Annotated in this window: 56 protein-coding genes and 1 pseudogene (1 of these 57 running past the window's edge); 18 read left to right on the top strand and 39 right to left on the bottom strand. The window is 50.0% G+C overall.

The window, feature by feature from the left end:
* From KOI40_RS11270 to purL, 4 genes are all read right to left on the bottom strand, one after another.
* Positions 1-235, bottom strand: partial view of an NAD(P)/FAD-dependent oxidoreductase gene (locus KOI40_RS11270; protein ID WP_233710211.1) — the 5' end (the start) only. 1,049 nt of this gene lie to the left of the window's left edge; 235 of the gene's 1,284 nt are visible here — the first part of the coding sequence; the start codon lies at positions 233-235; the stop codon falls past the left edge of the window.
* A gap of 294 nt (positions 236-529) precedes the next feature.
* The gene (gene bamJ / locus KOI40_RS11265) at positions 530-1,147 is read right to left on the bottom strand and encodes a BamJ family beta-barrel-assembly machinery protein (protein WP_216097630.1); all 618 of its coding nucleotides are present in this window, start codon (positions 1,145-1,147) and stop codon (positions 530-532) included.
* 126 nt (positions 1,148-1,273) lie between these two features.
* Positions 1,274-2,524 carry a sodium:proton antiporter NhaD gene (gene nhaD / locus KOI40_RS11260; RefSeq protein WP_216097629.1) on the bottom strand — a complete coding sequence of 417 codons (1,251 nt, stop codon included), beginning with the start codon at positions 2,522-2,524 and terminating at the stop codon, positions 1,274-1,276.
* Between the two features lie 344 nt (positions 2,525-2,868).
* A complete protein-coding gene (gene purL / locus KOI40_RS11255) occupies positions 2,869-6,750 on the bottom strand; it encodes a phosphoribosylformylglycinamidine synthase (RefSeq protein ID WP_216097628.1) in 3,882 nt (1,293 codons plus the stop codon).
* A gap of 698 nt (positions 6,751-7,448) precedes the next feature.
* Here purL and mltF point away from each other — a divergent pair.
* Entirely contained in the window at positions 7,449-8,939 is a 1,491-nt protein-coding gene (gene mltF / locus KOI40_RS11250; protein ID WP_216097627.1) for a membrane-bound lytic murein transglycosylase MltF, read from the top strand.
* 37 nt (positions 8,940-8,976) lie between these two features.
* On the opposite strand, the gene tadA is transcribed toward mltF, so the two are convergent.
* The 4 genes and pseudogenes from tadA to KOI40_RS11235 all read right to left on the bottom strand — a co-directional run bounded on the left by tadA (position 8,977) and on the right by KOI40_RS11235 (position 10,606).
* Positions 8,977-9,483 carry a tRNA adenosine(34) deaminase TadA gene (tadA, locus tag KOI40_RS11245; protein ID WP_216097626.1) on the bottom strand — a complete coding sequence of 169 codons (507 nt, stop codon included), beginning with the start codon at positions 9,481-9,483 and terminating at the stop codon, positions 8,977-8,979.
* A 20-nt stretch (positions 9,484-9,503) separates the two neighbouring features.
* Positions 9,504-10,187: a methyltransferase domain-containing protein gene (locus KOI40_RS11240; RefSeq protein WP_216097625.1), complete on the bottom strand. Its 684-nt coding sequence runs from the start codon at positions 10,185-10,187 to the stop codon at positions 9,504-9,506.
* Positions 10,188-10,220: 33 nt separating this feature from the next.
* A pseudogene (locus KOI40_RS18895) lies at positions 10,221-10,346 on the bottom strand (putative RNA methyltransferase); the annotation flags it as partial.
* Positions 10,343-10,606 carry a DUF1653 domain-containing protein gene (locus KOI40_RS11235; protein ID WP_216097624.1) on the bottom strand — a complete coding sequence of 88 codons (264 nt, stop codon included), beginning with the start codon at positions 10,604-10,606 and terminating at the stop codon, positions 10,343-10,345. The gene KOI40_RS11235 and the pseudogene KOI40_RS18895, both read right to left, overlap by 4 nt.
* 264 nt (positions 10,607-10,870) lie before the next feature.
* On the opposite strand from KOI40_RS11235, the gene KOI40_RS11230 reads away from it, so the two are divergent.
* From KOI40_RS11230 to KOI40_RS11215, 4 genes are all read left to right on the top strand, one after another.
* Positions 10,871-11,668, top strand: coding sequence for a class II aldolase/adducin family protein (locus tag KOI40_RS11230; protein ID WP_216097623.1), 798 nt, complete (start codon positions 10,871-10,873; stop codon positions 11,666-11,668).
* Between the two features lie 248 nt (positions 11,669-11,916).
* On the top strand, positions 11,917-12,921 hold the full coding sequence (locus KOI40_RS11225) for a GlxA family transcriptional regulator (protein ID WP_216097622.1): 1,005 nt from the start codon (positions 11,917-11,919) through the stop codon (positions 12,919-12,921).
* An 86-nt stretch (positions 12,922-13,007) separates the two neighbouring features.
* Complete coding sequence (locus tag KOI40_RS11220) at positions 13,008-13,328, top strand: 2Fe-2S iron-sulfur cluster-binding protein (protein WP_216097621.1); 321 nt, start codon at positions 13,008-13,010, stop codon at positions 13,326-13,328.
* A gap of 182 nt (positions 13,329-13,510) precedes the next feature.
* Entirely contained in the window at positions 13,511-14,890 is a 1,380-nt protein-coding gene (locus KOI40_RS11215; RefSeq protein WP_216097620.1) for a class II fumarate hydratase, read from the top strand.
* Between the two features lie 74 nt (positions 14,891-14,964).
* Here KOI40_RS11215 and KOI40_RS11210 read toward each other — a convergent pair whose 3' ends face one another.
* A complete protein-coding gene (locus tag KOI40_RS11210) occupies positions 14,965-15,693 on the bottom strand; it encodes an SIMPL domain-containing protein (protein WP_216097619.1) in 729 nt (242 codons plus the stop codon).
* 213 nt (positions 15,694-15,906) lie between these two features.
* On the opposite strand from KOI40_RS11210, the gene KOI40_RS11205 reads away from it, so the two are divergent.
* The gene (locus tag KOI40_RS11205) at positions 15,907-16,446 is read left to right on the top strand and encodes a YaeQ family protein (protein WP_216097618.1); all 540 of its coding nucleotides are present in this window, start codon (positions 15,907-15,909) and stop codon (positions 16,444-16,446) included.
* Positions 16,447-16,454: 8 nt separating this feature from the next.
* Here KOI40_RS11205 and KOI40_RS11200 read toward each other — a convergent pair whose 3' ends face one another.
* The 4 genes from KOI40_RS11200 to KOI40_RS11185 form a co-directional block, all read right to left on the bottom strand.
* Positions 16,455-16,907, bottom strand: coding sequence for a YbaN family protein (locus KOI40_RS11200; protein WP_216097617.1), 453 nt, complete (start codon positions 16,905-16,907; stop codon positions 16,455-16,457).
* A gap of 36 nt (positions 16,908-16,943) precedes the next feature.
* Positions 16,944-17,426: an FKBP-type peptidyl-prolyl cis-trans isomerase gene (locus KOI40_RS11195; protein ID WP_216097616.1), complete on the bottom strand. Its 483-nt coding sequence runs from the start codon at positions 17,424-17,426 to the stop codon at positions 16,944-16,946.
* A 149-nt stretch (positions 17,427-17,575) separates the two neighbouring features.
* Positions 17,576-18,205: an IMPACT family protein gene (locus KOI40_RS11190; protein WP_216097615.1), complete on the bottom strand. Its 630-nt coding sequence runs from the start codon at positions 18,203-18,205 to the stop codon at positions 17,576-17,578.
* A complete protein-coding gene (locus tag KOI40_RS11185; protein WP_233710210.1) occupies positions 18,195-18,785 on the bottom strand; it encodes a DUF6942 family protein in 591 nt (196 codons plus the stop codon). Before KOI40_RS11185 ends, KOI40_RS11190 begins: the two co-directional genes overlap by 11 nt.
* A 136-nt stretch (positions 18,786-18,921) precedes the next feature.
* On the opposite strand from KOI40_RS11185, the gene ylqF reads away from it, so the two are divergent.
* Together ylqF and KOI40_RS11175 are read left to right on the top strand one after the other, a co-directional pair.
* Positions 18,922-20,028 carry a ribosome biogenesis GTPase YlqF gene (gene ylqF / locus KOI40_RS11180; protein WP_216097614.1) on the top strand — a complete coding sequence of 369 codons (1,107 nt, stop codon included), beginning with the start codon at positions 18,922-18,924 and terminating at the stop codon, positions 20,026-20,028.
* Positions 20,029-20,084: 56 nt separating this feature from the next.
* Positions 20,085-20,780, top strand: coding sequence for a hypothetical protein (locus tag KOI40_RS11175; protein ID WP_216097613.1), 696 nt, complete (start codon positions 20,085-20,087; stop codon positions 20,778-20,780).
* Here KOI40_RS11175 and KOI40_RS11170 read toward each other — a convergent pair.
* Genes KOI40_RS11170 through KOI40_RS11160 form a run of 3 tightly spaced genes read right to left on the bottom strand, consistent with a single transcriptional unit; the run spans position 20,777 to position 23,811 of the window.
* The gene (locus KOI40_RS11170; RefSeq protein WP_216097612.1) at positions 20,777-21,391 is read right to left on the bottom strand and encodes a nucleotidyltransferase family protein; all 615 of its coding nucleotides are present in this window, start codon (positions 21,389-21,391) and stop codon (positions 20,777-20,779) included. The genes KOI40_RS11175 and KOI40_RS11170 overlap by 4 nt on opposite strands.
* Positions 21,388-22,386, bottom strand: a complete 999-nt coding sequence (locus tag KOI40_RS11165) for an XdhC family protein (protein WP_216097611.1) — start codon at positions 22,384-22,386, stop codon at positions 21,388-21,390. Before KOI40_RS11165 ends, KOI40_RS11170 begins: the two co-directional genes overlap by 4 nt.
* Before the next feature lie 54 nt (positions 22,387-22,440).
* Positions 22,441-23,811 (bottom strand): iron-containing alcohol dehydrogenase, encoded by a 1,371-nt coding sequence (locus KOI40_RS11160; protein WP_369413180.1) that lies wholly within the window; start codon positions 23,809-23,811, stop codon positions 22,441-22,443.
* 180 nt (positions 23,812-23,991) lie between these two features.
* Between KOI40_RS11160 and glpE the strand changes: the two genes are divergently transcribed.
* The 4 genes from glpE to KOI40_RS11140 are packed head-to-tail and all read left to right on the top strand — an operon-like array spanning position 23,992 to position 25,951.
* Entirely contained in the window at positions 23,992-24,309 is a 318-nt protein-coding gene (glpE, locus tag KOI40_RS11155) for a thiosulfate sulfurtransferase GlpE (RefSeq protein ID WP_216097610.1), read from the top strand.
* A 19-nt stretch (positions 24,310-24,328) separates the two neighbouring features.
* On the top strand, positions 24,329-25,108 hold the full coding sequence (locus tag KOI40_RS11150) for a tRNA-uridine aminocarboxypropyltransferase (RefSeq protein WP_216097609.1): 780 nt from the start codon (positions 24,329-24,331) through the stop codon (positions 25,106-25,108).
* 37 nt (positions 25,109-25,145) lie between these two features.
* Entirely contained in the window at positions 25,146-25,505 is a 360-nt protein-coding gene (locus KOI40_RS11145) for a PA4575 family protein (protein WP_216097608.1), read from the top strand.
* Positions 25,506-25,555: 50 nt separating this feature from the next.
* The gene (locus KOI40_RS11140; protein ID WP_216097607.1) at positions 25,556-25,951 is read left to right on the top strand and encodes a sirohydrochlorin chelatase; all 396 of its coding nucleotides are present in this window, start codon (positions 25,556-25,558) and stop codon (positions 25,949-25,951) included.
* A 26-nt stretch (positions 25,952-25,977) separates the two neighbouring features.
* On the opposite strand, the gene KOI40_RS11135 is transcribed toward KOI40_RS11140, so the two are convergent.
* The 4 genes from KOI40_RS11135 to KOI40_RS11120 form a co-directional block, all read right to left on the bottom strand.
* Complete coding sequence (locus KOI40_RS11135; protein WP_216097606.1) at positions 25,978-26,268, bottom strand: DUF4404 family protein; 291 nt, start codon at positions 26,266-26,268, stop codon at positions 25,978-25,980.
* A 143-nt stretch (positions 26,269-26,411) separates the two neighbouring features.
* On the bottom strand, positions 26,412-26,816 hold the full coding sequence (locus KOI40_RS11130) for an LEA/WHy family protein (RefSeq protein ID WP_216097605.1): 405 nt from the start codon (positions 26,814-26,816) through the stop codon (positions 26,412-26,414).
* Between the two features lie 227 nt (positions 26,817-27,043).
* The gene (locus KOI40_RS11125) at positions 27,044-29,602 is read right to left on the bottom strand and encodes a DNA polymerase II (protein ID WP_216097604.1); all 2,559 of its coding nucleotides are present in this window, start codon (positions 29,600-29,602) and stop codon (positions 27,044-27,046) included.
* 64 nt (positions 29,603-29,666) lie between these two features.
* Positions 29,667-29,981 carry a DUF4156 domain-containing protein gene (locus tag KOI40_RS11120; RefSeq protein ID WP_216097603.1) on the bottom strand — a complete coding sequence of 105 codons (315 nt, stop codon included), beginning with the start codon at positions 29,979-29,981 and terminating at the stop codon, positions 29,667-29,669.
* A 131-nt stretch (positions 29,982-30,112) separates the two neighbouring features.
* Here KOI40_RS11120 and tal point away from each other — a divergent pair, with 131 nt between their 5' ends.
* Together tal and KOI40_RS11110 are read left to right on the top strand one after the other, a co-directional pair.
* Complete coding sequence (tal, locus tag KOI40_RS11115; RefSeq protein WP_216097602.1) at positions 30,113-31,045, top strand: transaldolase; 933 nt, start codon at positions 30,113-30,115, stop codon at positions 31,043-31,045.
* A 169-nt stretch (positions 31,046-31,214) separates the two neighbouring features.
* Entirely contained in the window at positions 31,215-31,889 is a 675-nt protein-coding gene (locus KOI40_RS11110) for a PDC sensor domain-containing protein (RefSeq protein WP_216097601.1), read from the top strand.
* Positions 31,890-31,893: 4 nt separating this feature from the next.
* Here KOI40_RS11110 and KOI40_RS11105 read toward each other — a convergent pair whose 3' ends face one another.
* From KOI40_RS11105 to KOI40_RS11095, 3 genes are read right to left on the bottom strand one after another with little or no spacing between them, the layout of a single operon-like run.
* A complete protein-coding gene (locus KOI40_RS11105) occupies positions 31,894-33,141 on the bottom strand; it encodes a lipoprotein-releasing ABC transporter permease subunit (protein ID WP_216097600.1) in 1,248 nt (415 codons plus the stop codon).
* Positions 33,134-33,916 (bottom strand): ABC transporter ATP-binding protein, encoded by a 783-nt coding sequence (locus tag KOI40_RS11100; RefSeq protein WP_216097599.1) that lies wholly within the window; start codon positions 33,914-33,916, stop codon positions 33,134-33,136. Before KOI40_RS11100 ends, KOI40_RS11105 begins: the two co-directional genes overlap by 8 nt.
* 16 nt (positions 33,917-33,932) lie before the next feature.
* Positions 33,933-35,189, bottom strand: coding sequence for a lipoprotein-releasing ABC transporter permease subunit (locus tag KOI40_RS11095; RefSeq protein WP_216097598.1), 1,257 nt, complete (start codon positions 35,187-35,189; stop codon positions 33,933-33,935).
* Positions 35,190-35,431: 242 nt separating this feature from the next.
* Here KOI40_RS11095 and KOI40_RS11090 point away from each other — a divergent pair, with 242 nt between their 5' ends.
* Both KOI40_RS11090 and KOI40_RS11085 read left to right on the top strand, forming a co-directional pair.
* Positions 35,432-36,064, top strand: a complete 633-nt coding sequence (locus tag KOI40_RS11090) for a PilZ domain-containing protein (RefSeq protein WP_216097597.1) — start codon at positions 35,432-35,434, stop codon at positions 36,062-36,064.
* On the top strand, positions 36,061-36,378 hold the full coding sequence (locus tag KOI40_RS11085) for a hypothetical protein (protein WP_216097596.1): 318 nt from the start codon (positions 36,061-36,063) through the stop codon (positions 36,376-36,378). The genes KOI40_RS11090 and KOI40_RS11085 overlap by 4 nt, the downstream gene beginning before the upstream one ends.
* Before the next feature lie 108 nt (positions 36,379-36,486).
* Here KOI40_RS11085 and sthA read toward each other — a convergent pair whose 3' ends face one another.
* The 11 genes from sthA to KOI40_RS11030 all read right to left on the bottom strand — a co-directional run bounded on the left by sthA (position 36,487) and on the right by KOI40_RS11030 (position 48,139).
* The gene (sthA, locus tag KOI40_RS11080) at positions 36,487-37,884 is read right to left on the bottom strand and encodes a Si-specific NAD(P)(+) transhydrogenase (RefSeq protein WP_216097595.1); all 1,398 of its coding nucleotides are present in this window, start codon (positions 37,882-37,884) and stop codon (positions 36,487-36,489) included.
* Between the two features lie 105 nt (positions 37,885-37,989).
* Complete coding sequence (gene nqrM, locus KOI40_RS11075) at positions 37,990-38,229, bottom strand: (Na+)-NQR maturation NqrM (RefSeq protein ID WP_216097594.1); 240 nt, start codon at positions 38,227-38,229, stop codon at positions 37,990-37,992.
* Between the two features lie 13 nt (positions 38,230-38,242).
* Positions 38,243-39,355: an FAD:protein FMN transferase gene (locus tag KOI40_RS11070; RefSeq protein WP_216097593.1), complete on the bottom strand. Its 1,113-nt coding sequence runs from the start codon at positions 39,353-39,355 to the stop codon at positions 38,243-38,245.
* The gene (nqrF, locus tag KOI40_RS11065) at positions 39,321-40,544 is read right to left on the bottom strand and encodes an NADH:ubiquinone reductase (Na(+)-transporting) subunit F (protein WP_216097592.1); all 1,224 of its coding nucleotides are present in this window, start codon (positions 40,542-40,544) and stop codon (positions 39,321-39,323) included. Before nqrF ends, KOI40_RS11070 begins: the two co-directional genes overlap by 35 nt.
* Before the next feature lie 20 nt (positions 40,545-40,564).
* The gene (nqrE, locus tag KOI40_RS11060) at positions 40,565-41,173 is read right to left on the bottom strand and encodes an NADH:ubiquinone reductase (Na(+)-transporting) subunit E (RefSeq protein WP_216097591.1); all 609 of its coding nucleotides are present in this window, start codon (positions 41,171-41,173) and stop codon (positions 40,565-40,567) included.
* 3 nt (positions 41,174-41,176) lie between these two features.
* Positions 41,177-41,830, bottom strand: coding sequence for an NADH:ubiquinone reductase (Na(+)-transporting) subunit D (locus KOI40_RS11055; RefSeq protein WP_216097590.1), 654 nt, complete (start codon positions 41,828-41,830; stop codon positions 41,177-41,179).
* Positions 41,831-41,832: 2 nt separating this feature from the next.
* On the bottom strand, positions 41,833-42,600 hold the full coding sequence (locus tag KOI40_RS11050) for a Na(+)-translocating NADH-quinone reductase subunit C (RefSeq protein ID WP_216097589.1): 768 nt from the start codon (positions 42,598-42,600) through the stop codon (positions 41,833-41,835).
* Complete coding sequence (locus tag KOI40_RS11045; RefSeq protein ID WP_216097588.1) at positions 42,593-43,786, bottom strand: NADH:ubiquinone reductase (Na(+)-transporting) subunit B; 1,194 nt, start codon at positions 43,784-43,786, stop codon at positions 42,593-42,595. The genes KOI40_RS11050 and KOI40_RS11045 overlap by 8 nt, the downstream gene beginning before the upstream one ends.
* Positions 43,787-43,789: 3 nt before the next feature.
* Positions 43,790-45,133, bottom strand: a complete 1,344-nt coding sequence (locus tag KOI40_RS11040) for a Na(+)-translocating NADH-quinone reductase subunit A (RefSeq protein WP_216097587.1) — start codon at positions 45,131-45,133, stop codon at positions 43,790-43,792.
* A gap of 580 nt (positions 45,134-45,713) precedes the next feature.
* A complete protein-coding gene (locus KOI40_RS11035) occupies positions 45,714-47,165 on the bottom strand; it encodes a glyceraldehyde-3-phosphate dehydrogenase (protein ID WP_216097586.1) in 1,452 nt (483 codons plus the stop codon).
* A 227-nt stretch (positions 47,166-47,392) separates the two neighbouring features.
* A complete protein-coding gene (locus KOI40_RS11030) occupies positions 47,393-48,139 on the bottom strand; it encodes a hypothetical protein (RefSeq protein WP_216097585.1) in 747 nt (248 codons plus the stop codon).
* A gap of 260 nt (positions 48,140-48,399) precedes the next feature.
* On the opposite strand from KOI40_RS11030, the gene mfd reads away from it, so the two are divergent.
* Positions 48,400-51,858, top strand: a complete 3,459-nt coding sequence (mfd, locus tag KOI40_RS11025) for a transcription-repair coupling factor (RefSeq protein ID WP_216097584.1) — start codon at positions 48,400-48,402, stop codon at positions 51,856-51,858.
* Positions 51,859-51,884: 26 nt separating this feature from the next.
* Positions 51,885-52,931, top strand: a complete 1,047-nt coding sequence (locus KOI40_RS11020) for a CsiV family protein (protein WP_216097583.1) — start codon at positions 51,885-51,887, stop codon at positions 52,929-52,931.
* Between the two features lie 99 nt (positions 52,932-53,030).
* Here KOI40_RS11020 and KOI40_RS11015 read toward each other — a convergent pair whose 3' ends face one another.
* From KOI40_RS11015 to KOI40_RS10995, 5 genes are all read right to left on the bottom strand, one after another.
* Complete coding sequence (locus KOI40_RS11015; RefSeq protein ID WP_216097582.1) at positions 53,031-53,246, bottom strand: cold-shock protein; 216 nt, start codon at positions 53,244-53,246, stop codon at positions 53,031-53,033.
* A gap of 492 nt (positions 53,247-53,738) precedes the next feature.
* Positions 53,739-54,554: an S-methyl-5'-thioinosine phosphorylase gene (locus KOI40_RS11010; RefSeq protein ID WP_216097581.1), complete on the bottom strand. Its 816-nt coding sequence runs from the start codon at positions 54,552-54,554 to the stop codon at positions 53,739-53,741.
* Positions 54,547-55,704 carry a mechanosensitive ion channel family protein gene (locus KOI40_RS11005; protein WP_216097580.1) on the bottom strand — a complete coding sequence of 386 codons (1,158 nt, stop codon included), beginning with the start codon at positions 55,702-55,704 and terminating at the stop codon, positions 54,547-54,549. The genes KOI40_RS11010 and KOI40_RS11005 overlap by 8 nt, the downstream gene beginning before the upstream one ends.
* Before the next feature lie 13 nt (positions 55,705-55,717).
* Positions 55,718-56,806: a beta-N-acetylhexosaminidase gene (gene nagZ, locus KOI40_RS11000; RefSeq protein WP_216097579.1), complete on the bottom strand. Its 1,089-nt coding sequence runs from the start codon at positions 56,804-56,806 to the stop codon at positions 55,718-55,720.
* A 110-nt stretch (positions 56,807-56,916) separates the two neighbouring features.
* Positions 56,917-57,570: a TetR/AcrR family transcriptional regulator gene (locus tag KOI40_RS10995; protein WP_216097578.1), complete on the bottom strand. Its 654-nt coding sequence runs from the start codon at positions 57,568-57,570 to the stop codon at positions 56,917-56,919.
* Between the last annotated feature and the right edge of the window lie 101 nt (positions 57,571-57,671).

Genomic DNA, 57,671 nt, shown 5'->3' with positions numbered 1-57,671 from the left:
AACTGTTAACAATCTGGCCACCGTTTCGGCCTGAGGCACCCCAGCCGATACGCGCCCCTTCAAGCACCACGACATTGAAGCCTTTTTCTGCAAGATGCAGAGCCGATGAGATGCCGGAAAAACCGCCACCAATTACTGCAACGTCCGCAGTAATCGATTCCTGCAAGGCATCCCTCTTGGGACTTGGGTTTGCTGTCGCAGCGTAGTAAGAAGTCGTATGCTCAATCACAGACATAATCGTCACTCATCGATTCAGAAGAAGTTGATATCAGGAACACACCTCTTTTGGCAGATCCAGATAACCTATGAGGCAGATTATAAACCGAATTATTATTCAATTAAAAGCATGGATCAAAGATTCACAAAAAGCCTTCAGCCCTCATTGGATGGGGTTATCAGGGCTGATTGTAAATATTGTTCAGAGTTGGCTTTACGGCAAGAAATTGAGCGACAAAAACAACAGGCAAAATAAAACCGAAGCCAGTTGCCCGACTTCGGTTTTATTTAGGATGATTAAGATGACAAGATCTTAAACGATGTCCAGCAGCTCAACTTCGAAAACCAGAGTCGAGTAAGGCCCAATTGCGCCACCGGCACCACGCTCACCGTAAGCCAGGTCATAAGGTACGGTTAAGCGCCACTTGGAGCCAACAGGCATCATTTGCAGGGCCTCAGTCCAACCGGCAATTACGCCATTGACAGGGAATTCAGCAGGTTGGCCACGCTCTACAGAGCTGTCGAAAACAGTGCCATCGATCAAGGTGCCGTGATAATGGGTACGTACAGTAGAGCTGGCAGTTGGCTTGTCGCCCTCACCTGCAACCAGAATCTCGTACTGAAGACCGGAATCAGTCACGGTAACGCCATCTTTCTTGGCATTTTCTTCCAGATACGCCTGACCTTCAGCGGACAAGGCACTCGCCTTCTCAGCTTCAGCAGCCTGCAAACGGGCCTGAATTTCACGGAAAGCTTCGTTGATCTGCTCAGGTTGAACCTTATAGTCACCATTTTCGATGCCATCGGTAAAACCGGCCAATGCAGCGGCAACGTCAAAGCCTTCAAAGGGGGCGTTGACCAGTTGATCACCCATCTGACGACCAATTCCGTAGCTGGCTTTTTGCTCTAATGTTTCAAAAGTATCAGACATTTTGACTACTCACTGAAGAAATGGCCGCGCAGTCTACCACATTGACCACCTCATGACCTAAAGGGGCACACAGTCGGGCCGCCGACTCCGCTGCAGACAAGCCGGCACTCCGAATATTGATAGTAATCAGCTCGCAATCACCGTGTGAGCCAGCCACACAGTGACGATATAGCCTGCGCTGTAGGCCACCAACAGCGCCGGCAAATAGCGCAGATAACTGACAAAGGTGAGTTCCTTGACTTTGCTCATGGCGAGAATACCCGCCGCAGAACCAATCGCCAGCAATGAACCACCAACACCCACAGCGTAAGTCAAACCCAGCCACTCAGGCGTCGCCAGACCAGGCTCGGCCTTGAGAAGAGCTGCGGTCAGCGGTACGTTATCCAGTAATGAAGAGAATGCCCCGGCTGCGAAGTTTGACACTGATGGGTCGAATTGGGCGTAAAAATGCGCAAGCGTATCCAGAACCCCAATCTCTTTCAGCATGCCAACCAACAGCAAAATACCCAGGAAGAACAGCAAGGTGTCATATTCCACCTGACGGATGTACTCCAGAATCTGTATCTCATCCTGGTTAATATGGGAGAGCGCCCCCACCAGGAACATGATCGACAAACCGAACAAGAAGGTCAGTACCGGCGGCACCGAAAACAGAAAATTAAGGAGCATCGTCGACAGAATGGTGCCGAAGAAAACCACTGCAATGACCACATCGACCCCACGAAAACTCTCTTTCACAGGCTCCAACGCAATCTGTCCCGACATGTTGACACTGAACAGCAACGCCAAAACAATCACCCCAATGGCTGACGGCAATAACAACATCAACAGCTGCGACATGGTGACGTGTCCATCCAGGAAGATCATCAGTGTTGTGACATCCCCGGTAATCAATGCCACACCACCGGAATTCACAGCAAAAACCACCAGCGCAGCCATCTTCAGCTTTGATTTTACATCCAGATTAAACGCCTGAATCAATCCCAGACTCACCAGTGTTGCAGTCACGTTGTCACAGATGGATGACAGAATCAGCGCAAACAAAGCAACCTGAAACAGCAGCGCACGAGTAGACATTTGTGCGGGGAACACCCGCCTCACAACGTTTTGAATCATGCCCTTGGCATTCAGATAGGCGACAAACGTCATGGTCGACATCAGAAACAACCAAAGAGTGGCAATTTCTAGCAGGTTTTCATTCAGAGCTTCATTGATATGCTCCTGCCCTTCTACACCAGAGGCTTGCGCATACAAACACAACCAGGAGAAACAACCAAAAAACAGTGTCGTTTTGGCCTTATTGATGTGGATCACTTCTTCAAAAATAATGCAAAGAAGTGCCGCCAAGGACAAAATGATTAAGAACGTATCAACCATGGATAAACCCCTATCAACTCAAAAGATAAAACTTGCAGCTGCAAACGGACACGACGACATGCAGAACCAGGGTATGCAGAAAGGCTCTGTTTCGTTAGCTGTCGAGAACAGCGATATCACTCCCTAAGCCGGTTGTGACGATATTCTGGGGGGACGCCCCTTGCGGGCGTAAAGGTAAAAAAGCAAGCAACCTGCTTTTTCAATTAAAACTATTTGTGACTACCGTGGACCGGATAGAAACGTGTGCCTAACAAGGGTCAGGCACTGAACAACATGGATGAAGCAGCTACCTAAATCATCAGGTAGCTGCACAGTTCATCCATTAGCCTTTTGTAACGGATAAATTAACCAACGAACACACGGGCATTACGGAACAGACGCATCCAGCCACTGTCTTCTGTCCAGTCATCCGGATGCCAGGAATTGTTCACCGCACGGAAAATACGTTCAGGGTGAGGCATCATTATCGTCGCCCGGCCATCTTCGGTCGTCAGACTGGTAATACCTTTTGGTGAGCCATTGGGGTTCGCAGGATAATCGATCGTATAGTGCTGATGATTATCCAGGAAACGCATGGAGACCAGCCCACTGTTATGACAGGCTTCAAGAGCTTCTTCTGAAGCAAATTCTGCCCGACCTTCACCGTGAGCCACAGCCACTGGCATCTTGGTTCCCGCCATACCATCAAACAAGACAGATGGAGATTGCTCAATACCCACCATGCTGAAACGCGCCTCAAACTGTTCAGACACATTGCGTACAAAGTGCGGCCAGTGCTCAGCACCGGGGATCAGACTCTTCAGATTCGACATCATCTGACAGCCGTTACACACACCAAGACTGAAGCTGTCTTCACGATGGAAGAAAGACTGGAATTGATCGCGCGCTCTGGAGTTAAACAGGATACTCTTGGCCCAACCTTCGCCAGCACCCAGTACATCCCCGTAAGAGAATCCACCACAAGCCACCAGACCCTTGAAGTCTTCCAGACTGATACGCCCAGAAAGAATGTCACTCATGTGGACATCAACGGCATCAAAACCAGCACGGTCAAAAGCAGCCGCCATCTCAACATGGCCATTAACGCCCTGCTCTCGCAACACAGCCATTTTCGGACGTACGCCTTTATTAATGAACGGCGCTGCAACATCTTCATTCTGGTCAAAGGTGAGATCAACACTTAAGCCAGGATTCACCTGAGTAATCAATTCGAATTCTGCTTTGGCGCAATCTGCATTATCACGGAGAGCGGCAACCTGATAACTCGTTTTACTCCACATGCGTTGTAGCTCAGCACGGGATTCGTCGTAGATGACCTCGCCTTCATGCTCAACACGTACCGTGTTGTGGGTGTTCAACCAACCGAGCTTGGTGATGGCAACGCCTGCTTTCTTGAAGCGCTCCATAATGGTGTCAGTATCCTCAGTGCGAACCTGAATCACACCACCCAGCTCTTCGTTAAACAGGATGGCCAGAGGATCAGCCCCCAAACCGTCGATATTGATATCCACACCGGTGTGGCCAGCAAATGCCATCTCGGCAATGGTGGCGAATAAACCGCCGTCGCCACGATCGTGGTAAGCCAGAATTTGATCGGCCTCCAGACTCTCCTGCATGGCAGCAAAGTAGCCTTTTAACTGAGCAGCACTATCCAGATCCGCCGGGGTCTCACCGATCTGATTGTAAACCTGAGCCAGGATTGAAGCGCCCAAACGGTTCTTGCCGTTACCCAGATCCAGATACAGCAAATCCGTTGAGCCCTTGTCAGTACGCAATTGCGGGGTAACCGTTTTGCGAACATCAGTGACTGGCGCAAAAGCGGTAATAACCAGCGAAAGCGGCGCAGTCACCGCCTTGTCTTCACCATCTTCTTCCCAGGCGGTACGCATGGACATGGAATCCTTACCGACCGGGATGGTAATGCCCAGCTCCGGACACAGCTCCATGCCAATGGCCTCGACTGTGCGGTAGAGTTTTTCGTCTTCACCGGGATGGCCAGCAGCGCACATCCAGTTGGCCGACAATTTCACATCAGAGAGTTTTTCGATGCGCGAAGCCGCGATATTGGTAATGGATTCACCAATGGCCATACGACCCGAAGCAGGACCATCCAGCAGAGCCGTAGGAGTACGCTCTCCCATGCTCATGGCCTCACCGGCGTAAGTATCATACGCCTGAGTGGTCACCGCACAGTCCGCCACTGGCACCTGCCAGGGACCAACAAACTGATCTCGAACCACTTGCCCGGTTACGGAACGGTCACCAATGGTAATCAGGAAACTTTTGCTCGCTACGGTAGGATGCTGGATAACACGCTCAGCGGCTTCGTACAAAGACAGGCCTTTTGTCTCAAAAGACTGTGTCTCGTAAGTACGTTTTTCTGCGGTGCGATGCATTTTCGGCGGCTTGCCGAACAAAACCGACATCGGCAAATCCACAGGCTTGGTGTCGAAATGGGTATCGTTGAGTACGATATGATTTTCTGCTGTGGCATCACCCACTACGGCATAGGGGCAGCGCTCGCGCTGACAGATGGCTTCAAAACGCGGCAAGTCCTCAGGCATGATTGCCATGACATAGCGTTCCTGGGCCTCGTTACACCAGATTTCAAGCGGACTCATGCCCGGCTCGTCATTATTGATGTTGCGCAATTCGAAGTTGGCGCCACAGCCACCATCTTTTGCCAGTTCGGGGAAAGCGTTGGAGAAACCGCCCGCACCCACATCGTGAATAAAGGCAATGGGGTTTTTGCTACCCAACTGCCAACACTGGTCAATAACTTCCTGGCAACGACGTTCAATTTCAGGGTTCTGGCGCTGTACGGAGGCAAAGTCCAGATCTTCTGAGGAGGAACCGGAAGTCATGGATGAAGCGGCACCGCCACCCAGACCAATCAACATTGCCGGACCACCCAGGGCAACCAGCTTGGCCCCTGGCTCGAACTCATCCTGATCGACATGCTCGGCCTTGATGTTGCCGTATCCACCCGCCAGCATAATGGGCTTGTGATAGCCGCGGCGCTCACCGTCGAAGTTCTCTTCAAAGGTACGGAAGTATCCGCAAATATTAGGGCGACCGAATTCGTTGTTGAAAGCAGCACCGCCAATGGGCCCTTCAATCATGATATCCAAAGCGGTCACAATGCGATTCGGCTTTCCATAAGGCTTGCCGCTAACAGTGTCCTTCTCCCAGGGCTGGCTGTAACCAGGGATTTGCAGATTGGACACGGTAAAACCCGTCAAGCCAACTTTAGGCTTGGAACCGCGACCTACCGCGCCTTCATCGCGAATTTCACCACCGGCACCGGTACCCGCCCCAGAGAAAGGAGAAATGGCGGTCGGGTGGTTGTGTGTTTCAACTTTCATCAGAATGTGGATATCTTCCTGATGAAAGCCGTAGGTTTTGGTCTCGGGATCCGGGTAAAAACGGCCCGCCTTGCTGCCCACGATCACCGAGGCATTGTCAGCATAGGCCGACAGGACGTTATCGCCACCCATTTCGTAGGTGTGTTTAATCATGCCGAACAGGGAGTTGGGCATATCCACATCATCCAGTGTCCAGCTGGCGTTGAAGATCTTGTGACGGCAGTGCTCGGAGTTCGCCTGAGCAAACATCATTAACTCGACGTCTACCGGGTTGCGTCCCAAACCGGTAAAGCTGTCCACCAGATAATCGATTTCGTCATCGGCCAAAGCCAGCCCCAGCTCAATGTTGGCGGCAGACAGAGCTTCACGACCACCACCCAGCACATCAACACTGGTTTGTGGACGAGGCTCTTCATGACTGAACAACTGCTCTGCCTGAGACAACTCAGAAAATACCGCCTCGACCATTCGATCATGCAGTAAAGACACCAACTCGCTTGTCTTAGCTGACTTGCCACCTTCTATATAGTACGCAACGCCACGCTCCAGACGCTGGACCTTACTCAAACCAGCGTTGTGGGCAATATCGGTTGCCTTGGAAGACCAGGGGGAAATCGTTCCTGGACGCGGGACCACCAAAAACAGGGTGCCACCGGGAGTTTGAGACTCGGCTTTCGGGCCGTAGGTTAACAACTGCCGCAGCACTTCCAGCTCAGGGTTGCTCAGCTCTGACTCAAGCTCGGCAAAATGGACGAATTCAGCATAAACACCTTTTACAGAAGCATCTGCTTGCTGCAGGGTATCGAGCAGTTTTTGGATACGAAAATCAGAAAGTGCCGGAGCGCCGCGAAGGGTCAGCATAGTCGAGTAAAACCTCTTGGTTTTGGTGATATCTGGAGATATAAGGCCATCGAGCCGGATTTATGACGAAATAAACAACATTTTTACGTCAACTTGCCTCTGAATAGCGTCTCTGGATGCAGGAAAAGCCTCAAATGAAGCCATTCTTTGCGCCAGAAGCATCTACAGCTCGAAAAAGGCCGCTATTGTACTGGATATCCCAACGTCTGGCAGCAACAAAAGCCCACGTCTTTCAATCTACAAATCAATTATTAATACCGAAGTAACAACTAACGCTACAGCTTAGATTTTATGCAGGTCAACTCCCAAGGACAGCCAGCTGAGTAACTTTTTGCGGCCAGCCAGTCACAAATAAATTCACATTTGTCGCCCAGCGCTACATTTTCTTACTACAATTAAAAAGGAAAAACAATCTAGCAGGTCACGGGATTAACCGGTAGAATCGCGCAAAATTTGTACTGGCCAGACTATTAACCTTCTATTCAGGAACAATGTAGGACAATTTCCCTACTCCAGAACACCTTTCTGAAAGATAGATATGGTTTGACCTCTCAGGATTCATTATCAAACGAACAGGGCCCAAACGAGCAATCTGTACGCTTGACCGACAGTTTAAGAAAAATTGTCCAGGAAACCAGAGAGACTTTAGTCGCAGGGACAGGCCACCACAGGATGTGAACCTAAAGCGGGAGACTCGAATGCAAGATCGCAAGCTGAGCCTTTACAATCTGCGTAATCTTCGCAGCCTGACCAAACTGGGTCTGGTTGCCTGTCTGCCGTTGCTGGTGTCTGCCAGTCACACACCTACTGCACTGGAAACGGTGCTCACCGAAGGCAAGCTCAAGATTATTTCCCGCAATGGTCCCACCACCTATTACGAGGGTCGCCAGGGACTGGATGGCTATGAATACAAGCTGGCCAAAGCCTTCGCAGACTCACTGGGTGTTGAGCTGGAAATTACTGAAGAAGAAAACTTCAGGGGCATCTTCAACTCTGTCGGTAGCTATCGTGGCGAACTGGCCGCCGCAGGTCTGAGCATTTCCAAAGAACACGCCGACAATATTCGGTTTACCAAGCCGTATATGACGGTTACCCAGGAACTTCTGTACCGCTCAGGCAGTAAGCGCCCTACCAGCATTGAAGATCTGTACGGGAAAAGCATTCTGGTTATTTCCAACAGCGCTCACGCTGAACGCATGCGCCAATTGCAAAAACAATACCCCGAACTCCGCTGGCACGAGCAGTCCGATCTGGAAATGATCGATCTGATGGAACTGGTAGATAACGGGGCTGTGGATTACGCCGTAGTAGATTCAAACTCTTACAAACTGAGCCGCAATCTCTACCCTCGCGCACGCAAGGCATTTTCCATTTCCGACAATGAAAAGTCTCTTGCCTGGGCCTTCCCCAAAAGCTCAGACAATAGCCTGTTTGATCGCGCCAATGAATTCCTGACCGAAGCCGAAGACGATGGCCGACTGGCCGCCATGAACAAACGCTTCTACAGCGATATGCATACGATGGATGCTGGCAGTGCCACTACCTTTGCCCGTCGTCTGGAAACCCGCCTGCCCAAGTGGCAGGAATCCCTTCAAACTGCTGCTCAGGAATTTGATCTCGACTGGCAGTTACTGGCGGCAATCAGCTATCAAGAATCACACTGGAACCCACGCGCGCGCTCTCACACTGGCGTGCGCGGCATGATGATGCTGACCAAAGTTACCGCCAAGGAAATGGGTGTCACTAACCGCCTTGATCCCGAGCAGAGCATCTCTGGTGGTGCAAAATATTTCAGAAAGATTTTTGATCGAATTCCCGAAGGCATTCAGGGACCTGATCGCACCTGGTTTACACTCGCCGCCTACAACATTGGCTTCGGCCACATGGAAGACGCCCGAGTGCTTACCGAGCGCATGGGTGGCAACCCCGACAAATGGGAAGATGTCAGCAAACACTTGCCGTTACTGGCCAAACGCCAATACTACCGCACCACCCGTCACGGTTACGCACGCGGCTGGGAACCGGTGGAGTACGTTCGGAATATCCGCAATTTTCACAACACAATTGCCTGGCACCAACAGATTCAGCAGCGCCGTCTGGCCGCTGCCCAGCAGTCCAACGACGAAATTACTGCAACAAACGCGGCCTACAGAAACAACAACGCAGAGCGGTCTACATCCTTGCTGTAATCAGCTGAAGACTGCTCCAACCTGACAAGACTTCCCGCTACTCAGTTTCTTTATGATCTATAGCTTTGCGCGCCTTCCGCGCGGCCCTGGCTTCTTCACGTCGGCGTTTAAAGAAGGCCTGTATCATACCCACGGCCTCCTCTTGTCCCACACCGCCAGTGTATTCCACCCGATGATTCATTTCCGGACGATCAAAAACGGAACCATTACTGATGACAGCACCGGCTTTCGGTTCAGGAGCGGCAAAGACAACACGTTTTATACGGCTGTGAATGATAGCCCCTGCGCACATGGTACAAGGCTCCAGCGTGACATAGAGAGTTGCGTCGGGCAGGCGATAATTGTTTTGTTGTTTTGCCGCGCTGCGTAACGCCATGATTTCAGCATGAGCAGTAGGGTCACAGCCACTGATAGGCTGATTCCATCCTTGCCCGATTATCTCATCCTTCAGGACAACCACAGCTCCCACAGGCACCTCGCCCAAATCTTCGGCCTTTTTCGCCAATTCAAGAGCCGCATTCATCCAATGCCTGTCTTGAGACATCGGTTCAGTACCGCAGGCGCTCATACTTGATCCCTGACGTTTGAGACACCATATTTTTGCAGTACAAACTCTGCAGTTACATCAAGCTCTGTTGCGCTCTGCAATTGCTGTTTACCTTCCCGACTGCCCCGCCAGACAAAAGGGGTCATCTCCAGCAATTGCTTAACAGCATCAGGGGTTCCCAAATGCAGCGAGAATTTTAATGACTCCTGCCCCAACAACTCAAAGCCGTCAGGTGTTTCAGGTAAATCATGGGGCCTGACCTCACGATAGAGACACTGCTTTAATTCAATCAAATGGTTCTCTCCGGGTACGACTCGCCAAAACTGACCGCCACTCTTCAGCACTCGAGCTACCTCCTCATTGTCACCGGGAGAAAAGACCCGCAGCACTACATTCAAAGAAGCGTCCTGAACCGGTAGCTGAAAACCACTAGCAACCGCGACATCTACACCAGCAAGCGCTCTTGAGGCCAATTTCGCAGCCTCTTTGGAGATATCGATTCCATAAAGGGATACGCGATCAGCGCAGGGCTCTGACACCTCTTGCAACCTCCCGAGGTAATACCCCTCCCCGCAACCACTGTCGAGCAACATCATCGGCTCATCGCTACGGGCCATTAAACCAACCCATTGCTCTTGCAGCAGCTTGGCCAATGGCTCGTAGAAGCCTTCCTGCAGAAACTCTCTCCTCTGCTGCAACATTTGCCGATCATCACCTGGAGCCCGACTGCGCTTTTGGTGTGCAGGAAGCAAGTGCAAATAGCCCTGCCTGGCCCGATCAAAACGATGATTTGCCCCACAGCAGGCACCTGTTTCGGTTTCCTGTAAAACGGCTCTACAGAGTGGGCAGGCCCATATCATGCCATAAACTCTCGAACGGGTGCCTGAGGATAATCGGCCGGATCAAAAGCCCCCGCGTATTCAAAACGAGGGATGACTTCACCATCGATGGTGACAGTCTCCTTAAACATGCTCAGCGGCCTTACCCACCAGCTGTAATCTCCGTATAAGCAGCGATACACCACCAGCGGCTCTTCCGTTTCGCTGTGTCTGGCCACCTCAAAGATCTGGTAATCCTGCCCCTTGTAATGACGGTAAACGCCCGCCTGTAAATCACCCATAATGACTCTCTGACTTTATTCCATCCCCCTAAAAACCCACTACAGACAGCCAGTTCGCTGCCTGAAAAGCGTCTTTGGGAGCAGTTGCCAACAAACAAGGGGCGAATTCTAACACCGATTACAACAAAACTCTGGTCACATCATGGGTGCACTTATTTTACCGTTTGTCATATAGGTTACAGTCGATACCTCCGAGACAAACTAGACTGAGTGACATAACAATCAATATCGCCATTGGCGATAGTCACATAGCGGAGAAAGGTTATGAATACTGCAACAAACAATATCGTGATGAATGCTGGCGACAACATGCCGTCTATGAGCGAGGGCGAAACCGTTGAAGCACAGCGCCTGCATCGCAAACGCATGCTGACTGCCGCATTTCGCCTGTTCGGAAAGTTTGGCTTTGATGAAGGCGTGGCCGGTCACATTACCGTCCGTGATCCAGAACAAACTGACCACTTTTGGGTTAACCCAATGGGTAAGTCGTTCAAACAAATGAAGATGTCTGACCTCCTGCTGGTGAATCATGACGGTCAGGTAGTAAAAGGTAGCGGTCTGTTAAATGGCGCGGCATTCACCATTCACTCACACATTCACAAAGCCCGTCCCGATGTCACCGCAGCAGCTCACACCCACTCTGTCTACGGCAAAAGCTGGGCCAGCCTCGGACGTAAACTCGACCCTCTTACCCAGGATTCCTGCGCATTTTACGAAGATCACGTTCTTTTTGATGATTTTACCGGTGTTGTTCTCGATATGAGCGAAGGCGAGCGTATTGCTTCCGCGCTGGGTAATAACAAAGCGGCCATTCTTCAGAATCACGGCCTGTTAACCGTTGGTGAAAGCGTAGAATCTGCTGCCTGGTGGTACATCACCATGGAACGCACCTGTCAGGCACAACTGATGGCAGAAGCCGCCGGTACCCCCAAGCTGATCAGTCCTGAGAGCGCCCGCATCACTCGCGAGACCGTAGGCAGTGAGCTGGCCGGCTTTTTTAGCTTCCAGCCTCTGCTCAGTGTGATCGCAGAAGAACAGCCAGAGATGTTTGACGAGGAGTAACTCCCTCACCCACATGCTCCTCATGGGCAGCGGGTAATCCCGGGCAGATCGGTTTGTTCTGCTCCGGGATAATCCAACCTCTTTGGCCCCATCTGACCAGTTAAAGCCTCCAACCCCTGTCATTTTTAGCATTTTTTCCACCAATTCAGACACTTTTGTCCAATTACCACCTATTTCGAATTGAAGCTTCAGGATAAACTCAAACCAGTTTGGTTGCTCGGTCATTCCCCGAAAAAGAATTTATCACTATGCCTTCTATCACGATTGCCGTTTACGACGGATGCCGCACCTCAAGTTTCAGTAATCTCATGGACATGCTGGATATTGCCAATCTGCAATGGCAGAAGCGCTACGACACCCAGGAGGCCCTCTTTCGCTGGCAACTGGCATCTGTAGATGGGAAGCCTATCCGTACCGCCACAAATGTTCGAATTGCTGTCGACACCACGCTGCAAAATGCCACCGAGACTGACGTAATCATGGTCGCGGCCTCAAAATACAGCAACAAACAAGAGTTTCCTGACTACCTCAAAAGGCAGCGCCCGCTGATCCAATGGATAAAGCAGCGCGGCGAGCAAGGTGCGCTGGTTATGGCCCTGTGTACCGGTACATTTCTACTGGCAGAATCCGGGTTGCTGGACGGAAAACGAGCTACCACCACATGGTGGCTGGCGGACCTGTTTCAACGTCTCTATCCGCAAATCACTCTGGATGTGAACCAACTGCTGGTGAACTCCGATAATGTCATAGTCGCCGGAGCGGGAAGCACGGACTCGATCATGGCACTGCAACTGATCGAAAGGTATATGGGCCAGCAGGTGGCCTCTCTGACCTCCAAGCTGATGTTGGTCGACAACAATCAGATCGAACAGACCCCCTATCTGACCCTGCAGCAACAGCTTCAGCATAACGATTCACTCGTTGCTGATGCCCAAACCTGGCTTCAGGTACACATGAAAGAACCCGGAGCCCTGGAAAAGCTGGCAACCCACCTCAATGTCAGCTCCCGAACTTTGATCCGCAGATTTAAGCAAGTCATGGATATAACACCCAACCGATACCTGCAAAACCTGCGTATTGATGCTGCCAAAAGACTGCTCGAGACCAGTGGCGGCACCATTGAAACCATCATGCTGCAAGTGGGTTATAATGACCTCAGCTCTTTCAGTCGCCTGTTTCAACGAAAGACCGGTTTAACCCCCCGAGCCTATCGAGCTCGTTTTCAGTACAGAAACCCCATCACAGGCACGTAAAAATACCGTAGAATACCTCCGCCGGATTCCAAGTCCTGCGGAGACTCAACAAAATAAACATATATAGATACCATTAAGAGGTAACCATGCCACTGATTAACTACATTGAAGCTAACGGAAATCACTACGAAGCGGACGTTGCCGTCGGTGAAAGTGTTATGCAAGGTGCTGTCGACAACATGATTGATGGAATCCTCGCCGAGTGCGGCGGAGCCTGTGCCTGCGCAACTTGCCACTGCTATGTCGATGAAGCCTGGGTCAGCAAAATTCCAGCCCCCGAACCGCAAGAACAAGACATGCTGGAAGCCGTGGTGGAGCCAAAGGAAAACAGCCGTTTAAGCTGCCAGATCGTTGTCACTGAAGATATGGACGGACTTACTGTCCACCTGCCTGCCTCTCAGTACTAATACCCCCTGGGCACGAGCTGACAGAGGCAGTGCCCGCCCCTTCCCCCACCTTTTCACCACCTGACTCCCGGTTGCGTCTCAACCGAAGCAGACTCTAACAGCTCCCTGCGCCATGGTCGAAAAACCAACGGTGTAACTGCTATGCTGAATAGGAAATGCAGCAACCCTGACGAGACATTTATATGAGTGACACCCGTAAAGAACATGACAGCATGGGTGAACTGGAAGTCCCTGCAGATGCGCTCTATGGCGCTCAAACTCAGCGAGCCCTTAACAACTTCAAGATCAGTGGACGTCCTTTGCCACACAGTTTTTTGCAAGCATTGCTTCAAATCAAAGCCGCAGCCGCCAAAGCCAACTTGCAACTGGACTGCCTTTCAGAAGACATTGCCACTGCAATCATCATCAGTTGCGACGAACTCAGTCAGTCGAAGGACCTGGAAAAACACTTTCCCGTGGATGTTTTTCAGACTGGCTCTGGCACCAGTACCAACATGAACGCCAATGAAGTCATTGCGACCCTTGCCTCCAGAAAACTCAACAAGAGCGTTTCACCAAACGACCACGTCAACTTTGGGCAGAGCAGTAATGATGTGATTCCGAGCGCAATTCATGTCAGCGCCGCAATGCAGCTCGAGGAATACCTGCTACCCGCTCTTCGACATCTCCAGAAAACCATAGACAGTAAATCGCACAGCCTGGCTCGATACACCAAAACCGGCCGCACCCATTTAATGGATGCCATGCCCATCACTCTGGAGCAGGCTTTGAGTGCCTGGAGCAATCAGATTAGTCAAAATATCGAACAACTGCAGCACATGCAGACCAGAGTTCAGCACCTGGCTCAGGGCGGCACCGCCGTAGGTACAGGCATCAATACACATCCGGACTTTTCACGCACATTCAATCAAGCCCTGTCAGAAATTACCGGACTGAGCTTTTCCCCAGCTGACAACCTGTTTGCTGCCATCAGTACACAAGATACCGCGGTGGCATTATCCGGCCAGCTGAAAACCCTGGCGGTAAGCCTGATGAAGATTTCCAATGATCTGCGCTGGATGAATTCAGGCCCTCTGGCCGGACTGGGTGAAATCCAGCTGGAAGCCTTACAACCGGGCTCATCCATCATGCCGGGCAAAGTAAATCCTGTCATTCCGGAAGCGGTGGCAATGGTAGCTGCTCAGGTGATGGGAAACGATACGGCCATTACCGTAGGTGGGCAATCCGGCAGTTTCGAACTGAATGTAATGCTGCCGATGATTGCCATGAACCTGTTAAACAGCATCGAATGGCTGGCAAATGCCAGTGATCATTTGGCCGACAAAGCCATTGCCAGCTTTTCGGTTAATCAAGACAAGCTCGAGGAAGCCCTGCATCGCAACCCGATTCTGGTCACGGCCCTGAACCCTATTATTGGTTACAATAAAGCAGCAGAAATCGCAAAACAGGCTTACAAGGAAAAGCGCCCCGTTATTGACGTCGCGAAAGAGCATACAGACTTATCGGTAGACGAGCTGGAAGCGTTACTTGATCCATCAAAGCTCACACGAGGAGGACTTTAGTCCCTGTATATCTTAGTTCGTGTGAGCCTTGGCATAATAGCATCTGACTAATGACTTCAACCTCAAATAAAAGGTTATTTGACCTTAAAAGTCACTGATACAGTCGCCTGAATAGTCTGATTACCCACGTTAACTTCAGGCGCGGAGCCCATATCAGCGGACTCAGCCATAGTCATGCGCGACATTTTGTACACTGGAGGCTGTTGCCAACGCGTATCAACATTCATGGACCACACATCGCCCACCTTCTGCCCAAGAGGTTTTAAACCTGCCTCAGCTTTTTTCCTGGCCTGTTGAACCGCCTTTTCTATGGCTTTGAGCTCGAGATCTTCCCGCAGACTGAAATCAAAGCTGGTGGGACTCAATTCAGAAGCACCGGCTTTCACCAGACCGCCGTACAGGCCGGACAGCTTGTTGATATCACGGACTTTAAGAGAAAAATCAGCGTAAGCCTGGTAACCACTCAACTCGCGGGGCTTATCCTTTTGATAATGCCAGACAGGATTAACCAAAACCTGAGCAGCCTGTAGATCTTCTGAAGTTATACCTTCTTTCTTGATATAGCGGATAACACTATCCAGTTGTTTACGAGCTTCTGAGACAGCCTGATCTGCAGTTTTACTTTGAACCATGACCTTGCCGCTCATAATGGCGATATCTGGAACCGCTTCAATAATACCGGTTGCTGTACTGGAAACATGGGGTTCCTTTATTTCAGCATGGGCTTGAGCAACGAAAAGACTTGCCGACAAAAAACACCAAAACACTGTCAGTAAAGTGTATTTATTCCTTAATATTTGCATTCCAAACTCCTGATAGCTCGTGACCGGGAAATTAATCCCGAATGATTGAAAGCTCTGTATTCAAAGTCTTTGGTAACGACTTTTTAATACGTAAACTTTTTCAAACCCTAGGACATCAAACAAGGTACAATAATTCCACTGAGTGTAAGTCATTGGCCCATATTCGGCCATTGCCAACGCTTCTTCTCAAGACTAATCCGCTGCTGGTATACCATGGCTCTTAAAGCAACTGTTTTCAAAGCAACTCTGAACATTGCGGATATGGACCGTTATTACTATGACGAACATAACCTGACCCTTGCCCGTCACCCTTCTGAAACAGATCAGCGAATGATGGCAAGGCTTGCAGTATTTGCCCTGAACGCTGAACCTCGCCTGAATTTCACAAAAGGTATCAGTACCGATAACGAGCCAGACCTTTGGGTTAAAGATTACAGCGATCAAACAGAATTATGGATTGAGCTGGGACAGCCCGATGAGAAACGCCTGCGTCAAGCTTGCGGCAAAGCCCAGGCTGTCAGAATCTATTGCTACAGTGGTCATTCAGCAGAATTGTGGTGGGAACAGACCCAAAATATCGCAAAGCGTTTTGACAACCTCAGTGTCATCAACCTCAATCATGAAGCCATCCAGCAACTGGGCGAAATGGCACAACGAAACATGATTTTACACTGCAATATCGAAGATCAAATTTTGAGCTTGAGCGATAACACCCAAAGCGTGGATATCACACAAGAGTTCTGGAAACACTAACGACGAGATTACCGTTGGTTGTCCGCATCAGAAACGCTTGAAGATGAAGAAGATTCCAGGCGTTTTTGTTCAAGGCGCTCACTTAGCTCCGCTTCCTCGACATCCAGAATTGGCTGCCTCATCAAATAAATGGTGACCGCAGCCCCACCCAGGAAAAAGATCACACCCACCCACCAGATCTGAATAAGAAATGTAGAAAAGCACAAGCTGAACCACAAGAGAAAGATAATACGGTTACGCACTTTGAGGGGAATGCCTTTGCCATCCTCCCATGAACGTACGATAAGCCCCAAATGCTTATGGTCGCGCAACCACTTGTGGAAGCGCGGGCTTGATTCTGCAAAGCACCATGCCGCTAACAGTATAAAAGGTGTTGTTGGCATGATTGGCAGAAAGATTCCAATGACCCCGAGCACGACACTGAGCCAGCCCAAAGATATAAGAGTGTATTTCTTAACCATCGGAATCCTGAACCTGCCCGCTCAATGCATCACTCATCAGTGCTGATGGCCGCCTTCGCCATGGGCATGACCGTGAGACAACTCTTCAGCTGTAGCATCACGAACTTCGAGCACTTCGACGGCAAATACCAGGGTCTTCCCTGCTAACGGATGATTTGCATCAATATCGACGTTTTTCAGGCCGACCTTGATGACTACGGCCTCTTGGGCGCCATGCTCAGTATTGATCTGAACCACCTGTCCGGGAGTGATCTTCCCTTTGGTCAGCAAATGCTTCTTCGGCACACGTTGAACTGCACCTTCCTGACGACGGCCGTATCCCTTATCGGGATCCAGTGTGACTTCAAAACTATCACCTGCAGCCTTGCCTTCCAGAGCCTCTTCCAGCCCCGGCAACATGGAATTATGGCCATGAAGATACAGCACAGGACTGCCATCGTGGGAATCTTCAAAAATCTCCCCACCTTCCTCTTTCAATCGGTAGTGGAATGAGACAACTTTATCCTGACTAATAGACATGGTATTTCCTGAGGTTTCTCTAAACTTGATAAGTAATATGGCATAGCGGATAGAGGCCCTGCCAAAGAAGTCGAAGTATGGCGATTTCGATTGTGGTTGGCAATTGTATCCACACACTCCAGAGCCAAGCCCATGGAACTATATGCCAACTATTCCAACGTCAGGAACTCAGCCCCAAGCCCCTGTACAAATTGTTGCAGAGCCTCCTGCTCGAGGTCGGGAAGCTCGACTTGACAGCAGATGTTCTGGCCATACTCCACGGAAGACACTCCGCCACCACGCTGATCCAGCCAGTGCCTCAAGGGCTGCTCTATTTCAAACCCGCCTTTGATCAGGCACTGACTGAGAGGAATCAGGGTCTCGGTGGTTAAATCGGTCATAGCCAGCTGAGCGGCGTGACTGTAGGCACGCACCAATCCACCAGCGCCCAATTTGATGCCACCAAAATACCGGATGACCACCAGCATCACATCGCCAACATCCTTGTGCTGCAGTACATTGAGAATTGGCTTGCCTGCCGTGCCACTGGGTTCGCCGTCATCGGACATGGCAACCGTCGCAGGAGACCGGGGATTACCAATCAAATACGCCCAGCAGTGATGGCGTGCGTCAGGATAGTCCTTCCGGGCTTGTTCCAGTATCGCCAGAGCCTGTTCCCGATTTTGAGCCCGCACAGCCCGGGCAATAAATCGACTCTTTTTAACTTCATACTCAAGCTCAACCGTTTTGGCGGGCACCTGAAATTTAGGCCGGTTGTTTTTTGAACTTTCAGCGGGCATCGCTTAACTCCCTGACAAGCCCTGCCAACCTGTCGATACGTTCATTACTTAATTGGCGATAATCAAGATATGGGCAAACGATGACCTTGTAGTCGCGGTTGATGGCGAAATAGGCATCCAGCCAGGTCAACGTCGGTAACGCCAGCTGGGCTGCATAGGTTTTACCGGCGACAATGCTGATTTTGCTCTGACACCCTTCGGTGGATAGCTCCTGGGTAAAGACGGGAGAACTGAACAGCAGCGCCTCGCGACACCCTGATTGAAGTAAGCCTTTATCACGGTATTTCTGCCAAGTACCCGCCTCATCCGCCTCATCCCAGGCCAAAGCCTGCAAAAATTTGGCGTAGACATTAAACACCTTTCTCCAGTGGTTGCTGGTGTTAGCCACAATATGAGCCAACTCCCCCGGAAGCAGAGGTTTAACATGATCCAGCAGTGGGTAATCATCCAATGGCGGACGATTGGCAAGATAAATGGCCAGTTCAGCGTCTTCGGAGCCAAAACCTGCCTGTGATAGCGACACTCCCGACGCCGATATCAACTTTGCCCCCATACCGGTTGCGCTATCTGTACTGTTCATAAACGACTGTCCATACTCCACTCGGGGGGAATACTACACTAACAGGCCCCTTTTCAGCTTCAGATTAACAATTCTTCCTCATCCCAGTACAATGACGGCCTCCTTTCAGAGCATTCCAGCTAAGGCACAGTTTTCTATGGCAATTCAATGGTATCCCGGGCATATGCACAAGGCCCAAAAGGAGATTAAGGAGGTTCTTCCTCAGGTTGATCTTCTGATCGAGGTTCTCGACGCGCGCATCCCATTTTCCAGTGAAAATCCGTCCATAGCTCAATTGCGTGGCGACAAGCCTTGCATCAAAGTCCTGAGCAAAACAGACCTGGCCGATCCTGAAACTACCCAGCAGTGGCAGGAGTATCTTGAGAAAGAGAAAAACGTCAAGACGCTGGCCATCAGTACTGAACAACCCAGCAAGATGCGCTCGCTGATCGACTTGTGCCGCAAAATGCTGCCCGAAAAAGACGCCAGTGTAAAAACCATCCACACTATGATCGTGGGCATACCCAACGTAGGCAAATCGACACTGATCAATACGCTGGCAGGAAAAACCATCGCCAAGACAGGTAATGAGCCCGCAGTGACCAAAAGCCAGCAAAGGATCAATCTGGGCAGTGGCATTATGCTGCTGGATACCCCGGGGATTCTTTGGCCCAAAGTCGAAAACCCCAAGAGCAGTTATCGCCTGGCAGCCACCGGGGCCATCAAAGATACGGCCATGGAATACGATGACGTCGGTTTTTTTACTGCAGACTATTTGATCAAAGCCTATCCCGAGCGCCTGAAAGATCGCTTTCAATTGGAAAACATTCCCGATACTGAGCTTGAATTCCTTGAAATGGCGGCTGCTCGGCGAGGCGCATTATCCAGCGGTGGACGGGTAAACCTGCACAAAATCTGTGAAGTTCTGATTTATGAACTGCGATCGGGAGCTCTTGGCCCCATCACACTGGAAACACCCGCCATGGTCGAGCAGGAAAAAATCGAAGTGGCGGAAGCTCTGGCTGCCAAAGAGGCTGAAAAAGAAGCGCGCAAACAACGATTCAAGCAAGGCAGTCGTGAGCCGCGCAACAATGACGAAAAAGAAGCGTCACAACAACCCAAGAAATCAAAGAGCTCCAGATCAAAGAACTCCTCAGTCACAAAAGCTTCTGGTAGTCATTCAGAGCAAAAGGCTGGCCCTGAAAATGGCACCAGCCATCGGTCTAAAAGTGGAAAACCACGCTCCAATAAAAAGCGTCGCTAATTACTGAATCATCTACACCAGAACCCGTTTGCCCTCTCAAAAAGCATCACTTAACTATGAAAAAATTGAAAATTTATCTTCCAATCATTCTGCTGGCTGCCGGTATCACCTGGCTGTTTCTGAGCTCCAGTCTGGAAAAGCCACCCACGGAGAAACAGCCATTGGTATCCATGCCCTGGCAAATTGAAACTCACAACAACGGGACTTCCACCGTTTTTGGCATCACTCTAGAACAAACAACCGTCGAAGAACTGTTAAACCTGCTGGGCCCTGATCACGACATTGCCATTATCAGCGATCAGCAGGATAACAGTGGCCTCGAAGTCTATTATGGTTACTTCTCAGCCGGCCCAATAAAAGGAAAACTGATTGCGCGAATTAACGCCGATGATGACACCCTGTATCAAATGCAGGCGCGTGCCGCCAGCTCAGAATACATAGACACCGGCTCACGTAAATTTGTTTTAGCCACAGCCGATTTCGAACAAATCAAGCACTGGCCAGTCCAAAGCCTCAGTCTCGTGCCAGCGGCCAATCTCGATGAATCCGTTATTCTCGGCCGTTTCGGTTCTGAGGCGGAAAGGATTCACAGTCAGGAAGGTGTCGAACACTTTCTCTATCCGGAAAAAGGCCTGGACGTTACTTTATATTCAGAAGGTAAGGAATTGTTGCAGTATGTTGCCCCACGGAGCTTTGACCTGCTGACTGAGCCGCTGAAAAAAATCCAGACCACTGACACAGAAAGCAATTAGGATTTGAGGTCTTCAGGGGTATCAATATCCTTCAAAATACCGGGGTCATTCACGGTCACCCTGACCACATGATTCCGGTGGGCTGATAAAAGGTACTTACCTCCCCCATCGCCAGTCAGCTGTTGTAACTCCTGCTTAAAATGATGACTGAACAAAACCGGATTGCCTCGCTTCAACAAAGGCTTTCCGTATTCATCGGAAGAACTGACCACTGGGGTCACAATGCTCGCGGTGTCTTGATTTTCACTAAGCTCCTGAAAGTGACCACACAAGCGTCGGCAGGTTTCAGTTTTGAGATATGGCATATCCCCGAGGCAGATCAACCAGCCATCAGCATTGGGAAAATGCGATACACCGGCAATCAGACTTTGACTCATACCATCATCCGCGGCCAGAGCCATAATCCAGGGAATATTCCGTTTCGTTAAGTGTTTCTGTAGCGGCAAATCATCGGGTCGAACAACACAAACATACTCAGATACTGCCTCTGATACTGCGGCCACAGAACACTCAATGACCGACAAACCCGGCTTAATCTCGGCCAGTAATTTGTCGCCACCAAAGCGACGGCCCCGGCCAGCAGCCAGAATGACCCCCGCCACCACGGTCATGCGGTTTCCACAGTTTTTGCCAGTGAGGCATTTAAATCAATTCCATGCCGCAAGCCCGTCAACTCCGCCAAAATAGCAACGGCAATTTCTGGTGGTGTCTTACTGCCTATGGGCAATCCCACCGGGCCGCGAAGTGCGGAGACTTCGGCATTGGAAAAGTCAAAGTGCTGCTGCAGGCGACGACGGCGATTTTGATTGGTATTAAATGAACCCAGGGCGCCAACATAAAATGCCGGAGACTTTAAGGCCTCCAAAAGTGCCAGATCATCGAGTTTAGGATCATGAGTCAGCGCCACGATCGCTGTTCTTTCATCGGGCTGAAGGCTGCGTACGGCATCGTCAGGATAACCGTCAACAAAGCTTGTGTCCTTCACACTCCAGTTTTGACGATATTGTGGCCGAGGATCACAAACGAATATTCGATATCCCAAAGCTGTAGCCATTTCCGCTAGATAAGCAGAGGTCTGACCCGCGCCGATAATTAAAAGACGCCAAACCGGGCCCAGAACATTTTTCCAGATACCATTGCGAAATTCCGGGCGGTCTTGTGGCTCCCATGCCCGGATCGAGACTTGAGGAGTAGAACCCTCTATCGCTTTACCAATATTGACGGTTCGGGCAACCGTCTGGCGAGACTCCAACGCAGACACCAATTCCTGCAATTGCTGAGACTGGCCTTTTAAGGGCTCAAGCAACACCTCAAGAGTTCCACCACAGGGCAAACCGAAATGGTGCCGTTCTTTTTCAGTCTCTCCATAGGTGCTGATTTCGAACTGAACGGGTGGTGAAGACGTCAGTCTTTCGAGCAGATCATCCTCGATACAACCGCCTGAAACAGAGCCACAAAATGATCCATCACTGCAAACAACCAATAATGAACCGACAGGACGTGGCGAAGTACCGTAGGTTTTAATCACTGTGACCAAAGTGACGTCAAGCCCCCGTTTCAATCCCTCCAGAGCGGATTGCAGTACTTCCAGTTGCGTATTCTTCACTTCACCGCCTTACATCTAAACTTCTTCAGTCAATTTTTTGAACAACCATTAACGCTAGTCTGTAACAGGAAGCAACTTACGGAGTATGTCTTGACACTCTTCGAGTCGCATGTACTTTGGCACAGGATAGGTGTAGTTACCCTCATGCATAGCAGCCTCAGAAATAGCCTGGATATCATGCACCTGAAGCGCATCCAGGGTTTTAGGAATTCCCATGGCCTCGTTCATTGCCCATACCTTATCGATAAACTTTTGAGCCAGTGCCCATTCGTTTTCTGACGCCTCACCCAGCCCGCAAGCCACGGCAAGGGATGCCAAACGTCCCGATACGCGATCTTTTGAGAATTCCAGAATGTGAGGCAACACCAATGCGTTCGCAAAACCATGAGGTGTGTGATACTTGGCGCCGAACTGGTGAGCGATTGCATGAACATAGCCAACAAAGGCTTTTGTGAAAGCCAGACCCGCGTAGTAAGAAGCCATCACCATCGCTTCCCTTGCGGCCAGATTGCCGCCGTCGTTATAGGCTGCTTCCAGATTATCCAGGATCATTTTGGTTGCAGACAGCGCATAAGCATCTGTCTCTTTTGTGGCGAATTCTGAAAGATAGGCTTCCACTGCGTGAGTCAGGGCATCCATACCTGTTGCAGCTGTTATTGCTGGTGGCAAACCCACCATGATTTTCGGATCTAACGCCGCCGCCATTGGAACCAGTTTAGGATCGAGAACCAGCTTTTTATTCCCTGCCTGAGGATCAGAAATGACAGCGGCTACCGTGACTTCAGAACCGGTGCCGGCAGTGGTGGGAATGGCAAACAACGGCAGCGCAGGAAGTTTGGCAACAAACCGACCTTCCAGTTGACGCGGTGATTTATTGTTACTGGCAGCCAGAGCGACGACCTTGGCCGCATCAATTGAAGAACCACCACCAATAGCCAGAACGCTGTCACATTCATGCTGTTTAAGCATCTCCAGACCCGCCTCAACTACGGTAAATGATGGATCTGGTTCAACGCCATCATAGATGATCACATCAACACCCTGGGCCTTCAGGGCTTCTTCAACTGGAGAAATAACACCCAGTTTTACCAACATGGCATCAGTCACAATCAATATTTTTTTCAGACCGAGCTGACTGATGGTTCCCGCGAGTTTGAGAGAAGCCCCCTCTCCGCTCAATACGGTCGGCTTTGCATCGGGAACAAACTTCATCACACATTTAGTCATGAGCATGAGGGACTTATAAAACAGAACTTGCAGAGAAAACGGCATGTATGGCCTCCGGAAAGCTTTAAGTGTTTTAACGTTATTCTTATCGATTTGTAACGGGCATAACCAAACATATATAACCCGCAATCTATTTAACCCATCCATTCTACTCACTTTGTGCATTAAAAATAGGTTAAATATGGCCTTCAATGCCACATCTGAGACACCTCTTAACATATAATTACAATTTTCTCTGAGCGGGTTAACTTCTGCTCATTGAACCACTTCCGGCTACAGTTCTGCTTACTTGCGAAATGATAGGGACTTCTGCTGATAAGACTCGTGGTATAATGTGCCATCGCTTTAAATCATGCTGTGCAACTCAGAGGTTCCCCAATGAAGATCAGCCGAATCAGCTGCGAAAAAGCATATGAATTAACACAGTCTGTCTCATGCCAGATTGTGGACATACGTGACCCACAGTCATACCAGGCGGGACATCCTGTTGGGGCTATCGCCCTCGATAACAATTCGCTCCCTACATTCCTCGAAACCGCCGACAAACAAGCTGAAACCCTGGTATTTTGTTATCACGGCAACAGCAGTCAACAAGCCACCCTATTCCTTCAAGAGCAGGGGTTTACCAATGCCCACAGCATCGATGGCGGTTTTGAGATGTGGAGACAGCTATACCCAGACGCCATTGAATCCTGAAACCTGCTTGTAGTTTCCGATGAAGTCACCTGAAAGCCCGGCCACAGTCACTCCGCATTTCACTCCCCATGCTGTCGACAAGCTGCGACAGTATTGTGAAAGCCAATCGACCCGGGCCTTTAACGCTCGCGGTATATCCCTTAAACGCTGTTCACAATGCCTGCTCGGTTTAATGACTTGCATATGTCCCTGGCGCCAACCAGGTCAAACTGCTATTGAATTTGTCCTGCTCATGCATCGGGATGAAGTGTTTAAGCCAACCAACACCGGGCGTCTGATCGCTGATCTGTTCCCAGATCAAACCCATGCCTTCCTGTGGGACCGAACTCAGCCGCCGGCAGCGTTGATAAAGCTCATCAATGACCCGAAGCGTCACTGTCAGTTGGTATTTCCTCCGAGAGAGGGGGAAGAAAGAATCATTGAAAGTCATCCATACCATGCTAACCAGCGTAAACAGATAGCAACGGTTATTCTCCTGGACGGCACCTGGAAACAGGCTCGTAAAATGTATTCACAGTCCCAGTGGCTAAAACAACTCCCCCTACTGGATCTAAATACTGCAATAGATTCACTAGATGGAGAGTTGGGTCACTATAAGGTACGCCAAGCCTGTGAAGCCGGACGACTGGCAACGGCTGAGGCCGGAGCTCTGTGTCTTCATGCTGCCCAGGACAGTGACAATACGCGTAAATTGCTGAATTACTTCACAGTCTTCAACGAGCACTACGTGGCTGCACGCATGAATCGCAGACCGGTTTATCAGGCAGCCCACGAGGCTTTGGCACCACCCTCTGTGTAAGGCTGAAACTGGTTACTCAGAACGCTATACTGGCAAAATGAAACTTGAATACGACACAAACCCTGACTTTTCCACACTGGTGCTGGAAAATAAACGCCGCTGGCGAATAGAGATGTACCTTAAGCCAAATGAGGACGAGACTTATACTCTTGTGGCCATGTCAGGGATAGCGTCTCAACCAGCCGAACTGAGCAAACTACAGGGCCCCTATCAAACCAAAGAGCAAGGACTGGCTGCGAGATCCGCCATTGCCAAACAGCTCTATGCCAAAGGGTTTGAAACGGTCAAGCATCACAGTATCTGGCAGATTCAGGCCCAAAAAGCCATACAAACGGTCAGGAAAAACCGTACCGCCAATCAGGGGAATTACGACTTTCATCCAGACGATGTTTTATAGATGCTCATAAACATCGTGACCACCACCCTACCTCTACTGAAACGATCAATATGATGAATTCATCTCGTGAACGAGCACTGATTATAATGGCACACGGCAGTCGCCGGACCGAGGCCAATGAAGAGTTTTTCAATCTTGTAAAGAAGGTTGGCCAAACCGCCTCGGGCGAAAACGGGAGATACAGCCTGGTTCTGCCAGCACTTTTGGAACAGGCACCACCAACATTATTGGAAGCCTGTAGAAGCCTGCCCGACTCAATAACCGATATTGATGTCTATCCGTTATTCTTCAATCAGGGTCGCCATGTCGAGAAAGACATTCCCGCACAAGTAGCCGAGGTCATGGATGTGTTAACCGACAAGAACGTGCAATTGTTGAAGTACTTTGGACAAAGTGAAGGAATGGCCGCCCTGGTTCTCGATCATATTGCGGAACAAACCGATTGAGAGACCAGGGCCTTGCCGGCCAATCATTAAACGCCCATCTTGGCCAGTAAATCCATTACTTCTCGTATGGCGCGAGCCAGTCTGGGATGCTCCGTTTCAAATTCTACGGCATGCTCATCCAGCTGCTCACCAAGGCTCTCAATGGCTTCTGGCTCTATGACCTCCGGTGGTGGTGGCTTGTGGCCGCCGCCCATGGACTCAAGGATCCCGCCCAACAAGTCACGCTGTTTATCATCAAGAGCGGTGTGCATCAAAGCTTTCACTTCCTTGATGGAAGCTACTAATTGTTCTGTGGTTTCTGTTTGATTCATTGCCATGAGTCTTCCCCTTTCTGGCATCGGACAAAACGCCGAATGTACCTCTATTGTATAGAAGTTTGATTTATATACCCTACCTTCCATATTCGCTTTTAGCGAGACGGCCTCACAAAACGGTTTCGGTCGTACACCTTCGACACAGATTACTGCAACTGACCCAGCTGCACACTCCCCTCCTCGACCACGCTGGTTTTAGGCATCAGCGGTATGCCAAGATCCAGCTTGGCCTCCAGACGGTAAGCCAGAGAGGACTTATTCAGCTCCAGAAGGTGCTTTAACAACCTGATACTGTTGAGCAAACTGGTGGATACAGGCAACTCAAAACGAGCCTCTCCGTAGGGCTCAACCCTAGGAACATCAGCACTGACACCGCTGGCAACAGTGTAATCTTCAATGCTTAAACTATAGCTCATCCCTTGAATAGTCAGCGCACGGCTATTGGGGTTGGTCACTTTTAAGCCCACCAGAAATCGCTGTTCCATGCCCTCTGAAGGCGCCCTTTTGATGGACAAGACCTCAATCTGGGGCTCTTCAAAGCTGGGGGACATGGTGGCACACCCAGAAACTATAAGCAGACAAAACAGACTCATTAACCCCAAATACAAGGATGAGAATCTTCTCTTAAACGTATGTTGCGACAAAACGATTGGGTTCATGATATTCCTCAGATGTATTTTTTACCGCTGCCCATGCATTGTTTGACTCAGATAATACACAGCCTGACATGCTCCGACACTAAAACCCTTGCAATTAATTAGCCTCCGTAAAACACCGGCTAAAACAACCCAAGCTGCTGGTCCACAATCTCTTCAAAGGAAGTGTTCAAAAAATGGAGAATGCCATCGGCCACAGGTGCCACCTGACGTTCCAGATAAAGCTCGTAATCCAAGGTTGTCGTCACATGCTCAATGGGCTCCGGTCCATTCAACGTCAGTACGTACTGGATCCATCCCCCTCTCCGGTAACGAGGAGGATGGCCTTGCTCCACCAGCCACTGATCCGCTCTACGGGCAGCTTGTACATGAGGGGGGACGTTGCGGACATATTCATCCAGATTGCGTCGAATGCGCTTACGATAGACCAGCTTGTCGTCGAGCTCCCCATTTCTGACCGCTTCAACCAGTTCCAGAATGTAGGACTCGTAGGGCTCCTGTTCAAACACCCTGCGATATAACTCTCTCTGAAATTCCCGTGCCAGTTGAGTCCAGTCTGTCCTGACGGCCTCCAATCCTTTGAAAACAAGATGCCCGGCTTCACCCGGCTTTTCCACCAGTCCGGCGTAGCGTTTTTTACTACCGGTATCAGCACCCCGTATGGTCGGCATGACAAACCGGCTGTAGTGGGTCTCAAACTCGATTTCCAGATGACTTTCCACCTGGTATTTATCCTGTAAGGTTTTTCGCCACCATTGATTCAAAAAATCTGCGAGCGCCTTACCCTTTCGGCCAATTTCATCCAAGGCTAATCCTTCAACTCCCCCCAGACACACGAAAACCGAATCGGTATCGCCATAGATAACCTGATGTCCAGCCTCTTCAATCAGCTGGCGAGACTGATTCAATACCTGATGGCCTCGAAGGGTTATCGAGCTGGGCAATCTGTAATCGAAAAATCGACATCCCGGGGTTCCCAGTACGCCATAAAAGGAATTCATGATAATTTTAATAGCCTGGGACATGGCAGTGTTTTTCTGCTGTTTGGCCCTGTCCCGGGCCTCCCACAACTCACCGATGATGTTAGGTAATAACGCCTGAGATTTGAGAAAAACAGCGCCATTAAAACCAGGGACCAAAACCGAGCAATCCACATTGTCAGTTTCTTCCCGGTCCCAATGGGGTTCCCGATCAATACCGCGTTGCGAAGCCTCAAACTCTCTTCCGGCAACTCTGGCCAGAGGGTCGATCATAAAAGTCCGGATGATACTTGGATACAGAGATTTGAAATCAAGTACCAGTACATGCTCGTACATACCCGGAATGGAATCCATGACATAACCACCCGGACTGCCGACACCCACCGGGCTTTCAACCAACATCGGCGCAACAAAACCACGCCGGTGAAGACGAGGCAAATAGCGATTATCGAAAGAGGCCACAGAGCCACCAAAACGATCCATCGCGAGCCCGGTCAAGCGAGCACGCTCAACGCCAAAATCGATCAACTTCGCTTTAAGGAAAATCTCCCATACCAGCTGGCAATCCTCCAGGTTATAGGCTGCCAGAGCCACTTTATCGTTATGAAACTGTTCAGTGATGGCCTCACCGCGATGATCCACATCCTCGGTTAACTTGCCACGCTGTAAGAACTCCCTGGCAACAGACTCCAGCGAAAAGCTTTCAAAACTGTAGGTGGCCGACTTGAGCGTATCAATACCATCCATCACCAAACGGCCGGGAACCACCAGTGTGAAATGCTCTTCGTCGTTGCGGGATTGTCGCCAGTCAATACGCTGTTTAGATCGTCCCAGAGTGAGACGGATACCCAGCTCGTCGGCTTTTTGCTGTAAAAAACGCAAGTCGAAATTAATGACATTCCAACCCACCAGAATGTCCGGATCCTGCTCTTCAAACCAGGAAAGGAACTCTCTCAAGAGTGCTTTTTCATCCTGACAAAAACGCAGATAATCAGGTATCTCTACGCCCTGCCGTACACTTTCTTCTGGTGCATCACCCACCATGAATACGATTTGTACAGTATCTTCAGGATCGGCATCCGTACGGGCAACGATGGCACCAATTGAGTAAAGCTGGTTACCGGTCATCGATGTTTCTATATCCAGAGACATAACACCGTAGTCGGGTGAATAATCCCCTGCTGATATCAGGGGATTACGCATCACTGCGATGCCCCCCTCTCTTTCCAGCTCCCCTTCGACTGACATGGAACCCGTTATAAAACGCTCCATCAAGAAACGGTCAGTGGGTTGGATATCCGATTCAAACGGAGTTAATCCCTGTTTGATCAATGCCTCACGTGCCCGATACAAAGTTCGCTGTTCACGAAAATACAAACCAACAACAGGCTGGAACTCGAAACTTTTTAAATTCAGTGGCTTTGCTTCCCATACAGGAGCGATGGAAGGATGTCGGGCAGACTGCCCAAGATGTCGATTAAGAATGGCTTCGGCATCTGAAAGCTGATCAGCAGGGAGAAAAAATACAGCGGTCTGTCTGTCGACAATAATGCGAACCGGCTTATCATCCGTGACCAGCCAGAATTGCAGCTGCAACTGACGTAGCTTACCGAAACGGGACGATACAGGTGCATCATCCCATTCACGAGTTAAAATAAAACCGTCAATACGGGTCTGCCCGTCAGACAAAGCTGCTTTCATCTGTATGTGTTTGACTCAATTCCTCTGCCGCAGGGGACAGCAAGAAAAAGAGTCGCAGAAACCATCAGGGGCACTTGTAGATGGCAAAGGTTTGTCGACCACCCTCTACCTGACTGGTAGGCACAACAGCATTCCCACCCTGTTTGACCGCTTCATTACGAGCCAGAGTCAGCAGTTCAATAGCGACCTTATCGGCGTTACGATCAAATACAATACTGTCTTTAGTGTTCGCAGTAGCGCTGCCAAGCTTCTGACAATTGATCACATCTTGAGCGGTTTTAAGATCCACATCAAAAGCACCAGGTTCAGATTTCACCCAGGTACAACCACTTACAACCGACACCAACAATGGCGCTGACAGCCATAGACCCAGTCTCATAAAACCTCCATTTGTAACTGTTAACTAAAACGCCATTGTACCCAATCAAACACGGATTTGGGCTGTTGCCTGTCCGAATTACGTGATTAAATACATAAAGATTAAAGGCCAGCAGGGAACAGGATCCAGTTATGACCAGTAAACTTGACCAACTCAAATCCATGACCGATGTAGTAGCCGACACAGGTGATATCGACGCTATCGCCCGCTATCAGCCACTGGATGCCACCACCAATCCTTCTCTGCTTTTCAAAGCCGCACAAATGCCCCAATACGCGCCTTTATTACAACAGTCGATGGACAAAGCAAACGGTGATATCGCCCAGGCCTGTGATCATCTGGCCGTGGCGATTGGCGCAGAGATCGTCAAGCTGGTGCCAGGTCGGGTTTCTACCGAAGTTGACGCCAGATTGTCTTTTGATACTCAGGCCACCATATCCAAAGCCAAACATCTTATAGACCTTTATCAGGAACGGGGCATTGACCGGTCACGCATCCTGATCAAAATTGCATCAACCTGGGAAGGTATCCGTGCTGCTGAAGTGCTGGAAAAAGAAGGTATTCAATGCAACCTGACCCTCCTGTTTAACTTTGCGCAGGCGGTCGCCTGCGCCGAAGCCGGTGTGACTTTAATTTCGCCCTTTGTCGGCCGTATTCTGGATTGGTACAAGGCCAATACCGAGGTTCAGGACTACACCTCGGAAACCGACCCAGGTGTATTGTCTGTGTCGAAAATCTACAACTATTACAAACAACACAATTACAACACCATCGTGATGGGAGCCAGCTTCCGCAACATCGGTGAAATTGAAGGGCTCGCTGGCTGTGACCGCCTGACAATCAGTCCCCAACTGTTGGAAGAATTGGCACAGGATGAGGGCGACTTAAAGCAGCGACTGACGGAGAATGATTTAGGCACATTGATACCAAAACAGACTTTTACAGAAGCAGAATTCCGATTTGCCATGAACGATGATCCAATGGCGACTGAAAAACTGTCAGAGGGAATCCGAAATTTCGTGACTGACCAGGTCAATCTCGAAAATTTGCTAAAAGGGCTGTAAAGACTCCATAACTACCCTCCAAGACCGTATCTGCTCTGCTTCTTGGGTTACTGCTATACTTCAAAGAATCATTCTCCAGTAACCCAAGCAACAGCAGAAAGAACAGCAAAAAGCCCAAATAACTGATCCAACAGCTCGGTATTAAAACTCCAGCAAGGGGCGATAACAATTGGCGATCACTACCCTCACCACCAAGGCTACTGAATCTTCGGCTTACGGCAATAGTTTCTCAAGATATACCAATGCAATGGTCAGTCTGATCTGTGTGGCAATCAGTATCGTCCTCCTGTCATCTGCCGAGGCGGCCCAGATCAAATGGGATCAGGAAACAGTCCGTACAGTTTTGAGCCAGGAGATACAACGTATTGAGACTATAGCCAAACACCCCATCGTGGTGAATGCGGTGTCGGTTCAGAATCAAAAACATCTTAGCCAAACGATTATTCAGCAACGCGACAAAGTGTGGGTGAACTCTGGCGATAATACCCCCTTCAAACAAGCGATGCTAAGCTCCCCCGCCAGTCAATACCTCGCCAACATAGCGACACAAAACCCCAGCTTTACAGAACTGCTGCTAATCGACGAACAGGGTGCCAATGTGGCGGTATACCCTTTAACCAGCGATTACTGGCAAGGGGATGAAATGAAATGGCAATCCATTTTCATTGAAAAACGATCAAGCTATGTAGGATCCATGGAGTACGACCAAAGCAGCGGTCTAAATTCCATACAGATATCCCTTCCCATTCAGGAAAATGGAAAACCCATCGGCGTTATTGTTGTAGGCGTTAAATTGAGCCATATTCTGGCCAGGCAACTCCGCCAGCCTGCGCAAGCTGACTAAATGCCTACTCGAACCTGAGCGCTTCGGCAGGCGCTACCCGGCTGGCTTTCCATGCAGGATAAATCGTTGCCACCAAACTCATCAGCAGCGAAACACAGGCAACTACTACAAAATCTTCCAGGCGCATTTGCGAGGGCAAATAACTCACAGGATAAATCTCCGCGTTCAAAAATTTAATCTGGAACAGCTTTTCCAGCCCGGCAACAAAATCGTGCGCAACCAGCGAGCCCACGACTCCGAACACCAGACCAAGCACAGTACCAACCGTCCCTATCACTGCTCCCTGCACCACAAAAACGGCCAGAATATCACCCCGGCTGGCTCCCAAAGTTTTCAGGATAGCGATGTCTGTTTGCTTATCCACCACCACCATTACCAGGGTAGAAACCACATTAAAGGCAGCAATTGCCACAATCAGAAACAACAACAAACCGACGAGGTTCTTCGACATCTGCACAGCGTGATAGAGATTGCCATGTGTACGGGTCCAGTCAGAACCATAGTACCCATACTCCATACTGCGAACCTGCTGATAAATAATATCCGGTGCGGCAAACAGATCCCGGGTTTTTACCCTGAGACCAGAAACCCTTCCCGGATATTCTGATAATTGACTTGCTGTGTCCAAATTAATCAACGCCAAAGCATAATCCAGCTCGGTACCGGAAGTCACAACGCCTGCAAGAAACATGGCTTTGAACTTAGGTAACTCATGGGCATTACGACTGTTCGGAACCAGAACGGTAATACGGTCCCCTATTTTGAGTCCGAGATTCTCAACCAGACCTGCGCCTAAAACGATTGCATTGTTTGGCTCTTCACCGGAAGATTTCAGTTTTTCCAGTACCGTCGAATCCACAAAGCCTGCAACGGAGGAAACATCCCCCTCACTGTCGATATCAATACCATAGAGAGCGGTAGGCTTTACTTTTTTCCCCACAGACAGCATGGCCTGGAGCTGGACAAAAGGCGCAGCGGCAACAAAGTCGGGATTTTCCAGAATCGTTTCCTGAACTCCACTCCAGTCATCGATTCCATAGCGAAAATAGATGGCCCCATGAGGGATGATTCCAAGAATACGATCGCGAAGTTCTTTCTCAAAACCATTCATAACTGACAGCACAGTGAGCAACAGCCCTACACCAACCATCAGGCCCAAGATGGATATGCCCGAAATGAATGACACCAATTGAGTGCGGCGTCGGGCTCCGGCATACCGCAACCCGACGAATAGATTAAAAAATCTAATCATGCTCCGCTCCGACATCAGTCATCACGGGTCTAGGGGTAGAGGCATCAACACTTTTTGGTTGTAGCAAACCGTCTTGCAATATCATCACACGATCCATCGAATGAGCCAGTCGCTCGTCATGGGTCACGATGATAAAACTGGTTGAGAGGGTCTCGCTTAACTCGGCCAGTAAAGCCTGAATAGAGTCAGCAGTTTGGCGGTCAAGATTGCCGGTTGGCTCATCCATCAAAACGCATGCCGGTTTATTGACCAGCGCCCGGGCAATTGCGACACGCTGCCGTTCTCCACCGGAAAGTTCAGCTGGCTTGTGCTCGACCCTCTGCGACAAACCGACGCGCCCTAACCATATGGCTGCCTCTTCGAGAGCCTTGCGCTTTGGAACCCCTGCAATCAACTGTGGCATAGCCACATTTTCCAGAGCTGTGAACTCACCTAACAAGTGGTGAAACTGATAAACAAACCCCAGATGCTGGTTTCTCAGTTTTCCACGGGTATTATCGTCACAGCTTGAAAAGGCATTCCCCAGTAGCCGAACTTCCCCATGATCAGGGGTATCCAGGCCACCAATCAGATTCAATAACGTTGATTTACCCGATCCGGAACTCCCGACGATAGCCAATCGCTCCCCTCGGGACAAAGTCAGCTCAATACCTCTCAACACCTCGATAACCGCGGGTCCCTGATCGTAGTGCTTGCGTAAATTCAAGCACGAGAGCGCAGGTTTGGATTGGTTTGTTTCCACAGAATCCGCGGCCGAAGAAGTCGTTGGTCGCATAGTATCCGAATCCTTATTATTCATAGCGAAGCGCTTCCGCAGGTTCTACCTGAGAAGCCCTGTAAGCTGGGTACAACGTTGATAACAAACTCAGAATCAACCCCACTGACACTACAATCAGCACATCTGAAAGGAGCAGGACTGAAGGCATATGACTAATAAAATAGACACTGGGGTCAAAGATTCTGATTCCCAACAATGTTTCAATAGAAGCCACGATGGTTCCTATGTGGCTGGCAATCAGAGCCCCAAGAATTCCCCCAAGGAAAACACCAAACCAGCCTATGGCTGCTCCCTGGACCATAAACACTTTCATGACCTGATGACGAGTTAAACCGAGGGTTCTAAGGACCGCAATGTCAAATCGCTTGTCTGCCACCATCAACACCAGGCTGGAAATGATATTGAAAGCCGCCACCGCAATGATGATCATTAGTAGAACAGAGACTACCGTCTTCTCCATTTTTACTGCAGCAAACAAGCTACCCTGAGTTTGGCTCCAGCTGCGAACCGTCAGCTGTTGTTCAAACTGGGAAGGCAGAACCTTAGCGATTGACTGTGCCAACTGATCGGCTTCGTACATATCCCGAGTTCGCAACTCAATGCCACTGACTTTGGAGCCCAGACGGAGCAGCTTTTGAGCATCAGACAGGTGAGTAACCACCAGACTTTGATCCACTTGAGCGCCAATTTCAAAGACACCAACGACAGTAAAACGCTTGATACGTGGATAAATCCCCATAGGGGTTACGGTAAGCTGAGGTAAGGTAATATTGACCTTATCCCCCAGGGATACTCCCAGATAACGGGCCAACAGTCGCCCGATTACAATGTTGTACTCCCCTTCCCTCAGGTCATCCACGGATCCCAGAATCATGCGATCGGCCAGCGAAGATAATTGGCGAACATCTTCAGGCTTCAGCCCCTTAAGCTGAACACCTTGCATCCCCCGTTCAAAACTGACCATGGCATCGCCATAGACATAGGGTGCCGCCGCTTCAATACCGAGCTGTTGAAGGGCAAAATTCTGTAACTCCGTCCAGTCCTGAAGCCCCTCCTCGCTGGACATCAGCTCAATATGAGGTATGACTTCCAACAACCGCTGCTTGATCTCGCGGTCGAAGCCATTCATTACAGACATCACCACAATTAAGGCTATCGTCCCTAAAGTCATGCCAAGAAGGGAAAAGCCGCTCACGAAGGAAATGAACTGATTTCGGCGCTTGCTACGGGTATAGCGCAGCCCAATAAAGAAAGGTAAGTTAAATTTCATCGAGATATTAAACCGAAAGCCAACCGGCACCACAAGTGCTGCACCATAAAACTCTCACTGCCCCACATTTCCAATATGCCTCTCAAGGCTTGATAAGACAAAAACGAGTATCTGGTGATACACTCAGAAACGACGTAAAGATTTAGACACTGATGACAACTGCTGTTGCCAATTGACTACAGTAGACCAGCTAATTTATATGTCCAATCACGGACAGGACAGAACCGCGGGCAAACAGGGCTATGACTACCACAGAACGCCGTAACTACTTTCGCGTCAGCAGCGAGCTTATGCTCAAAATCCAGAAAGTCGACGCCAAAGACTCTGAGACCAGCCAGCCTGAAGACTTGTTCCCTGAAGATAAACAGGCCTCGTATTTAATTCAGGAACTGCACCGCCTGGATAATGAGGCAATGCCCCACCTGTCATCAATTGCAGAATTGAGTCGCCCACTTGCAGACTACCTGTCGATCCTCAACAAAAAAATTGACATGGTGGCACAACATTGCAGCTCACCTTACCTTCACACGCTTTATAGCCCAAAAGAGCAGACCGGTGAAGCCAGCCAAGATGCATGTAACAACCCCGTATTAGTCCAGGTCAACCTGAGCGAAGACGGTATAGCTTTCTACAGCGCGGATCAATGGAAAGAAGGTGACTTTCTGGGACTACGTTTGCAGTTTTTGAACGATTATTCCCATATTACCTGTTTTGCCAGAGTCTTGCGTTGCGAACCCCAGGACAACGATACATTTAAAACCGCCTGCCAGTTTCAACAACTGTCCAAGAATGCTCTAGAAGCACTCAGACGCCATATTATGCAAGCCCAGCTGAGTGCGATTCGACAACAAAGAATGAAAAAGGAGACACGATGAGCCCCTTAGCCAAATACGTTGTTTTACTACCACTTGCCCTGTTCAGTCTGGCGATTCAGCAAACAGCCATTGCAGAGACCATCAAGATACCTGTTGGCCAGCAAAATACCGCTCAACATATTGCCAAACCCCAGATGGGATTAAGCATGGAGCAGGTAGAAGCTCAGTTTGGAGCCCCCCTAAAGCGTAACCCCGCGAAGGGCGAACCTCCAATCACTCGATGGGAATATGAACAGTTCGTGGTCTACTTCGAAAGCAACACGGTGATCCACAGCGTGATCCGTCACAAGCCCACCAATCAGGCCCAACCGTAAAACAGCCAACAAAAAAAGGCACAACACACTTTTACTGTTGTACCTTTTTATAGAATTGGCTCGAATTACCAAAGCCCAACGAGTGTTTTCCTGATGTAGGCAGGATCCTTAAAAACGGTGCACCCTATGCAGGCCATCAAGTGCAGCAATACGGTAAGCTTCAGCCATTGTTGGGTAGTTAAAGGTATTTTTCACAAAGAACTTGATGCTGTTACCTTCTCCAGGCTGGCTCATAATGGCCTGCCCAATATGGATAATCTCCGCGGCTTCAGCACCAAAACAATGGATACCCAAAATTTCCAGTGTATCAATACGGAACAGCAACTTTAACATTCCGACATCTTCACCACTGATTTGCGCTCGGGCTGTATTTTTAAAAAACGCACGTCCGACTTCGTAAGGTACTTTAGCCTCTGTTAACTCTCGCTCTGTTTTTCCTACAGAACTGATTTCAGGCAGTGTATAAATACCGGTGGGCGCATCAGAAACAAAGCGCACGTTCAGTCCACAAATACCCCGGGCACACGCACGCCCCTGATCGAACGAGGCACTGGCGAGACTGGGCCAGCCAATCACATCGCCGGCGGCGTATACGCCTTCTACCGCGGTTTCGTACCGTTCAGACACAGACAACTGTCCGCGATGGTTGGCCTCAAGGCCAATGGCATCAAGATTCAGAGCATCGGTATTACCGGCCCTGCCGTTACACCACAACAGCGCATCAGTACGCAGGCTCTTGCCCGACTTAAGGTGCATGGTAACGCTTCGGGCATCGGCTTCTACGGATTCGTATTCCTCACTGTGACGAACCGTAACGCCACCGTCTCTCAAGTGATAACTGAGGGCATCAGAGATCTCATCATCAAGGAAAGACAACAGCTGTTCACGGCTGTTGATCAGGTCGACCTTTACACCCAACCCTGAAAAAATAGAAGCGTATTCACAGCCGATAACACCCGCCCCGTAAATGATCATTGTGCGCGGGGTATGCTGCATATCTAGAATAGTGTCACTGTCGTAGATACGGGGATGATTAAAATCTACATTGGCTGGACGATAAGGTCGGGACCCCGTCGCGATAAGAACATTGTTGGCGTTGATGTATTCCTTAGCACCATCTTCCAGTTCAACCTCAACCCGTTTGGCGTCGACAAAACGAGCTTCACCCACGTGCACAGAGACACGATTTCTCGCGTAGAGTGTGGTGAGCATATCCACTTGCTGGGGAATGACCTTATTGGCCGCTTCAAGCACTTTAGGATAGGAGACCCAACAGGGTTCACCGATGGCACGAAACAAAGGGTGAGTGTTATAGCGGATAACCTGTTTAACGGCATGCCTGAGTGATTTTGACGGAATGGTTCCCTTGTGAGCACAGTTGCCACCAACCATTTCCGGTCGTTCCACCATAGCGACTTTCATGCCCGCTTTTACTGCCGACATGGCAGCCCCCTCACCCGCTGGACCAGAACCTAATACCAGTAAATCGTAGGTGTACTCCGCCATTACCTCAGTCACTCCTGTTTTTTCGTGAGATTCAACCGTTAAAGCTGCCTATCATTTAAACCGCCTGCCCTTTGTTCACACCAATCCAGACAACCTAATCAGCCGTTATTTTCGTGAAGCATCATATGCCAGGTCTTCAGACTTGCGCACATTGCCCTTTTGCTGTTCTTCATCGCATTTATTCGGGTCGCCACCGCAAAGGTCACAGACGTAATCATCTTTTTTAAGGGCAGCACCAACACCACCACAGGAGCCCTTTAGAGGCTTGCGGCCCATCAGGACCCCCACGGACATGGCAATTACAAAAATCAGCAAGATTGCCAGGGTTAGAAAGAATGTTTGCATGTTTTACTCCTCCTTACTGTACAGAGGTCGTTTTTGCGACCGGCTCTGTTAGATAAGGCTTAAAGGCTTCAGACGAGACTTCTTTTAGTTGTCCCGACTCTTTGATTATAAACAACGCAGCAATTCCTTCGCGATTTGCCAGAGTTAAGGCATCCTCAGCTCCCAGCACACTGAAAGCGGTCGCCATAGCATCTGCTTTAGCGCAGCTGGGGCTCAAAACGGTCACTGACACCAGATTATGGCGAATCGGCCTTCCGGTACGGGGATCAATTGTATGGCTATATCGAACGCCATCTTTTTCAAAATAGTTTCGATAATCACCAGAAGTGGCTACGCCCATATTCGTGACAGAGAGCGGTTGATAAACACTCTGTACCAGGGTCTCATCCGGACGTTCAACGGCAATACGCCAAGGAATTCCACGGGGATTATGCCCTTTTAGGCGCATTTCACCGCCTATCTCTACCAGATAATGATTAATGCCTTCATGCTCAAGCAATTCAGCAAGGACATCTACACCATACCCCTTTGCGACCGCGCTCAAATCCAGGTCAATTGGTTTGTCACGCTTTACCCGTAAACCAGCCTTGTCGAGTTCGAGATGCTGATACCCCACACGGCTTTGGGCTTTAAGAATCTCATCATCAGTGGGAACCTTATCCTCTTCTTGTCCGGGCCCAAACCCCCAGAGATCAACAAGCGGCCTCAATGTGACATCAAAGGCTCCATCGGACATTTCCGACACCCAGAGACTGACATCCAATACCTCTGCAAGCGGTCTGGATACCTTTGTCCATTCACCAACAGGCTGAGCTTTCAGGCGATTGATCTCCGAATTGTCGATATATGTCGACATCTGCTGATTCACAACAGCGAGAGCATTGTTTACCGATGCCTTCAGGTTCGCAAGATCCTCAACTTCACCCTCGGTCACCAAAGTGATGTTATAGGTCGTACCCATAGTCATTCCGGAGAGACGGGTGACTTTAGCTTCCGGCTCTCCAGTACAGGCACTGAGAAAAAGGCACAGGCCAAACCAAAACGAGGCCAGCAAAGCTGACCTCGTTTTGAGGGTACGTCCCATGGAGCGATTATCCACCAAAGTCATCCAACAGGATGTTGTCATCTTCAACACCCAGATCCTTCAGCATTTTAATCACTGCGGCATTCATCATTGGGGGCCCACACATGTAGTACTCACAGTCTTCCGGAGCCGGATGATCTTTGAGGTACTCATCGTACAGGACGTTATGAATAAAGCCGGTCAAACCTTCCCAGTTATCTTCTGGCTGGGGATCCGACATAGCCACATGCCATTGGAAGTTCTCGTTTTCTTCAGCAAGCTTGTCGTACTCGTCTTGATAGAACAGCTCTTTCAAAGAACGTGCGCCGTACCAGAAAGACATCTTACGCTTGGTATTCAAACGCTTCAGCTGATCGAAGATGTGTGAACGCATTGGAGCCATACCGGCACCACCACCCACGAACACCATCTCGTTTTCGGTATCCTTGGCAAAGAATTCACCGAAGGGTCCATACACAGTGATCTTGTCACCTGGTTTCAGACTGAACACGTAAGAAGACATCTGGCCTGGCGGAATGCCTTTTGAACCCGGAGGTGGTGTGGCAATACGAATGTTGAACTTAACAACACCCTTTTCTTCCGGATAGTTCGCCATGGAGTATGCACGGATTACCGGCTCAACCACTTTGGACTCCAGATTGAAGAAACCAAAACGTTCCCAGTCCGCACGATACTCTTCTTCAACATCAAAGTCGGCAAATTTCACGTGGTGCGCAGGCGCTTCCAGCTGTACGTAACCACCAGCGCGGAAGTCAACGTTTTCACCTTCAGGCAGTTTCAGAGTCAGCTCTTTAATGAAAGTAGCCATATTCGGGTTGGATTCAACAGTACACTCCCACTGTTTAACACCGAACACATCTTCAGGCACTTCAATCTTCATGTCCTGCTTAACAGGAACCTGACAAGACAGGCGCCAGCCTTCAGCAGCATCACGCTTGGTGAAATGACCTTCTTCGGTAGGCAACATAGAGCCACCACCAGATTCAACCACACACTTACACTGTGCGCAGCTACCACCGCCACCACAAGCAGAAGGCAGGAACAAACCGCCTTCAGCCAGGGTTTGAAGCAACTTGCCACCGGCAGGAACGGTAAGCGTTTTCTCACCGTTAATTTCAATATTGACGTCGCCGCTGCTAACCAGTTTTGCACGCGCACTGAGGATGATCACCACCAGCGCAAGTACAATGCCGGTAAACATCGCGACACCTAATACGATTGTAATATCCATACTTCGTAATACCTCGCTGATTACAGGTCGATGCCGCCGAACGACATAAACCCAAGTGACATCAGACCCACAGTGATGAAGGTGATACCCAGACCACGAAGGCCTGCAGGAACGTCACTGTATTTCATTTTCTCGCGAATACCGGCCAGAGCAGTAATAGCCAAAGCCCAACCAACACCCGCACCGATACCAAATACGGTAGATTCCGCCAGGTTGTAATCACGCTCAACCATGAACAGAGAACCACCCATAATGGCGCAGTTTACGGTAATCAGCGGCAGGAATACGCCCAATGCGTTGTAAAGTGCAGGTACGTATTTATCCAGCAACATTTCCAGGATCTGAACCATTGCCGCAATCACACCAATGTAGGTGATCAGGCCCAGAAAGCTCAGATCAACATCCGGCAGCCCGGCCCAAGCCAATGCGCCATCAGCCAACAGGTAGGTATAGAGCAGGTTGTTCACAGGTACGGTAATACCCAACACAACCACAACCGCAATACCCAAACCTAAAGCAGCATCAACCTTTTTAGAAATCGCCAGGAAGGTACACATGCCCAAAAAGAAGGCCAGAGCCATGTTGTCGATAAAGATCGCCCGCACAAACAGGCTTAAATAATGTTCCATCGCTTAAGCCTCCTTCACAGTATTGGGACAAATCTTAAACTCTTCTTCTTCCACCTGGTCAGTTTTCCAGGAGCGAATAGCCCAGATAATCAGACCAATCAGGAAGAATGCACTTGGAGGCAACAGCAGCATACCATTGGATACATACCAACCGCCGTCAGTCACCAGAGGCAAGATTTCGTATCCCAGCAGCTTGCCGGAACCAAACAGTTCGCGGATAAAGCCCAAAGCAATCAGCAACGCACTGTAACCCAGACCGTTACCAATACCATCTAAGAAACTGGGCAGCGGTGGATTCTTCATAGCGAAGGCTTCAGCACGCCCCATCACGATACAGTTGGTAATAATCAAACCAACAAATACAGACAGTTGTTTACTGATGTCGTATGCCACAGCCTTCAGAATCTGATCGACCACAATTACCAAGGAGGCAATAATCGTCATCTGAACAATAATCCGAATGCTGCCTGGCGCATGGTTACGCACCAGAGACACAAACAGGTTTGAAAACGCGGTGACCACAGTCAGTGCCACACACATTACCAGCGTTACTTTCAGTGAACTGGTTACCGCCAGTGCAGAACAGATACCAAGGATCTGCAGTGCAATGGGGTTGTTTTCAAAAATTGGTTTTAACAGTAGCTCTTTCACTTTCATGATTAAGCCTCCCCATTTTTCAGGTTGTTCAGGAACTCGGCATAGCCATTGTCACCCAACCAGAACTTCAGCAGATTATCGACACCTTTACTGGTCAGAGTAGCACCAGACAGGCCGTCAATTTCGTAGTCAGAACCCTGAGGTGCAGCGCCTTTAGTGATGGTCAAGCCCACATCGCCGTTTGGCTTATAAGCTTTCTTACCTTCAAACAGGCCTTTCCACTTCGGGTTATCAACTTCACCACCAAGCCCCGGGGTTTCGCCGTGCTCGTAGAAGCCAAGGCCTTTAACCGTGTTCATGTCAGAACCAAGAGCCAGAAAGCCGTACAGAGTTGACCACAAGCCATAACCTTTAACCGGCAGGATGATGGAATCAACTTCTCCGTTTTTCTCTACCAGGTAGACTTCTGTCACGTTCACACGACGACCGATTTTGGCGAGATCCTCTTCACCAGACAGCTTGGTAGACTGAGCTGGGTCTTTAGACGCTTTTCGCTGGTCATAGCGAGAGCCACCCGGCTGTTCAGTGAACGTGCCAGTTTCCATGTCTACCCATTTGGTAGTGATCTGCTCATTGAACTGATCTTCTACTTTCATGCTGCTATCCAGCATGCCAGCAGCTGCAAGAACGTTGCGTTTGAAGTCCAGCTGTTTGTTGGCAACTTGCGCAGGCTTCAGCATCACAGCTGCGGTGGAAACTACCACCGAGCAGACGACACACAGAGCCAGAGCAACGCCAATCGTTTTACCTATAGAATCGTTACTAGCCACGTGCCAACCTCCGCTTAATGTTCGACTGCACTACGAAATGGTCGATCAGAGGGGCAAACAGGTTGGCAAACAGGATTGCCAGCATCATGCCTTCAGGGAAGGCGGGGTTTACCACACGAATCAGAACCACCATGAAACCGATCAAGCCACCAAACCACCACTTACCAGCGTTGGTCATGGAAGCCGATACCGGATCAGTTGCCATGAAAATCATGCCGAATGCAAAACCACCAATCACCAGATGCCAGTGCCACGGCATGGCCATCATCGGGTTACTGGTTGCATCACCAATAAAGTTAAACAGCAGCGAAGTCGCGATCATACCGGCCATAACACCCAGGATAATCCGCAGAGAAGCAATCTTCATTGCCACCAGAACAACACCACCAATGAGGATGGCGAGAGTGGAAACTTCACCAATAGAACCTTGCATGTGACCGAAGAAAGCATCCATCCAGGTTAACTGACCTTGCAGAGCTTCCATCCCTTGGGATGCAGCCACAGACAGAGCAGTCGCACCAGTGTAACCATCAACTGCAGTCCAGACGGTATCGCCTGACATTGAAGCCGGGTATGCAAAGAACAGGAACGCACGGCCAGCCAGTGCCGGGTTCAGGAAGTTTTTACCAGTACCACCGAACACTTCTTTAGCGATCACTACACCGAAGCTGATACCCAGAGCAACCTGCCACAGAGGCACGTCAGGTGGGCAAATCAACGCAAACAATATAGAAGTCACGAAGAAACCTTCGTTCACTTCGTGTCCACGCTTCATGGCGAACAGAACTTCCCAGAAGCCACCTACAATAAACGTTGTAGCGTAGATAGGCAGGAAGTACAAAGCACCGTGCCAAATGTTCTGCAGCCAGCTGTTAGGATCGAAACCGATGGCAAACATGTCACGCCAGTTGCCAATTTCGGTCAGACCCATATCGGCCATGATGGTGTTGGCTTGCCAACCCACGTTGTACATCCCGTAGAACATCGCAGGAAAAGTACAGATCCATACGGTGATCATGATGCGTTTCAGGTCGATACCGTCACGGACGTGAGCAGTCGACTTGGTTACTTCATTCGGGCGATACAGACCGGTATCAATGGCCTCGTACAACGCGTAAAAGTTTTCGTATTTACCACCCTTGTGAAAGTGCGGCTCAATATTATCCAGAAAAGTACGTAAACCCATAGCTTAACCCTCCTTCTCAATGCGAGTCAGGTTGTTGCGCAGGATGGGACCGTACTCATATTTGCCTGGGCAAACGAAAGTACACAAAGCCAAATCCTCTTCATCCAACTCCAGACAACCCAGCTTTTGAGCCATGTCTGTATCACCTACGATCAGGGAACGCAGCAATTGAGTTGGCAAAATGTCCAGCGGCATGATGCGCTCATAAGCACCTACAGGCACCATTGCACGCTCACTACCGTTAGTCGTGGTGTTGAAGTCGTATTTTTTGCCAGCAAACAAGCTGGAAACATAAATGCTCAGGCTGGAGAAGTTGTTAAAACCAGCGCGCAGATAATGCAGGAATGGACGCTCACGCCCCTCTTCCAACACGGAGATCTGCTGATGGTAACGCCCCAGATAAGCAAATGGGCCTGCAGCAGTACGACCACCGAATACAGAACCTGAAATCACACGGTTTTCACCGCTCTTCAGCTGACCAGCAGTCAGTTCATCCAGACTGGCACCAACACGCGTGCGAACCAGACGTGGTTGCTCGACCTGAGGGCCAGCCAGAGAAATAACGCGCTCAGTTGGCAGCTTACCAGTGGTAAACAGTTGACCCACAGCGATTACATCCTGATACCCAATGGTCCACACAGTTTTGGTGGCGCTTACGGGATCGAGATGGTGGATATGTGTGCCAGCATTACCTGCTGGGTGCACACCGGCGAACTCCTGAGACTCAACACGGCTATTATTACCGGTCAGTACGTCGGCGCCCTTCTCTTTACACACGTAAACCTTGCCAGCAGTCAGTTTTGACAGCAGCGCCAGGCCCTGAACAAAATCGTCACGCTTTTCACGAATAATCAACTCGGGCTTGGCAGCCAGAGGATTGGTATCGATAGCGGTTACAAAGATTGAATTGGGTGTGGTGCCTGGAGCAGGCACTTTGCTGTATGGACGAGTGCGCAAGGCAGTCCACAAGCCGGAATTGATCAGGTTTTCTCTAACCTGCTCTTCCGTTAATGAAGCCAGTTGATCTGAAGAGTATTGATTAAAGCTTTCAGCCTCATCCCCCTCAACATCAATGACAACAGACTGCAATACACGTTGCGCACCACGATTAATGGCTGCAACGGTACCGGCGGCAGGCGCTGTATAGCGCACACCTTCAGTCTTTTTATCAGTAAACAATAACTGCCCAAGCTTCACCTTGTCGCCGACCTGAACGGCCATAGTGGGCTTCATACCGTGGTAATCAGCACCAATAACGGCGACAGAGCGGATCTGCGGACCATCCACGATGGCCTGCTCGGGAGCCCCGGATATGGGTAAATCCAATCCCCGACGGATATTAATCATACGTCTCTGCCTAATCACTTGTTGAATAAGTGTGGGCTGCGCGGATGCGCGACCTAATAATTTTTTTCAGATGGTGCATCGATCACGAAAAGATCAAAGAAACCGCACTTTTAGCATCCATTTAGGATAAAGAATCGCCAAAATAGCCACTTCTAGTGTAGACGAAGTCGATTAAAATGCACCCAGCTGACTGAGGCCTCAAGCAATAAACGCCACTGCAAGGCTTGACTGTTGCCTAAGCACAGACTTACCCACCAGATCCGTCTGCGCCCAGAGCAACCTTATGAGTTAGTTGCCAATCAACCACTAACCCCCTAAAAAGTATTGCTCAATAGAGATGCCCCAAATAAACCGCCGCAATTATAAAGATGACAGCCTCTTGTGACCAGAGTGAAGTCAAAGATAAGGCCATTTTCTCGCGAAAAACCGCTGCATTCTCAAGATGTTAGCGATAAGAAATGCAAATATTCGCCGCTCCGGACAAAAAACGACCAGCACAAAAAAGCCGCTGCAACTTGCAACGGCTTTTAAGCAAGGGATCTGCGACACAGAGCCCCCTGTCATCTCACTGCGGAATCGCTTACTCCTGAGGATAGCGAGCGTAATTAACGCCACACATATCTTCCAGACAGCGAACTACCTGACAGCTGTAACCAAACTCATTGTCGTACCAGCAGTACAGAACAGCGCTGTTACCATCCACAATAGTGGCTCGAGCATCAAAAACACACGCGTGGCGGGAGCCGACGAAGTCACTGGAAACAACTTCAGGAGAGTTGGTGAAGTCGATCTGCTGCTGCAATCTTGAGTGCAGAGCGGTTTCACGCATGTAGTTGTTCAGCTCTTCTGCCGTGGTCTCTTTGCCCAGCTGCAAATTCAAGATTGCCATGGACACATTAGGCGTAGGAACACGAATCGCATTACCGGTCAGCTTACCTTTCAACTCTGGCAGAGCTTTGGAAACCGCTTTGGCAGCACCAGTCTCGGTAATTACCATGTTCAAAGGAGCACTGCGACCGCGACGCTCGCCCTTGTGGTAGTTATCAATAAGGTTCTGGTCGTTGGTGTAGGCGTGAACCGTCTCTACGTGACCGTGATTAACTCCGTACTCATCCATCATGGCTTTCAGCACTGGAGTGATTGCATTGGTGGTACAGGATGCTGCGGACAAGATGGTGTCTTCCGCGGTGATATCGCTGTTGTTGATACCGTAAACAATATTCTTGATATCGCCTTTACCAGGTGCAGTCAGAATCACCTTGGAAGCGCCATTGCACTCCAGGTGCTGACCAAGGCCTGCCTCGTCACGCCATACACCGGTGTTATCAACGATGATGGCATTGTTGATGCCGTAATCGGTGTAATCAATCTCGGACGGTGAGTTGGCGTAAATTACCTTAACTTCGTTACCGTTCAGAACCAGAGTGTTATTTTCCTCATCGACACGGATGGTACCTTTAAAGGAACCGTGTACTGAGTCGCGGCGCAGCAGGCTGGCACGCTTAACCAGGTCATCTTCAGCCTTGCCCTTACGGACTACGATAGCTTTAAGGCGCAGAACATCGCCACTACCGGCTTTCTCTACCAGCAAACGAGCAACCAGGCGACCAATACGGCCAAAACCATAGAGTACAACGTCCTGCGGTTCTGGCAGCGGCTTGTTTTCGCTGTCAACAGCACCGGCAACTTCAGCGGCTACGAAATCGGCAACACTGCTGTCACCGCCTTCTTTCATGTATTTAACAGCAATCTTGCCCAGATCAATATGCGCAGGGCCCAGGTTCAGCTTGGCCAGCTCTTCGAGAATGGGATAGGTTTCGAACTCGGACAACTCGTTTTCTTCGATCTGACGCACACGACGATGTGCTTTCATCAGGTCGATGACAGAGCGGTTTACCAATGTACGGCCATACATATAGATGCCTACATTGCGCTCACGATTGAGCTTGCCAATTACAGGAATCATCGCCTCGGCGAGTGCTTCACGCTCTTTCCAGTCCTTGAAATAGTCATCTGGCTTAGGTCGGTTCACGAGTTGTCACCTTAAAAGTCATATTTGGGGAATTAGGACACGGCGTCATTTCTGCCACATCCAACCAATAAAGGGAGCGCTATTATCGTGATTAGATACAGGCGGCGCAAGCTTCTGAGGTAAATCTAAGTAAGTTACAGATTATGGACAGACCCCAACAGGAAAAAGTTAACTGAATTAACCATTTTCACAGGAAAACAGGCCTGTGCGGCGGTCCTGGTCAGGATTCACAGAGGGATAAAGGTCATACTGACCAGACTGTGGGCAACGGTATTGACCGCTCTTTGGGTTTTTCCGGCAATCACCATCGACAAGGCATCCTGATGCGCAATGAGCTTGCCGAACAACCGCTCAAAACTGAGGTTGAATGAGCTGTCAGACAGGGTATCCGTCAGAATGAGAGGACGCCCCCGATCATCCATCCGTGTCCTCAGCAGCCAGACCATTACCTCTATATTCCTTGCACTGTTATAAAGCCGCTGTTGATCCAGGCTATCAAGCCAATAAAACTCCTGTTTATAGCCATAGGCTTCACTGAGCATACTCGCAAGCCCCACCATCAGGGCAAACACCCTGTCCCCTGCAAACGCTGGATCAAAAGCCAGGCGCATGGCATCGATATCGGACAGATTGCGTAATTCGGGTGAAGTTCGAGAGCCCACCGAATAGGCCACAATCGCATTCCAGCGACTTTCGATGGTTTCACCGGGCTTACGCCTTAATTGATTGGGATTCCTCAGGTAAAGTTTGGTAGTGAGCTGCTGCAATAATTGACTGGTCTCACGACGATGGATATCCGCCACCAAATCCACATCGGATTTCGCCAGATTTTTCACATTTAACCCGGATGAAACTGAGGTGCACCCTGCCATCAGCAGCGTCAACAGTACCAGCGGCAACCATAGACCGATATTTGGCCCCGCACACATCATTAACTTGAAAGGCCGCCAGGTATAAACGCTCTGTTTAACCATGTCACTTAACCATCAAAATCCATCTTTTTTATTATTTCTGTCACGAAGCTACCCCTTAGGACCGCTGGAAGCTCCCCCCAGGACCAAGATTAGCACCCCGCCTATAAACAGAAGCAACTCACTCCAAAAGCGCCACCCTGTTGAACGCCTGTCATTAAGCATAGATTATTCCTTTGCGGCGTGTCGGCAATCAGCGTTACAAAAGCCTTGAAAACCCCGCTACAATAGCGCCGCCGTTTACATTAGAGCCCGGACTAACCATGACCCAACAATCTCCTCTCTCTCCACGATTGAACACTAAACCCGGCAACAAACAGAGCTGGGGCAATCTCCGCGGGAGTGGACGATCATTAGCTTTATGCCAAGCGGCCCAAGACCACGAAAGCCTGACCCTGATCGTTACTCAGGACACTGAAACCGCCCGACGTATCGAGAGCGAGCTGAAGTTTTTCCGCGGACCCGATGTACAGCTGCCTGTCCTTCATCTTCCTGACTGGGAAACCTTGCCCTACGATAACTTCTCACCCCATCAGGATATTATTTCCGAACGGTTACAGACTCTTTACCAACTGCCTCAGACAGAAAAAGGCATTCTTGTTGTGCCCGTCAGCACGCTGATGCATCGACTGCCACCATCGTCTTTTCTACACGCCAACAGCCTGATGGTGAAACCCGGACAGAGATTCGTTATTGACCAAATGCGACTGCAGCTGGAAAACGCCGGCTATCATTGTGTCGACACAGTTTATGAGCACGGTGAATTTGCGGTTCGTGGCGCCCTGATGGATATATTCCCCATGGGCTGCAAAACCCCATACCGTATCGACCTGTTCGATGACGAAGTAGAAACCCTGAGAACCTTTGATCCGGAAACCCAGCGCTCTATTGATCAGGTGGAAGCCATTGAGCTGCTGCCCGCCAAAGAATACCCTCTCGACAAGGCCGGCATCTCTCATTTCCGTGACAGCTGGCATCAGCGTTTTGACGTCGACCATAAAGCCTGCCCAATTTATCAGGACATCAGTGCGGGCATCAGTCCCGCAGGTATTGAGTACTACCTACCTTTGTTCTTTGACGTTTGCAGCACCTTATTTGACTATCTGCCGCAAAGTACTCAGGTATTTTTGTACGATGAAATCGATCAGGCGACCGAGCAATTCTGGCGAGAACTGAGCAGCCGATATGAGAGCCGCAGCGGTGACCTTGAGCGGCCGCTGCTGAAACCCAACGAAATGTTTCTGTCTGCCGGTGAGGTTTTTGGCTACCTGAACACCTACCCCCGAACAACACTGAGCACGCGCACCCTGGATGCAGGCCCAGGACACCACAACTTCTCCTGCGAACCCCAACCCGAGATTACCGTTAACTCCCGCTCGGATCACCCACTGGATCGCATTGAACACTTTCTCGCCGACACAGCCAAGCGAGTGCTTTTTTCAGCAGAGTCCGCCGGTCGCAAAGAGAGCCTGCTGGACCTTTTGCAACGCATTGACGTCACTCCGGCCAGCGTCAACAGCTGGCGAGAGTTTGTAAACAGCACCGAGACCATTGCCATCATTACCGCCCCTCTTGATCTTGGCTTGAATCTCCCGGACCCAAATATCATTCTGATCACTGAGTCCGAGCTTCTCGGTGAGCGTGTTCAGCAACGACGACGACGCAAACAACAGCAGGATCAGGGCGAGATGGCCATCCGCAATCTCACTGAATTGCGTGTAGGGGCCCCGGTAGTCCACATTGATCACGGCGTGGGCCGCTACCTGGGAATGGAAACCATTGAAACCGATGGTCAGACCAACGAATTCCTGACCCTCAAATACGCCAACGATGCCAAGCTGTATGTGCCGGTAGCCAGTCTCAATCTGATCAGCCGTTACTCTGGCGCTGATGACGAACTGGCCCCACTGCACAAACTGGGCAGCGAACAATGGCAAAAAGCCAAGAAGAAAGCCGCAGAGCAGGTACGGGATGCCGCTGCCGAACTGCTGGATATCTACGCCCGCCGGGCCGCGCGCAAAGGCTTTGCCTTTGAAGACCCCAAAGATGCATACGAACGCTTCGCCAGTGGCTTTCCCTTTGAAGAGACCCTCGATCAACAAACCGCGATTGAGGCAGTGCATCGTGACATGATCTCAAGTCAGCCGATGGATCGACTGGTCTGCGGTGATGTCGGCTTCGGTAAAACAGAAGTGGCCATGCGAGCCGCATTTATCGCCGCCCACAGTGGTAAACAAGTCGCCATTCTGGTGCCTACCACCCTGCTGGCCCAGCAACATTTTGAAAACTTCCGTGACCGTTTTGCTGATTGGCCTATCCAGATCGACTTGATCTCACGTTTCCGCTCCGGCAAAGAAATTGATAGCGTCCAGCAACGACTGGCTGATGGCAAAATCGATGTCATCATTGGCACCCACAAACTGCTTCAGTCAGATCTAAATTATAAAAATCTGGGACTGCTGATCATTGATGAAGAACATCGTTTTGGTGTTCGCCAAAAGGAAAAGCTGAAATCCCTGCGCTCCGAAGTGGACATCCTGACCCTGACGGCAACGCCCATTCCAAGGACTCTGAATATGGCCATGTCCGGGATTCGCGATCTGTCCATCATCGCAACCCCGCCAGCCAAACGCCTGTCAGTGAAAACCTTCGTTCGCCAGAGTGATCCCAATCTGGTTAAAGAGGCGGTTTTGCGTGAGATCCTGCGTGGCGGCCAGGTGTATTACCTGCACAACGAAGTGAAAAATATCGAAAAAACCGCTCGCGAGCTTGAAGAGCTGATCCCGGAAGCTCGGGTTGCCATTGGACACGGCCAGATGCGCGAGCGCCAGCTTGAACAAGTCATGTCAGACTTCTATCACAAACGCTTTAATGTACTCGTGTGCACCACCATCATTGAAACCGGTATCGACGTCCCCAGCGCAAACACCATAATCATTGACCGTGCCGATAAATTTGGGCTGGCACAGCTTCATCAGTTGCGCGGGCGCGTTGGCCGCTCTCACCATCAGGCCTATGCCTACCTTCTGACCCCGCACCCGAAAAGCATGACGGGTGATGCCCAAAAACGCCTGGAAGCTATCGCTCAGACAACGGACCTTGGGGCTGGTTTTACCCTTGCCACTCACGATCTGGAGATTCGAGGAGCCGGTGAGCTGCTCGGTGACGAGCAAAGCGGCCAAATGCAGGCAGTTGGGTTCACCCTGTACATGGAAATGCTTGATCGTGCAGTCAAAGCCATCAAAGAAGGCAAAACCCCCAACATTGACGAGGCGCTGGATACCGGTATCGACATCAATCTTCGGGTACCAGCCTTAATCCCCGACGATTACTTGCCCGATGTGCATACACGCCTCATGATGTACAAGCGCATTGCCAATGCGGAGACCGATGATGCACTCAGAGAACTGCAGGTCGAAATGATCGACCGCTTTGGCCTGCTGCCAGAACAGAGCAAGAATCTGTTCCGGATCAGCAGTTTGAAACTCAAGGCCCAACAGCTTGGAGTCAAGAAACTGGAGGCAGGGGCTCAGGGCGGGCGCATTGAATTTGCACCTGTGACACAGGTAGATCCGTTGACTATTGTTAAAATGGTGCAAACTCAACCACAGAAATACCGCCTGGAAGGAGCCAGTCATTTAAAGTTCAGTCTTGATATGGATAATAATGACAGCCGCATCCAGAAAGTTACTGAATTGCTGCAACAATTGAGCGCTGCTTGATCCACATTTTTTGAGACTGATATTGCATGCTGAACTTTCGCCGCACACGACAACACCTGACCCGCCTGATAAGTCTGAGTCTGCTGAGTGGAGCTGGCCTGGCCAGTCTCGCCTCACACCCTGCCTTCGCCCAGAACAATGACGAGAACGCCACTTCCCAGCGCTGGTATCAGGTGGAAGTCATACTTTTTACTCAAGAAGAATCACTTGATGACGAAACCTGGCGCAATGATGTCGCTCTCACCTACCCATCCAACTGGCTCGAGCTGAAAGACCCGAACTCCACCAGCGAATCTGCCGAGACGGATCCCGAAACTGGTGAAGTACAAACCATAGAGCGGCAGCCTGACATCAACCGCGATCCTTTTTACACACTACCGGACAACCTTAGGGAACTGAACCGACAAGCCGATGCGCTAAAATATTCAAAGTCTCACAGACTTCTGTTCCATGAAGCCTGGAGGCAACCGGTCAAATCCCCCTCTACGGCACCCTCGATCATTGTCGCCGCCGGTGAAAGTTATGGCGACCACCGGGAACTTGAGGGCAGCATCAATATTAGCGTATCGCGTTACCTTCACCTCAGCACCAATTTATGGCTGACGAGCTTCACTCGCAACACGGGACAACAGACTTCAAGTACTGAACACAAAGATGGCTATTGGCCAGAACTGCCGACGCGCCCCTCTCAACGCCGGAACCGCTCAACGGCTTCTCAAAATTATTATCAGACCGATGAAGACCCGACATCTTCAGACTTTGGATTAAGCGCCGGCAACTCAGCATGGGAAACCAATGGCAGCACAGCCTGGGACTCAGGCTCTGGTGGAACGGCCTGGGAAAGAAATCAGCAGTTTGGCAATGATTACGACTTCAGCAGCAAGGCCTATCTGCCCTCAGAGATCAGCGTCTTCCGCCAGCAACGTCGCATGCGCAGTGGAGAAGTGCATTATATCGACCATCCGAAAGTAGGTATGGTAATCCTGGTAACGCCCTACGATGCATCTGCAAACAGCAGCACCGGAGAAGTATCTTCAGCAGACATAGCGACAAACGCACAAAGCCTGAACTAAAAATACGCCAATCAGACACGCGGTTTCACGGAGAAACACCGTTTGATTTAAGCAAAAACGCCGGCATGCCGGCGTTTTTTATATATTCGATAGAGGTTTTTAGCTTACACAGCTGACATTTTCTGCCTGCAAGCCCTTATCACCTTCGAGTATGTCAAATTCTACGGATTGGCCTTCAGCCAGTGAGCGATAACCCTCACCTTCAATGTTACGGTAATGAACAAAAACATCGTCGCTATTTTCACCACGAGTTATAAAACCGTAACCGCGAGCATTATTGAACCACTTAACCGTGCCAACTTCACGAGTTGCCATACTATTCCACCTCTTTATTTTTATAAGATACTGTAAATCACACCGTCCAAATCCAGCTATTGTTGCCAGTATTTAGAGGGTTACACCCTTACCGCCACTTTTCCATCTATAGTAGAGTAACGATAGTGTCACGACCTCTCTAAAGAATCCCAAACCTTCGACCCGGAAAGCTCGGACAACAGCGATATCCCCATACCACCGTTTGGCCATTGACAGCCCTATTTTTAAGTTAATTTTTTGTGAGTGTCCAGTAAAACACCAAAAAAATGTACTTTCATCCCCAACTAGATCTCAAAGACGTACAAATCTCTCGATTAGCACCCTTTGAAGGCACCAACGTCCTCGGAGGAAGTCATGTCATAGTCGCGAAAAACAAACAAAGGTTTTTTTCAGGAGTGCTCTGCCATTAGGAGTGCTCTGCCATTAGAGAAACATGAGCTAGAGAGAATCTATTAATCAGTAGGGTCACATGAACAACAGCAAGCCACCAGATCAATGTCCCGAGTCATTCATCAGAACAGCGAGAGCCGCTACCAGTATCGCTCTGACATTATTCATGCCCAGCGCCACAACTTCACCTATCTCTTCCATGGATATCGGACTATCTGTGAGACCTGCCCCCCAGTTGACTACTGCACAAATGCTGCCGTATTGCAGCTGTGCCTCTCGAGCCAGACAGGCTTCAGGCATGCCGGTCATTCCTACCAGATCGCAACCATCCTTCTTGAGGCGGCGAACCTCCGCAGCGGTTTCCAGACGCGGCCCTTGTGTGCAACCGTAGACACCGCCATCTTCACAAGCCAGACCGCACTTGTCTGCAGCCAACAGCAGAGCCTCTCGAACAATGGGATCGTAGGGATCGGTAAAGTCAATATGGTCCAAAGGCCCTGCAACACCATCATAAAAAGACGATTCACGGGCCACAGTGTAATCAATGACCTGATCCGGAATCACCAGCGTGTGAGGCCCCATTGACGGAGCCAGCCCCCCTACCGCATTCACGGCCAAAATATGCGTGACTCCCAATGCTTTGAGAGCGGCAATATTCGCCCGGTAATTGATCTTGTGCGGCGCCAGCGAGTGATCGGACCCATGACGGGCCAGAAAGAAAAAGCGATTGCCATCATAACACCCCTCTTTAATTGGCCCGGACGGTTTGCCAAAAGGCGTCTCTGGATAATGAGTGGAAAGCCAGTCAACGCCTTCAAACTCGCTCAAACCGGTACCGCCAATCATGGCAACACGGACCTCAGGCGACAGTTGAGTCTTGCCCTGAGAAGTTCCAGTGTTATTCCGTAAATCACCCATGAGCTGCTTCCGGCTTATGCGAGCGGCTCAATTCAGGCTCTGCAGGGTTCACCGAGACACCATCTGGCAGATGCAGCGTTGACGTTGGGAAAGCACATTCAGCACCACAGGATTCAACAATATTCAGAACACCAAGCAATACGTCCTGCTTAATCTCGTGGAAATGCACCCAGTTTGTAGTTTTGGTGAAGGTGTAGATAAAGAAGTCCAGGGATGAGGCCGCAAACTTGTTGAAGTTCACAATCAAGGTTTGATCGGTATCGATCTCGGGATGATTTTTCAGGTACTCAGTGACCTTGTCGATAATTTCTGGCATCAAATGACCATCTGAATACCGTATCCCGATAGTTTCATTGATGCGACGATTACTCATCCGCGAAGGGTTTTCGATGGATATATGAGTAAACGTGGAATTGGGCACATACAGCGGCCGCTTATCAAACGTTCGAATTCGGGTTACCCGCCAACCGATATCCTCAACCGTACCCTCGATTTCCTGATCCGGTGAGCGAACCCAGTCACCCACGCTGAAGGGACGATCCAGATAAACCATCAAGCCACCAAAAAAATTGGCGAGCAGATCTTTGGCGGCAAAACCCACTGCAACACCACCGATACCACCAAAAGCCAACACTCCGGAAATACTGTACCCAAGCGACTGCATAAGCACCAACACAGCCGTGATGATAACTGACATACGCAACAACTTGCCGATAGCCCTTACCGTGGTTTCATCCATCGGTTTTTGGGAGTACTGCGGGTCCATGAAGTTTTCTTCGGCGCGCCGAATCAACAACACCAGGAACCAGGCCAGCAACACAACGACGCCGATTCTCCGTGCTGGCTCGATAATTTGTATCAGCTCATTCTCAGAGGCCTTGGCGGCTACCTGAGCCGCCATCGACAACCCCACCAACCAAACGATCCAGTGAAACGGTCTTCTGGCCGCGCCAAGCAGAGCATCGTCCCAAAGGTTATGAGTCTGCTCGGCTTTTACCAGCAGACGATCAAGAATCAACTTTACGACCAGAGCTGCCACCAGCGTCAGCAACACGATGGTAAACACTTCTACGATCCAGTAATTACCTCGACCGACCCAGCCCATGAACTGGGATAACCAGTCAGCAAACTGATCTGTGAATTCAGACATGCATCAATCCCTATTATGATGATTTGGTTTCAGAAGATCCCTGTGTGCCCGGGCTGGTCGGATCAACCGACATGGCAGCCGCATCCGGCAACAGAGCCGTTAACGCTTCCGCCGTTTGCTTCCAGCGCGGCAGAGCCTGTAATTCGGTTCTCGACAGGTGTTTTTGCGCGCACATCGAATTCCGATCGGCCACTCCGCAAAAATACAATTCCGGATCCAGATTATCCAGAACAGACCGGGCGCCCTCGCGGTTGTTGCAAACCAGTACCATATCGCAGCCCGCCTTAAGTGACGCCTCTGCCCGCTGGACATAGGTTCCCATCTGGGTTGCCCCTGCCATGGTCAAATCGTCACTGAAAACAACACCGCTATAGTTCAACTCATCGCGCAGAATATCTTTCAACCATTTGGAAGAAAAACCAACGGCCAAGTCTTTATCCACCTTTGGAAAGAGGATATGGGCAGGCATCAGCGCATCCAACTGATCAGACAGCCCCACAAAGGGCTTCAGATCCTTTTCGCGGATTGCGTCCAGATCCCTGTTATCCACCGGCAATTCAAGATGACTGTCGCCCCGAACACTGCCATGGCCAGGGAAATGCTTGCCGGTGACCGCCATACCGGCCTCGCGAGCGCCCTCGACAAACGCGCCACCCAAAGCCGTTACCCGTTCCGGGTCGGCCGAAAAAGCCCGATCTCCGATGACACTGCAAAACTCATCATCCACATCAAGAACCGGCGCAAAGCTGAAATCCATACCAATGGCCAACACCTCAGAAGCCAACAACCAGCCACAATCGCGAGCCAGAGCCAAAGCGCCCTCTGGATCCTGCTGATACAGGCGATCAAACTCCTGCATTGGGGGAATACGGGTGAAGCCGTTCTTGCAACGCTGGACCCGGCCGCCTTCCTGATCCACACAGATCAACAACTCAGCTCGCTCAGACCGGATGGCAGCGACTAAAGACGCCAACTGATCGTAATCCTCAATGTTTCGGGCAAACAGAATTACACCGCCAACAGCAGGATGTCGGAGCAGAACCTTCTCTTCATCAAGCAGAGATGGGCCTAGCAAATCGAGAACTACAGGGCCTAATGTCATGGGAGTATTTAAAACCTTCTTATGCGGCAGAGGAAAGGGATAAGAATGATAACTGAGGGCAGCAGAAACGTCGCGACTGCATTTCACAGCCACGCCATTATACGTGTGTTTTAAATGTCTTCGCTGTTCAACATGCCGGTAACGGCTGGAATCAACAGGCCGACGACTTCGTTAACGGTACTGTCCTTGTCAAAATCGGCTTTGAGAATATTGCTGATGGACTCAAAGCTGGACAATGTAAAGACAGAGGCCCCAAGCATGAAATACAAACGCCAGTAAAATACTTCCGGCTTCACTTCAGGCATGGCCTCACGCAGTAAGCCGGTGAAACGAGAATAATAAGTGCCGTATTTGGCAATGATGAAATGACGCAAATGCTCCTGCGACTGAGTATAGGCAAGCCCGAGCAGACGCATAAACTGATTTGGGGAATCCCCCAGTTCTTCCATGGACTTTAACAACGTGGAATACAGAAGATCGATGAGTTCATCAACTGTCAGGGTGCGCCCTTCCGTTTTAGCCTGACGGCGATCCAGCTCTGCATCCAGAGTTTCGCAAAAAGGATCCAGAAACTGGGCAAAAACGGCCTGAATCAAGGCTTTTTTGGAGCCGAAATGATAATTTACAGCCGCCAAATTTACATTGGCTGTACTGGTGATGGTTCTCAAGGAAGTTTCAGCATAACCACGCTCTGCAAATAATGCAGCGGCAGCATCCAATATTCGAGTGATTGTATCCTGATCCTGCCCGCCAACAGTGGACACGCTATTAAGCGACGTTCTTCGCCTCAAATGCTTCTGGGCTAATAAAGCCGTTGGCACTGTGTCGGCGGGTTCGATTGTAGTCCACTTCGATATACTGGAAC

It is taken from the genome of Pseudomaricurvus albidus (genome assembly GCF_018863235.1).
GTDB lineage: Bacteria > Pseudomonadota > Gammaproteobacteria > Pseudomonadales > Cellvibrionaceae > Pseudomaricurvus > Pseudomaricurvus albidus.
The sequence above is the reverse complement of the archived record's forward strand: the minus strand, read 5'-3'. Positions and strand labels throughout refer to the sequence as shown.

What these genes read in the sequence shown, in the direction of transcription:
- bamJ (WP_216097630.1), bottom strand. Translation starts at nt 1,147, where the DNA reads ATGTCTGATACTTTTGAAACATTAGAGCAAAAAGCCAGCTACGGAATT.
- nhaD (WP_216097629.1), bottom strand. Translation starts at nt 2,524, where the DNA reads ATGGTTGATACGTTCTTAATCATTTTGTCCTTGGCGGCACTTCTTTGC.
- purL (WP_216097628.1), bottom strand. Translation starts at nt 6,750, where the DNA reads ATGCTGACCCTTCGCGGCGCTCCGGCACTTTCTGATTTTCGTATCCAA.
- mltF (WP_216097627.1), top strand. Translation starts at nt 7,449, where the DNA reads ATGCAAGATCGCAAGCTGAGCCTTTACAATCTGCGTAATCTTCGCAGC.
- tadA (WP_216097626.1), bottom strand. Translation starts at nt 9,483, where the DNA reads ATGTCTCAAGACAGGCATTGGATGAATGCGGCTCTTGAATTGGCGAAA.
- KOI40_RS11240 (WP_216097625.1), bottom strand. Translation starts at nt 10,187, where the DNA reads ATGTTGCAGCAGAGGAGAGAGTTTCTGCAGGAAGGCTTCTACGAGCCA.
- KOI40_RS11235 (WP_216097624.1), bottom strand. Translation starts at nt 10,606, where the DNA reads ATGGGTGATTTACAGGCGGGCGTTTACCGTCATTACAAGGGGCAGGAT.
- KOI40_RS11230 (WP_216097623.1), top strand. Translation starts at nt 10,871, where the DNA reads ATGAATACTGCAACAAACAATATCGTGATGAATGCTGGCGACAACATG.
- KOI40_RS11225 (WP_216097622.1), top strand. Translation starts at nt 11,917, where the DNA reads ATGCCTTCTATCACGATTGCCGTTTACGACGGATGCCGCACCTCAAGT.
- KOI40_RS11220 (WP_216097621.1), top strand. Translation starts at nt 13,008, where the DNA reads ATGCCACTGATTAACTACATTGAAGCTAACGGAAATCACTACGAAGCG.
- KOI40_RS11215 (WP_216097620.1), top strand. Translation starts at nt 13,511, where the DNA reads ATGAGTGACACCCGTAAAGAACATGACAGCATGGGTGAACTGGAAGTC.
- KOI40_RS11210 (WP_216097619.1), bottom strand. Translation starts at nt 15,693, where the DNA reads ATGCAAATATTAAGGAATAAATACACTTTACTGACAGTGTTTTGGTGT.
- KOI40_RS11205 (WP_216097618.1), top strand. Translation starts at nt 15,907, where the DNA reads ATGGCTCTTAAAGCAACTGTTTTCAAAGCAACTCTGAACATTGCGGAT.
- KOI40_RS11200 (WP_216097617.1), bottom strand. Translation starts at nt 16,907, where the DNA reads ATGGTTAAGAAATACACTCTTATATCTTTGGGCTGGCTCAGTGTCGTG.
- KOI40_RS11195 (WP_216097616.1), bottom strand. Translation starts at nt 17,426, where the DNA reads ATGTCTATTAGTCAGGATAAAGTTGTCTCATTCCACTACCGATTGAAA.
- KOI40_RS11190 (WP_216097615.1), bottom strand. Translation starts at nt 18,205, where the DNA reads ATGCCCGCTGAAAGTTCAAAAAACAACCGGCCTAAATTTCAGGTGCCC.
- KOI40_RS11185 (WP_233710210.1), bottom strand. Translation starts at nt 18,785, where the DNA reads ATGAACAGTACAGATAGCGCAACCGGTATGGGGGCAAAGTTGATATCG.
- ylqF (WP_216097614.1), top strand. Translation starts at nt 18,922, where the DNA reads ATGGCAATTCAATGGTATCCCGGGCATATGCACAAGGCCCAAAAGGAG.
- KOI40_RS11175 (WP_216097613.1), top strand. Translation starts at nt 20,085, where the DNA reads ATGAAAAAATTGAAAATTTATCTTCCAATCATTCTGCTGGCTGCCGGT.
- KOI40_RS11170 (WP_216097612.1), bottom strand. Translation starts at nt 21,391, where the DNA reads ATGACCGTGGTGGCGGGGGTCATTCTGGCTGCTGGCCGGGGCCGTCGC.
- glpE (WP_216097610.1), top strand. Translation starts at nt 23,992, where the DNA reads ATGAAGATCAGCCGAATCAGCTGCGAAAAAGCATATGAATTAACACAG.
- KOI40_RS11150 (WP_216097609.1), top strand. Translation starts at nt 24,329, where the DNA reads ATGAAGTCACCTGAAAGCCCGGCCACAGTCACTCCGCATTTCACTCCC.
- KOI40_RS11145 (WP_216097608.1), top strand. Translation starts at nt 25,146, where the DNA reads ATGAAACTTGAATACGACACAAACCCTGACTTTTCCACACTGGTGCTG.
- KOI40_RS11140 (WP_216097607.1), top strand. Translation starts at nt 25,556, where the DNA reads ATGATGAATTCATCTCGTGAACGAGCACTGATTATAATGGCACACGGC.
- KOI40_RS11135 (WP_216097606.1), bottom strand. Translation starts at nt 26,268, where the DNA reads ATGGCAATGAATCAAACAGAAACCACAGAACAATTAGTAGCTTCCATC.
- KOI40_RS11130 (WP_216097605.1), bottom strand. Translation starts at nt 26,816, where the DNA reads ATGTCCCCCAGCTTTGAAGAGCCCCAGATTGAGGTCTTGTCCATCAAA.
- KOI40_RS11125 (WP_216097604.1), bottom strand. Translation starts at nt 29,602, where the DNA reads ATGAAAGCAGCTTTGTCTGACGGGCAGACCCGTATTGACGGTTTTATT.
- KOI40_RS11120 (WP_216097603.1), bottom strand. Translation starts at nt 29,981, where the DNA reads ATGAGACTGGGTCTATGGCTGTCAGCGCCATTGTTGGTGTCGGTTGTA.
- tal (WP_216097602.1), top strand. Translation starts at nt 30,113, where the DNA reads ATGACCAGTAAACTTGACCAACTCAAATCCATGACCGATGTAGTAGCC.
- KOI40_RS11105 (WP_216097600.1), bottom strand. Translation starts at nt 33,141, where the DNA reads ATGATTAGATTTTTTAATCTATTCGTCGGGTTGCGGTATGCCGGAGCC.
- KOI40_RS11100 (WP_216097599.1), bottom strand. Translation starts at nt 33,916, where the DNA reads ATGCGACCAACGACTTCTTCGGCCGCGGATTCTGTGGAAACAAACCAA.
- KOI40_RS11095 (WP_216097598.1), bottom strand. Translation starts at nt 35,189, where the DNA reads ATGAAATTTAACTTACCTTTCTTTATTGGGCTGCGCTATACCCGTAGC.
- KOI40_RS11090 (WP_216097597.1), top strand. Translation starts at nt 35,432, where the DNA reads ATGACTACCACAGAACGCCGTAACTACTTTCGCGTCAGCAGCGAGCTT.
- KOI40_RS11085 (WP_216097596.1), top strand. Translation starts at nt 36,061, where the DNA reads ATGAGCCCCTTAGCCAAATACGTTGTTTTACTACCACTTGCCCTGTTC.
- sthA (WP_216097595.1), bottom strand. Translation starts at nt 37,884, where the DNA reads ATGGCGGAGTACACCTACGATTTACTGGTATTAGGTTCTGGTCCAGCG.
- nqrM (WP_216097594.1), bottom strand. Translation starts at nt 38,229, where the DNA reads ATGCAAACATTCTTTCTAACCCTGGCAATCTTGCTGATTTTTGTAATT.
- KOI40_RS11070 (WP_216097593.1), bottom strand. Translation starts at nt 39,355, where the DNA reads ATGACAACATCCTGTTGGATGACTTTGGTGGATAATCGCTCCATGGGA.
- nqrF (WP_216097592.1), bottom strand. Translation starts at nt 40,544, where the DNA reads ATGGATATTACAATCGTATTAGGTGTCGCGATGTTTACCGGCATTGTA.
- nqrE (WP_216097591.1), bottom strand. Translation starts at nt 41,173, where the DNA reads ATGGAACATTATTTAAGCCTGTTTGTGCGGGCGATCTTTATCGACAAC.
- KOI40_RS11055 (WP_216097590.1), bottom strand. Translation starts at nt 41,830, where the DNA reads ATGAAAGTGAAAGAGCTACTGTTAAAACCAATTTTTGAAAACAACCCC.
- KOI40_RS11045 (WP_216097588.1), bottom strand. Translation starts at nt 43,786, where the DNA reads ATGGGTTTACGTACTTTTCTGGATAATATTGAGCCGCACTTTCACAAG.
- KOI40_RS11040 (WP_216097587.1), bottom strand. Translation starts at nt 45,133, where the DNA reads ATGATTAATATCCGTCGGGGATTGGATTTACCCATATCCGGGGCTCCC.
- KOI40_RS11030 (WP_216097585.1), bottom strand. Translation starts at nt 48,139, where the DNA reads ATGGTTAAACAGAGCGTTTATACCTGGCGGCCTTTCAAGTTAATGATG.
- mfd (WP_216097584.1), top strand. Translation starts at nt 48,400, where the DNA reads ATGACCCAACAATCTCCTCTCTCTCCACGATTGAACACTAAACCCGGC.
- KOI40_RS11020 (WP_216097583.1), top strand. Translation starts at nt 51,885, where the DNA reads ATGCTGAACTTTCGCCGCACACGACAACACCTGACCCGCCTGATAAGT.
- KOI40_RS11015 (WP_216097582.1), bottom strand. Translation starts at nt 53,246, where the DNA reads ATGGCAACTCGTGAAGTTGGCACGGTTAAGTGGTTCAATAATGCTCGC.
- KOI40_RS11010 (WP_216097581.1), bottom strand. Translation starts at nt 54,554, where the DNA reads ATGGGTGATTTACGGAATAACACTGGAACTTCTCAGGGCAAGACTCAA.
- KOI40_RS11005 (WP_216097580.1), bottom strand. Translation starts at nt 55,704, where the DNA reads ATGTCTGAATTCACAGATCAGTTTGCTGACTGGTTATCCCAGTTCATG.
- nagZ (WP_216097579.1), bottom strand. Translation starts at nt 56,806, where the DNA reads ATGACATTAGGCCCTGTAGTTCTCGATTTGCTAGGCCCATCTCTGCTT.